46 protein-coding genes, 8 tRNA genes and 1 riboswitch (1 of these 55 running past the window's edge) are annotated in these 57,671 nt (G+C 31.2%); of the genes, 3 read left to right on the top strand and 51 right to left on the bottom strand.

What is annotated here, in order from left to right:
* Positions 1 to 49: 49 nt before the first annotated feature.
* The 11 genes from J418_RS0108570 to J418_RS0108620 form a co-directional block, all read right to left on the bottom strand.
* A tRNA-Leu gene (locus J418_RS0108570) sits at positions 50 to 133 on the bottom strand.
* Positions 134 to 170: 37 nt separating this feature from the next.
* A tRNA-Lys gene (locus J418_RS0108575) sits at positions 171 to 246 on the bottom strand.
* A 6-nt stretch (positions 247 to 252) separates the two neighbouring features.
* A tRNA-Gln gene (locus tag J418_RS0108580) sits at positions 253 to 327 on the bottom strand.
* Positions 328 to 336: 9 nt separating this feature from the next.
* A tRNA-His gene (locus tag J418_RS0108585) sits at positions 337 to 412 on the bottom strand.
* A 21-nt stretch (positions 413 to 433) separates the two neighbouring features.
* Positions 434 to 509, bottom strand: a tRNA-Lys gene (locus J418_RS0108590).
* A 5-nt stretch (positions 510 to 514) separates the two neighbouring features.
* Positions 515 to 591: transfer RNA gene (locus J418_RS0108595), tRNA-Arg, on the bottom strand.
* A 6-nt stretch (positions 592 to 597) separates the two neighbouring features.
* Positions 598 to 671: transfer RNA gene (locus J418_RS0108600), tRNA-Gly, on the bottom strand.
* A gap of 15 nt (positions 672 to 686) precedes the next feature.
* Positions 687 to 762, bottom strand: a tRNA-Pro gene (locus J418_RS0108605).
* 130 nt (positions 763 to 892) lie between these two features.
* The gene (locus J418_RS0108610; RefSeq protein WP_017751954.1) at positions 893 to 1,363 is read right to left on the bottom strand and encodes a metallophosphoesterase; all 471 of its coding nucleotides are present in this window, start codon (positions 1,361 to 1,363) and stop codon (positions 893 to 895) included.
* A gap of 2 nt (positions 1,364 to 1,365) precedes the next feature.
* A complete protein-coding gene (locus J418_RS0108615; protein ID WP_017895371.1) occupies positions 1,366 to 1,968 on the bottom strand; it encodes an XTP/dITP diphosphatase in 603 nt (200 codons plus the stop codon).
* 78 nt (positions 1,969 to 2,046) lie between these two features.
* Positions 2,047 to 3,036, bottom strand: coding sequence for an AIR synthase family protein (locus J418_RS0108620; protein WP_017751952.1), 990 nt, complete (start codon positions 3,034 to 3,036; stop codon positions 2,047 to 2,049).
* 94 nt (positions 3,037 to 3,130) lie between these two features.
* Between J418_RS0108620 and J418_RS0108625 the strand changes: the two genes are divergently transcribed.
* Positions 3,131 to 4,525: a hypothetical protein gene (locus J418_RS0108625; protein WP_017895372.1), complete on the top strand. Its 1,395-nt coding sequence runs from the start codon at positions 3,131 to 3,133 to the stop codon at positions 4,523 to 4,525.
* Positions 4,526 to 4,555: 30 nt separating this feature from the next.
* Here the strand turns inward: J418_RS0108625 and J418_RS0108630 are convergent, their stop codons facing one another.
* The 34 genes from J418_RS0108630 to J418_RS0108795 form a co-directional block, all read right to left on the bottom strand.
* Positions 4,556 to 6,154, bottom strand: a complete 1,599-nt coding sequence (locus J418_RS0108630; protein ID WP_017895373.1) for a peptide ABC transporter substrate-binding protein — start codon at positions 6,152 to 6,154, stop codon at positions 4,556 to 4,558.
* A gap of 101 nt (positions 6,155 to 6,255) precedes the next feature.
* Positions 6,256 to 7,686: an Asp-tRNA(Asn)/Glu-tRNA(Gln) amidotransferase subunit GatB gene (gatB, locus tag J418_RS0108635; protein WP_017895374.1), complete on the bottom strand. Its 1,431-nt coding sequence runs from the start codon at positions 7,684 to 7,686 to the stop codon at positions 6,256 to 6,258.
* A 34-nt stretch (positions 7,687 to 7,720) separates the two neighbouring features.
* Positions 7,721 to 9,169, bottom strand: a complete 1,449-nt coding sequence (gene gatA, locus J418_RS0108640; protein WP_017751948.1) for an Asp-tRNA(Asn)/Glu-tRNA(Gln) amidotransferase subunit GatA — start codon at positions 9,167 to 9,169, stop codon at positions 7,721 to 7,723.
* A gap of 38 nt (positions 9,170 to 9,207) precedes the next feature.
* Complete coding sequence (gene gatC, locus J418_RS0108645) at positions 9,208 to 9,492, bottom strand: Asp-tRNA(Asn)/Glu-tRNA(Gln) amidotransferase subunit GatC (RefSeq protein WP_017751947.1); 285 nt, start codon at positions 9,490 to 9,492, stop codon at positions 9,208 to 9,210.
* A gap of 176 nt (positions 9,493 to 9,668) precedes the next feature.
* Positions 9,669 to 9,938: a hypothetical protein gene (locus J418_RS0108650; protein ID WP_017751946.1), complete on the bottom strand. Its 270-nt coding sequence runs from the start codon at positions 9,936 to 9,938 to the stop codon at positions 9,669 to 9,671.
* A 73-nt stretch (positions 9,939 to 10,011) separates the two neighbouring features.
* Entirely contained in the window at positions 10,012 to 12,021 is a 2,010-nt protein-coding gene (gene ligA, locus J418_RS0108655) for an NAD-dependent DNA ligase LigA (RefSeq protein WP_017895375.1), read from the bottom strand.
* A gap of 26 nt (positions 12,022 to 12,047) precedes the next feature.
* Entirely contained in the window at positions 12,048 to 14,288 is a 2,241-nt protein-coding gene (gene pcrA / locus J418_RS0108660) for a DNA helicase PcrA (RefSeq protein ID WP_017895376.1), read from the bottom strand.
* Between the two features lie 131 nt (positions 14,289 to 14,419).
* A complete protein-coding gene (locus J418_RS0108665; RefSeq protein ID WP_017751943.1) occupies positions 14,420 to 14,719 on the bottom strand; it encodes a YerC/YecD family TrpR-related protein in 300 nt (99 codons plus the stop codon).
* A gap of 69 nt (positions 14,720 to 14,788) precedes the next feature.
* The gene (locus tag J418_RS0108670) at positions 14,789 to 15,526 is read right to left on the bottom strand and encodes a pseudouridine synthase (protein WP_017751942.1); all 738 of its coding nucleotides are present in this window, start codon (positions 15,524 to 15,526) and stop codon (positions 14,789 to 14,791) included.
* Between the two features lie 77 nt (positions 15,527 to 15,603).
* On the bottom strand, positions 15,604 to 16,284 hold the full coding sequence (locus J418_RS0108675; RefSeq protein ID WP_017895377.1) for a lytic transglycosylase domain-containing protein: 681 nt from the start codon (positions 16,282 to 16,284) through the stop codon (positions 15,604 to 15,606).
* Positions 16,285 to 16,357: 73 nt separating this feature from the next.
* Positions 16,358 to 18,361, bottom strand: coding sequence for a triple tyrosine motif-containing protein (locus tag J418_RS0108680; protein ID WP_017895378.1), 2,004 nt, complete (start codon positions 18,359 to 18,361; stop codon positions 16,358 to 16,360).
* A 110-nt stretch (positions 18,362 to 18,471) separates the two neighbouring features.
* Positions 18,472 to 18,903, bottom strand: coding sequence for a YaiI/YqxD family protein (locus tag J418_RS0108685; protein ID WP_017895379.1), 432 nt, complete (start codon positions 18,901 to 18,903; stop codon positions 18,472 to 18,474).
* Between the two features lie 77 nt (positions 18,904 to 18,980).
* Positions 18,981 to 20,336, bottom strand: a complete 1,356-nt coding sequence (locus tag J418_RS0108690) for a glucose-6-phosphate isomerase (protein ID WP_017751938.1) — start codon at positions 20,334 to 20,336, stop codon at positions 18,981 to 18,983.
* A gap of 199 nt (positions 20,337 to 20,535) precedes the next feature.
* On the bottom strand, positions 20,536 to 20,934 hold the full coding sequence (locus J418_RS0108695; protein WP_017751937.1) for a hypothetical protein: 399 nt from the start codon (positions 20,932 to 20,934) through the stop codon (positions 20,536 to 20,538).
* Between the two features lie 351 nt (positions 20,935 to 21,285).
* Positions 21,286 to 22,425, bottom strand: coding sequence for an acyl-CoA dehydrogenase (locus J418_RS0108700; RefSeq protein ID WP_017751936.1), 1,140 nt, complete (start codon positions 22,423 to 22,425; stop codon positions 21,286 to 21,288).
* Between the two features lie 59 nt (positions 22,426 to 22,484).
* Positions 22,485 to 23,918 carry an FAD-binding oxidoreductase gene (locus tag J418_RS0108705; protein ID WP_017751935.1) on the bottom strand — a complete coding sequence of 478 codons (1,434 nt, stop codon included), beginning with the start codon at positions 23,916 to 23,918 and terminating at the stop codon, positions 22,485 to 22,487.
* 102 nt (positions 23,919 to 24,020) lie between these two features.
* Complete coding sequence (locus tag J418_RS0108710; RefSeq protein ID WP_017895380.1) at positions 24,021 to 24,959, bottom strand: electron transfer flavoprotein subunit alpha/FixB family protein; 939 nt, start codon at positions 24,957 to 24,959, stop codon at positions 24,021 to 24,023.
* A 20-nt stretch (positions 24,960 to 24,979) separates the two neighbouring features.
* The gene (locus J418_RS0108715) at positions 24,980 to 25,765 is read right to left on the bottom strand and encodes an electron transfer flavoprotein subunit beta/FixA family protein (RefSeq protein WP_017751933.1); all 786 of its coding nucleotides are present in this window, start codon (positions 25,763 to 25,765) and stop codon (positions 24,980 to 24,982) included.
* Positions 25,766 to 26,559: 794 nt separating this feature from the next.
* Entirely contained in the window at positions 26,560 to 28,092 is a 1,533-nt protein-coding gene (gene guaA, locus J418_RS0108720; protein ID WP_017751932.1) for a glutamine-hydrolyzing GMP synthase, read from the bottom strand.
* Between the two features lie 124 nt (positions 28,093 to 28,216).
* On the bottom strand, positions 28,217 to 29,671 hold the full coding sequence (gene guaB, locus J418_RS0108725; protein ID WP_017751931.1) for an IMP dehydrogenase: 1,455 nt from the start codon (positions 29,669 to 29,671) through the stop codon (positions 28,217 to 28,219).
* A gap of 94 nt (positions 29,672 to 29,765) precedes the next feature.
* A riboswitch (purine riboswitch) is annotated at positions 29,766 to 29,864 on the bottom strand.
* A 161-nt stretch (positions 29,865 to 30,025) separates the two neighbouring features.
* Positions 30,026 to 31,663: a chaperonin GroEL gene (gene groL, locus J418_RS0108730; RefSeq protein ID WP_017751928.1), complete on the bottom strand. Its 1,638-nt coding sequence runs from the start codon at positions 31,661 to 31,663 to the stop codon at positions 30,026 to 30,028.
* A gap of 44 nt (positions 31,664 to 31,707) precedes the next feature.
* Entirely contained in the window at positions 31,708 to 31,995 is a 288-nt protein-coding gene (gene groES / locus J418_RS0108735) for a co-chaperone GroES (RefSeq protein WP_017751927.1), read from the bottom strand.
* Between the two features lie 237 nt (positions 31,996 to 32,232).
* Positions 32,233 to 32,958 carry a TVP38/TMEM64 family protein gene (locus J418_RS0108740; RefSeq protein WP_017751926.1) on the bottom strand — a complete coding sequence of 242 codons (726 nt, stop codon included), beginning with the start codon at positions 32,956 to 32,958 and terminating at the stop codon, positions 32,233 to 32,235.
* A 145-nt stretch (positions 32,959 to 33,103) separates the two neighbouring features.
* The gene (locus J418_RS0108745) at positions 33,104 to 34,591 is read right to left on the bottom strand and encodes a 4Fe-4S dicluster domain-containing protein (protein ID WP_017751925.1); all 1,488 of its coding nucleotides are present in this window, start codon (positions 34,589 to 34,591) and stop codon (positions 33,104 to 33,106) included.
* 252 nt (positions 34,592 to 34,843) lie between these two features.
* A complete protein-coding gene (locus J418_RS0108750) occupies positions 34,844 to 35,233 on the bottom strand; it encodes a GtrA family protein (protein WP_017751924.1) in 390 nt (129 codons plus the stop codon).
* Positions 35,234 to 35,263: 30 nt separating this feature from the next.
* Positions 35,264 to 36,172, bottom strand: coding sequence for a DNA-3-methyladenine glycosylase family protein (locus J418_RS0108755; protein ID WP_017751923.1), 909 nt, complete (start codon positions 36,170 to 36,172; stop codon positions 35,264 to 35,266).
* Positions 36,173 to 36,321: 149 nt separating this feature from the next.
* Positions 36,322 to 37,713, bottom strand: a complete 1,392-nt coding sequence (gene gltA, locus J418_RS0108760) for an NADPH-dependent glutamate synthase (RefSeq protein WP_017751922.1) — start codon at positions 37,711 to 37,713, stop codon at positions 36,322 to 36,324.
* A complete protein-coding gene (locus tag J418_RS0108765; protein WP_017751921.1) occupies positions 37,713 to 38,603 on the bottom strand; it encodes a sulfide/dihydroorotate dehydrogenase-like FAD/NAD-binding protein in 891 nt (296 codons plus the stop codon). Before J418_RS0108765 ends, gltA begins: the two co-directional genes overlap by 1 nt.
* A gap of 192 nt (positions 38,604 to 38,795) precedes the next feature.
* The gene (locus J418_RS0108770; RefSeq protein ID WP_017751920.1) at positions 38,796 to 39,644 is read right to left on the bottom strand and encodes a 3-hydroxybutyryl-CoA dehydrogenase; all 849 of its coding nucleotides are present in this window, start codon (positions 39,642 to 39,644) and stop codon (positions 38,796 to 38,798) included.
* A 62-nt stretch (positions 39,645 to 39,706) separates the two neighbouring features.
* On the bottom strand, positions 39,707 to 40,708 hold the full coding sequence (locus tag J418_RS0108775; protein WP_017895381.1) for an electron transfer flavoprotein subunit alpha/FixB family protein: 1,002 nt from the start codon (positions 40,706 to 40,708) through the stop codon (positions 39,707 to 39,709).
* A gap of 20 nt (positions 40,709 to 40,728) precedes the next feature.
* Complete coding sequence (locus J418_RS0108780) at positions 40,729 to 41,508, bottom strand: electron transfer flavoprotein subunit beta/FixA family protein (protein WP_017751918.1); 780 nt, start codon at positions 41,506 to 41,508, stop codon at positions 40,729 to 40,731.
* Positions 41,509 to 41,523: 15 nt separating this feature from the next.
* Positions 41,524 to 42,663, bottom strand: a complete 1,140-nt coding sequence (locus J418_RS0108785; protein WP_017751917.1) for an acyl-CoA dehydrogenase — start codon at positions 42,661 to 42,663, stop codon at positions 41,524 to 41,526.
* Between the two features lie 23 nt (positions 42,664 to 42,686).
* Positions 42,687 to 43,466, bottom strand: a complete 780-nt coding sequence (locus J418_RS0108790) for a short-chain-enoyl-CoA hydratase (RefSeq protein WP_017895382.1) — start codon at positions 43,464 to 43,466, stop codon at positions 42,687 to 42,689.
* 210 nt (positions 43,467 to 43,676) lie between these two features.
* A complete protein-coding gene (locus J418_RS0108795; protein WP_017751915.1) occupies positions 43,677 to 44,309 on the bottom strand; it encodes a redox-sensing transcriptional repressor Rex in 633 nt (210 codons plus the stop codon).
* Positions 44,310 to 44,577: 268 nt separating this feature from the next.
* Here J418_RS0108795 and abc-f point away from each other — a divergent pair, with 268 nt between their 5' ends.
* A complete protein-coding gene (abc-f, locus tag J418_RS0108800; RefSeq protein ID WP_017895383.1) occupies positions 44,578 to 46,491 on the top strand; it encodes a ribosomal protection-like ABC-F family protein in 1,914 nt (637 codons plus the stop codon).
* A 14-nt stretch (positions 46,492 to 46,505) separates the two neighbouring features.
* Here the strand turns inward: abc-f and J418_RS0108805 are convergent, their stop codons facing one another.
* Genes J418_RS0108805 through J418_RS0108815 form a run of 3 tightly spaced genes read right to left on the bottom strand, consistent with a single transcriptional unit; the run spans position 46,506 to position 48,835 of the window.
* Positions 46,506 to 46,796 (bottom strand): thiamine-binding protein, encoded by a 291-nt coding sequence (locus J418_RS0108805; RefSeq protein WP_017751913.1) that lies wholly within the window; start codon positions 46,794 to 46,796, stop codon positions 46,506 to 46,508.
* A gap of 13 nt (positions 46,797 to 46,809) precedes the next feature.
* Positions 46,810 to 47,583: a LytR/AlgR family response regulator transcription factor gene (locus tag J418_RS0108810; protein WP_017751912.1), complete on the bottom strand. Its 774-nt coding sequence runs from the start codon at positions 47,581 to 47,583 to the stop codon at positions 46,810 to 46,812.
* Positions 47,573 to 48,835, bottom strand: coding sequence for a LytS/YhcK type 5TM receptor domain-containing protein (locus tag J418_RS0108815; RefSeq protein ID WP_017895384.1), 1,263 nt, complete (start codon positions 48,833 to 48,835; stop codon positions 47,573 to 47,575). Before J418_RS0108815 ends, J418_RS0108810 begins: the two co-directional genes overlap by 11 nt.
* A gap of 223 nt (positions 48,836 to 49,058) precedes the next feature.
* Here J418_RS0108815 and J418_RS0108820 point away from each other — a divergent pair, with 223 nt between their 5' ends.
* The gene (locus tag J418_RS0108820; protein ID WP_017751910.1) at positions 49,059 to 50,852 is read left to right on the top strand and encodes a carbon starvation CstA family protein; all 1,794 of its coding nucleotides are present in this window, start codon (positions 49,059 to 49,061) and stop codon (positions 50,850 to 50,852) included.
* Positions 50,853 to 50,905: 53 nt separating this feature from the next.
* Here J418_RS0108820 and J418_RS0108825 read toward each other — a convergent pair whose 3' ends face one another.
* From J418_RS0108825 to J418_RS0108835, 3 genes are all read right to left on the bottom strand, one after another.
* Positions 50,906 to 53,827 (bottom strand): insulinase family protein, encoded by a 2,922-nt coding sequence (locus J418_RS0108825; protein WP_017895385.1) that lies wholly within the window; start codon positions 53,825 to 53,827, stop codon positions 50,906 to 50,908.
* 50 nt (positions 53,828 to 53,877) lie between these two features.
* On the bottom strand, positions 53,878 to 54,729 hold the full coding sequence (locus J418_RS0108830) for a patatin-like phospholipase family protein (RefSeq protein ID WP_017751908.1): 852 nt from the start codon (positions 54,727 to 54,729) through the stop codon (positions 53,878 to 53,880).
* Positions 54,730 to 54,861: 132 nt separating this feature from the next.
* On the bottom strand, positions 54,862 to 57,671 hold the 3' portion of the coding sequence (locus tag J418_RS0108835; protein WP_026093919.1) for a pyruvate carboxylase. It continues 625 nt past the right edge of the window; the window shows 2,810 of its 3,435 coding nt (coding positions 626-3,435); its start codon lies beyond the right edge, outside the window; the stop codon is at positions 54,862 to 54,864.

Genomic DNA, 57,671 nt, shown 5'->3' on the forward strand with positions numbered 1-57,671 from the left:
AGGTGACGCTCTACCACTGAGCCACTCCCGCTCATTTTAATTATATGAATGGTGCAGATGAAGGGAGTCGAACCCCCACGCCAAAGGCGCTAGATCCTAAGTCTAGTGCGTCTGCCAATTCCGCCACACCTGCATATTGAAAAATATAATTAAAATAATTTTAAAACTAATGGTGGCTCACCGGGGAATTGAACCCCGGACAACATGATTAAAAGTCATGTGCTCTACCAACTGAGCTAGTGAACCAAAGTTTGGCTGGGATGGCAGGATTTGAACCTACGAATGATGGAGTCAAAGTCCATTGCCTTACCACTTGGCTACACCCCAACTTATTTATGGGGTGGACGATGGGGCTCGAACCCACGACAACCAGAACCACAATCTGGCGCTCTACCAACTGAACTACGTCCACCACATTATACTTAATACTTAATGGTGCGCCATCGGGGATCCGAACCCCGGACAACCTGATTAAGAGTCAGATGCTCTACCAACTGAGCTAATGGCGCATTAATGGTGCGTCTTAAGGGATTCGAACCCCCGGCCCACGGCTTAGAAGGCCGTTGCTCTATCCAACTGAGCTAAAGACGCGCACTCTGGAGCGGGTGAAGGGAATCGAACCCTCATAACTAGCTTGGAAGGCTAGCACTCTACCACTGAGTTACACCCGCATAAAATGATTCATGTGGTCGGGGTGACAGGGATTGAACCTGCGACCTCATGGTCCCAAACCACGCGCGCTCCCATCTGCGCCACACCCCGAAATCAATAAATCTATTGTCTGTACCCAAGTTTTCTTTGAAAACTCTCAAGCACTCAACGACATAGATTATTCTACACGAAATAATGTAATTCGTCAATAGTTATTTCAAAATTTTTTAAAGTTTTTAATTTAAACTTCTTCAATACTTGCATTTATACTGCCATTTTCTATGTTTATTATCGCCACACTATTACGCCCATCCCTGGATAGATGCGGGCTTCCAGGGTTAATCAACCATATTCCATCTTCACAAGTAATCTCAGATATATGTGTATGTCCAAATAATGCTGCATCTGCTTTTAATTCCATTGCCCTATACTTAAGTCTCAACAAATCATATTTTACATTATAGTTATGACCATGAGTTATAAAAAATCTTTTTCCGCCTATTACTTCTAATCTTTCACTTGGAGCATCTGTGGAAAAATCGCAGTTTCCTCTTACATTTATAATTTTCCCACTATATACTTTCCTTATGTAATCTACATCTCCTACATTATCTCCTAAATGTATAATTAAATCTGGATTGTCAAATATTTTAACAATTTTTTTTATACTTGTATTGTATCCATGTGTATCACTTATTACTCCTATTTTCAATTTCAATCCTCCTTCATAAACGAATCTATTTTTTCCTTTAAAGCTTCAAGTGCTTTAGCTCTATGGCTTATTGAATTTTTTAAATTGGCAGGCATTTGAGCAAATGTTTTATTATATTCAGGAACATAAAATAATGGATCATATCCAAAATTATTATCTCCCATTTCACTATGAGCTATTGTTCCATAAACTTCTCCAATTACTTTTATTACTTTATTATCATCTAAAATCAACACAATTGCACACACAAACTTTGCCTTTCTATCTTCTTCATCTTTATCTTCCAACAATTTTAACAGCTTTTCATTATTTTTTTTATCATTGCCGTGTTCTCCACAAAATCTTGCAGAGTATATTCCTGGAGCACCATTTAATGCATCTACCATAAGCCCAGAATCATCTGCAATTACAATTCCACCTGTTATATCATGTATTTGCTTGGCCTTTTTATAGGCGTTCTCCATAAAGGTATTTCCATCTTCAACTATATCTATATCTATTCCAACTTCCTTCACAGAAAAAAATTTTACTGGATATTTTGAAAATATTTGTTGAATTTCTCTTATTTTATTTTTATTATTGCTTGCTATTATTATTTTTTTCACACTTATCACCTGTCCATATAAACACTAATTTTACTTATTTTATTAATTTTCATATTATAACTTCAAAACTATAAATAATTAGCTTAACTTTTCCTTAAACACAAATAATTCATCTCTTTTAGGTGGATCAACTTCATTTTCACAATTCTTATCTATAAGTATACCTTTCTCATCTGTAATTTTACCTACAATACAAGCTTTAATATTGTGTTTTTCCAAAACTTCCACTAATGATTTACCATTTTCAGCAGTTATGAGCATACTCCCCGAAGAAATCAATCTAAGTGGATCTATATCATATTTACTGCATAATTTACTTGTTATTTCAGTTATAGGCATCTTATCTTTATATATTTTAAATCCTTTTTTACTGGCTTTAGCTACTTCCCAAATTGCTCCAAGAATTCCTCCTTCAGTTATATCATGCATAGAGTTTACCCCAAATTTTCCTGATATCAAACCTTCTTTTACTACACTTATATTCTCTATGTATGACTTAGCCTCTTTTATCTCTGCTTCTGATAATATATTTGCAACTTCCTTTTCATAGTCATTTACTATAATGCTTGTACCTTCTAAACATAAATTTTTAGTAATTATTATATCGTCGCCTTCTCTTGCTCCAGAAGTTGCAACTGCACTTTTATCCTCTCCTTTACCTATTACTGTACAGGAAATTACCATTTTATTTACAGCTCTAGTTACTTCAGTATGTCCTCCTAATATCTCCACATTCAGCTTTTTAGTTTCATAGTCGATCTCCTGCATAACACTATTAATTTCTTCCAATGTACTGTGCTCTGGCGCTAAAATAGTAACCAGTATACCTACAGGTTCAATACCACATGAAGCTATATCATTGCAATTTATATTTACTGCTAATTTTCCACTATTTTTATCTGCACCTGTTATTGGATCTGTAGAAAGTACACATTCTTTATCTCCAAAATTTACCACACTGCAATCTTCACCTATGCCGCTTCGTATTCTAACATCTTCTCGCAATACCGTCTTATTGTTATTTATTAAATATTTTAAATCATCCCAGTCCAATTTACCAACTTTCATAAAATTTCTTCCTTTCTTTTTAAATAAATAGTAACTATTTTAAGTCCTGTTTCATATTATTTATATAAGGATTAATTTATGGTAGGTGTATATTTTGAAATATATAGGACCCTTTTTAAAAATCAATAAAATAAAGCCCGATAATATCAAATCACAATTATTTTATTTAACAAAAGAATCTATAAAACAAATAGTTCTCTATTCAAAATGTGGTATCCCTATATCGCTAAAAGATATGAAATCCAAAAGTTTACCTAATTTTGATATTACCACATTTAAAAATGTTTCTCCACTTTTATGTGTATATAGAAAAGCAAATCCTAATCTTATAAACATAAATGACAAGCTTTGCTGGAATGATGATAAATTTAAAAAAGATATAAACATCGAAAGCAATGCTTTTATGACACTGTGTCTTCTGGAACTGTGCAATTATTATAATTCTTTTAAAGATAAAGACAATAATAAATACAATTTAGGCAAATTATATGCCTATATGTGCAGAAAGCAGCTTGAATTCTATGCCCTATATTTTAGAAACAACCAAGGGGTTTTTGTAGATAAGAAACATGAAAATAGCTCATATGCCCAGGAACCAAAATTTACAGATAAAAATAAAAAATTCAGTTTTGCAACCCAGGCTCTATTAATGGCTGCTTACTATAAGTGCAGTCTTACAATTGAAGATGATGATCGTGAACAATTTAAAAATTTTGCCTATGACATACTTAACATGCTCATTGAATTAAAAGAAGAATTATACGAACAATCTTTTTCAGAACTCTCAAAATTGTGTTTTGCATTAAATATATTCTATAGTTATTCAAAAGATAAAAGATGCAAAAATCTGATTTTGGATCTTTCTGAACTAATATTTGAAAATTTTTATAATGATGAATATATATTAAATACAAGTAAAAAAAACCGTGTAGAAAATGATTCAATAAATTATATAAATTATATACTTATATACAAACATATAAACATAATAAAAGCCAAAGAAAACGCCCAGTTTATCTATAAAAAATTATTAAAGCTCTATGATCCTGAAAAAGGAATATTTCTAAAAAATACTTCCGAGAAAAATATAGAATTTTCATGTCTGGAAGTATTATTATATTTAATAAACTGCCTCTTGGACACAGATATAAATAAAGGAAAAAATAAAAGTAATTTAATAGCTTTAGATATATTCAACAATCAATTGATAAACTCTGGATTAGTGTTAAGCTGGCCTGAAGCTCCAAATCTAAACAATGCAGAAAGATATAGAAATCTTTCTATGAAATCTGAAGATTTGATAGAAGAACAAAATTTCAGAATATCTTCAGTTCCGTCTCCAGAAACTTGTGAACTTGCTCCAGTATTTGCAAAATACGTGAATTACAGTAGAAAAAAGCAGGCATTTAAATCACCTAAACTTTCCTTTGATACTTATAAAAATATGTTTTCATTTTTTTTAATACTTCATGTATTCAAATCAGAATAAAAAATTTATATTTGATAATTTAGATAGGGTTTATTTACTCAAATATGCTCTATCTAATTTTACATTTCCAAGTTTATTTACATAAACTCCCTTAACATAATTTTTACTGCAAAGTATAGTGTTGTCAAGATGAAGTGGAATTAATGCAGTATCCTTCAATAAAATTTCTTCAGCTTGCTTTAGTTGTGTTAATCTTTTACTATCATCCTTTTCAAAAATTGCCTGTAAAATCTTAGTATCAAATTGACTGTTTCTATATTTAACAAAATTTAATTTAGAAGATGACTCCCAATTTTCTAATAAGGCTAATGGATAGTAATATTCTCCTCTATAACTCAGCTTTGCTATGTCATAATCTGTACCTTTAATTTTCTGTTTAAAATCATCTTCATTATATCCTACACAATTTACTTCTATTCCAAGTGTATCTTCAATATTTTTACCTATTGAATCACATACCTTTTTATTTTCCACTGTATTCACATATATAAGTTTTAATGGAATACCATTATATTTATATTCTGATTTATCCATGAACTCTTTTGCCTCTTTAACTTTTGGTAAAAGTTCATCTGCTTTTATATAATTTTGATTTAATATGTTTCCGTTGCTATAAGGTACATAAATTGATGAAGCATTTACCTGATTGAACAATATATTTTGGACTATATTCCTTTTATCAATAGAAAGCTCTATGGCCTTTCTAAAATTACCATTATCCAACTCACTAGATTTTCTTCTGTTAAATACAAGTTCTTCCCCTCCATATGAAGGAACAATAGATGTGTTTTCTATATTTTTCATTTCACTTATAGGTGGATTGGTAAATAAATTTACATCTCCATTGTGAAAAGCCGCCAGTGCACTTTCACTGCTATTAAAAAAAGTAATTACAACTTTACTATCTTTTACATTTCCCTTATTCCAGTAATCATTGTTTTTCTTCAGTACTACGCTTCCATTATCTAATATTTTATCTATTTTAAAGCTTCCTGAATACAGTATATTGCTGTAGTTCTTTTTCCAATTTAGTGAATCGTCATTTATTTTTCTAAGTGAGTAAATAGGTTCAGCCATTATGTTCAAAAAATAATCAGAAGAGTAGTTCAATCTAAATTGCAAAGTTCTCTCATTTAAAGCTTTAATGGCAATATTATTAGAATCACTATTGTTGTTAATGTAATCTTGAACTCCAAATATTAGATTTAATTGATGTACATATAAATTATCCGATTTAGTTTTTAATATATTTGAAAAAAGATCTACAAAGTCATCTGCGGTTATAGTATGACCATCGCTCCACTTTGCCCCTTTTCTTATAGTAAATGTATATTCAGTTTTGTCTTTATTTGTAGACCACTTTTCTGCCAATCCAGGTATTATCTTACCATCTTCATCCATATTAACAAGACCTTCAAATAAATTTGAAAGAATATCTTTTTCACGTATATTATAAGAATTCAGCATAACTAGATCTTTTGGGGATTTAGTTATATTATAAACTATGGCATTTTCATAATTACTGCTGTTTACCTGTTTAACTTTCTTTTTTACAGAAACTTCGCCTACTAGTAAAAAAATTAAAACAATACTTATAACAGTAGATATTGTAAAAATAATTTTTTTCATAATACTCTCCTCAATTTATTTAACTGTTTTTAATTATTGCCATATATAAAAATTTTAAACAGAAAATAAAGAAGATAGAGGGTGCAGTTTATTTGCCCCTTCTATCTTTTATTAAATTCTTCATTTACCAGTTCATTTACAATTTTAGGATTTGCTTTTCCTTTTGTATCTTTCATTATCAATCCTACTATAAATTTAGTTGCTCTTTTCTTTCCATTTTTATAATCTTCCAGTGATTTCGGATTTTCATCTATAATACGCCTTACAATCCCATATATCTCATCTCTACTGTTATTTTGATCTAATTTATTTTTTTTAATTATTTCATCAGGATTTTTTCCAGCTCTAAACATCTCTTCCATAACAATTTTACCTATATTATTTGATATAACACCTGAATCCACCAACTTTATAAGTTCTGATAATTGTTTTGGAGTAAATTTTAGTTCCTTTATACTCCTGGAAGTTTCATTTACAAGCCTTTCTATATCTCCCATAATCCAGTTTGCAGCTGATTTAGGTCTTTCAACAAGCTTGGAGGTATTTTCAAAAAAATCAGCTGTGTCCATATCCATAGTAAGTACATATGCATCTTGTCTGGATATATGCATTTGATTTACAAACCTTGCAGCCCTATTATATGGGAGTTCTGGTATTGTATGTCGTATTTTTTCTATTTCTTCATCAGAAATATTTATAGCTACTAGATCTCCCTCTGGAAAATATCTATAATCATTTGCATGTTCTTTATTTCTCATAACAAAAGTTTTGGACTTTATATCATCCCATCTTCTAGTTTCCTGTTTCAATATTTCTCCACTTTGAATTGTTTTTAACTGGCGTTTATATTCATATTCCAAAGCTTTCTCCAAACCCTTGAATGAATTCACATTTTTTATTTCAGTTTTTACCCCAAGTTTACTTTCTTCCATTTTCTTTATGGAAATATTTCCATCACATCTTAGGGAACCTTGTTCCATCTTGCAATCTGATACACCTATACATTGAAGTATGCTTTTTAACTTTTGAAGATATAAGGTAGCTTCCTTTGGAGTTTTAATATCTGGTTTTGATACTATTTCAATAAGTGGAACTCCTGCCCTATTATAGTCTATTAGAGTTCCCGAATCTGTATGAAATAACTTAGCTGCATCTTCTTCTATATGAATTCTTTCTATTCTTATCTTTCTGGTTTTAGTGCCATTAGTTTCTAAATCAATATATCCATCCCTACATAAAGGAAATTTATCTTGGGTTATCTGATAATTTTTAGGACAGTCAGGATAAAAATAATTTTTTCTATCCATTCTACTATGATTATTTATGGTACAATTTAAGGCAATCCCTGCTTTTACAGCATATTCTACAGCTTTTCTGTTCAATTTTGGAAGGGCACCTGGAAGTCCCAGGCATACCGGACATACGTGACTATTGGGTTTTGCTCCAAATTCAGTACTACACCCACAGTACATTTTAGTATTGGTTAAAAGTTCCACATGAACTTCTAATCCGATGGTTGATTCAAATTTCACACAAATTCACTTCCTCTGATTTTATTTATAATTTTTATATGTTCGGTTTTAGGTTATGCCAATTTGTGGATTGCTCAAAACTATATGCCAGATTAAATAACAGATCCTCTCTAAAATAATTACTTGTAATCTGCATTCCAACAGGGAGTCCATTTACCATTCCACATGGTATTGATATCGAGGGAACTCCTGTTACATTTGAAGGGACAATATATAAATCTGATAAATACATGGATATATTGTCCTTTTGTTTTTCTCCAATTTTAAAAGCTGTATCAGTTGTAGTAGGACATATTATAGCATCAAATTTTTTCATTATATCTACAAATTCTCTTTTTATTAGATTTCTAGCTTTCAATGCTTTTTTATAGTACTCATCATAATATCCTTTAGACAATACATAGGTTCCAAGCATAATTCTCTTTTTTACTTCATCGCCAAAACCCTCACTTCGTGATTTTGTATATATGTCTATTGCATCAGCATAATCCTTAGATCTGTATCCATACCTTATACCATCAAATCTAGCTAAATTTGATGATGCCTCAGCGCAGCCTATTATATAATAAGCAGCAAGTGAATAAGTAGAAAGAGGAAGAGCACAATACTCAATTTTCACACCATTCTGTCTAAATACATCTATAGCCTTTTCAACACATTTTTTTACATCGGAATTAAGTCCTTCTCCAAAATACTCTTTAGGTATTCCTATTTTTTTACCTCTAATATCATCTGTAAGAATATTAGTATACTCAGAAACTTTTACATCTGCTGTAGTAAAATCTTTATTATCAAGTCCTGCAATGTTTTCAGTAAGTAGTGCACAATCTTCTACATTTTTGGCCATAGGTCCTATTTGATCCAGCGTAGATCCAAATGCAACTGAACCATATCTTGATATTCTGCCATATGTAGGCTTTAACCCAACGACTCCACAGAGAGCTGCTGGCTGTCTTACAGATCCACCTGTATCTGTACCCAAAGATAATAGTGCCTCATCAGCTGCCAAAGAGGCTGCTGACCCTCCAGAAGAACCACCTGGTACCATCTCTAGATTCCATGGATTTTTAGTGGTTTTAAAATAACTTGTTTCGGTAGATGATCCCATGGCAAATTCATCCATATTTAGTTTCCCAAGTATTATTCCATCTTCTTGTTTTATCCTCTCTATTACGGAAGCATCATAAGGCGATATATATCCTTTCAGCATTTTAGAGGCACAAGTATTTTGCATTCCTGCCACACTTATATTGTCCTTGATTGAAATTGGGATTCCAAATAGTCCTCCCTTTTTTTCATTAGAAACTAATTTTTTATCCAATTCTTTAGCTCTTTTTAATGCTTCTTCTGAAGATACATATAAATATGCATCTACTTTACAATCCAGACTATCTATTCTATCTAAATAAAGTTTTACTACTTCTTCCACTTTGATTTCTCTATTCAATATCATGTTCTTTAATCCATGTGCAGTAAAATTCATTAATTTGCCTCCATAAGTATATTATTAAAATATACTTTTCACATAATCTTAGGTACTATAATATAATCTTTAATATGTTCAGGAAAATTTTTTATAACTGCATCAGTTTCAAGAGACTTTTCTACATTGTCTTCTCTAAATTTATTTTCCATATAATATGGGTTTATAACTACCTCTTCATCTTCTACATTTAATTCATTTAAGCTGTTTACATATTCAAGCATTTTATTTAGATCATTTATTAATACATCTTCTTCACTTTCCTTAAATTCCAATCTTGCAAGTTTAGCAACATAATTAATATCTTCTTTTGTAATTGCCATGCTTACTCTCCACCTCTAAACAATTTTAATATTATGATAAAAATATAATTAATTATATTTTTATCATAATATTAAAATTTACACAACTATATAAAAATAAATTTATCACATATTTATATAAATTATAGTAAATTCCTAAATAAAAAATGAGACAATCAAAAGATTGTCTCTAAATATCAATAAACCCTCATATACACAAAAAATATAGCAGCACATGCTATTAATACACAAGTCACAGGATACACTATAGTCTTAAAATTATTTCTATAAAACAACATGTTTATTGACCACAAAATCATAGTTACAATTATACATAACTGAAATACATAATAGCCATTAAAATACTTTATATATACAAATTGATATGTGGTAAGAAGTGTCAATATCAATGAAATAATAGTAAAAATAACGCCTATCCATCCTAGGAAACTTATTGTATTTTTCATTTTTATCCTCCAATATCCAAGCATAAAAAATTTAACTATATTAAATTAAATCATAATACATGATAAACCTTTTTTATTTGTTTGTAAACATATTTTCAAATTGGTCTTCATCTATTATATCAACTCCAAGTTTAACGGCTTTATCATATTTGGAACCTGCAGATTCGCCAGCTATTACATAATCTGTTTTCTTGCTTACACTTTCAGATACCTTGGCTCCCAAACTCTCCAATTTCTGCTTTATAGTTATCCTTGTATAATTTTTTAGTAATCCCGTTACTACTACAGTTTTGCTATTAAAAATGCTTTTCTCAATTTGCTTTGCTTCAAAATAAGGTTTAACACCTAATTCCAATAGTTCCTCTATACTTTTTATTATATTATCCTGTTTGAAAAATTCTACAATTGTATTTGCAACTGTATCTCCTATATCCTTAATATTTACAAGTTCTTCATAAGTTGCTATTTTCAAATTATCCAAACTCATAAAAACATTTACGAGATCAGATGCGGTCTTCTTCCCTACATTTGGTATTCCTAAAGCATATATAAATGAAGCCAGATCACAATCTTTGCTCTTTTCTATGGAATCTATAAGATTTTGAGATTTCTTTTCTCCGAATTTGTCAAGTTCCATAAGTTGTTCCTTATTTAATCTATATAGATCAGGTATTGATTTTATGTTTAATTTTTCAAATAACTGAACAGCTGTTTTTTCGCTGAATCCCTCTATATTCATGGCTTCCCTACTTCCAAAATGTACAATACTCTTAACTAACTGGGGTTTGCAGGAAAGAGTATTCTCACAAAAATAATGAACTCCATCCTGTATAATCTCACTTCCACAATACGGGCACCTTGTTGGAGTTTCAATTTCTTTTCCATCTTTTAGGGTTTCTTCTACTGCTCCCATAATCTCTGGTATGACATCATTTGAACGTCTTACAAAAACTCTGCATCCTATTTTAATTCCTTTTCTGATTATATCATCCATGTTATTTAATGTAGCTCTTTTAATTGTAGCTCCTGCAAGTTCAACAGGCTCAAGTATAGCCGTTGGAGTAACTCTTCCGCTTCTACCAACATTCCATTCCACATCTAAAAGTTTTGTAGTAGCCTCCTGGGCCTCAAATTTATATGCTATTGACCATCTTGGAAACTTGATAGTACATCCTAATAATTCTCTTGTTTTTATATCATCAACTACAATAACAACTCCATCTATATCATATTGAAGTTCATCTCTTATACTTTCTATGTACTCAAGTTGTTCTTTAATTTCATCTATAGTTTCACATTCTTTTATATAATCATCTTGAGGTAATCCCATATCTTTTATAAATTTCATCATTTCAGTGTAATTTTCAAAAGGCGTACCTTCGTTATATCCTACATCATAAAAAAATGCAGACAATTTTCTTCGTGCAGTCTCTGCTACATTTAAATTTCTTAAAGCACCTGCAGCTCCATTTCTTAAATTTTTAAGTGGTATATCTGCCTTTTTATTGTACTCTTCAAAAGCTTTTTTGGTCATTATAGCTTCTCCATGGACTTCTATCAGGCTTTTATTATTTACCTTAAGAGGAATTGAATTTATAGTTTTGATTTGTTCCGTAACATCTTCTCCTATTTCACCCGTTCCTCTTGTGGCACCCTTTATAAAGTTTCCTTTCTGATCATAAGTACAATTTACAGTAAGTCCATCAAATTTCTTAGTTAAAATATATTTTAATTTAGGAAGTTTATCCTCATGGGTAGAGTTATATAAATCTACAATTTTTAAATTTCTCTTATGCCATTCATATATTTGATCCAAACTTTGTGCTTTATCCATACTCCACAATTTACTTTTATGAACATACTTTTGAAATTGAGTTAATACAGTATCACCTACTCTTTGAGTAGGTGAATATGGAAATACCATTCCTGTTTCTTTTTCCAACTTTACAAGTTGATCATATTTTTTATCATATTCTTTATCAGATACAGCAGGATTATCCAATACATAGTAATCATATGCGTACTTATTTAATTCTTTTATAATTTCATTAATTTTATTGGATACATTACTATCTTTGTTCAAAACTACCACTCCATATTAATTGTCATTTATACTGCTTCAAGTCTTGCAACTCCATACATGAGATTTTTTATTCCATTTTTATCAAAAGCTATTGTCAATTTTATATCACTGCCATTTTTACTTACACTTACAATAGTACCTATGCCAAATTTATTGTGTTTCACTTTCATACCTGCCTTTACATTTTCAGCCTTTAATGTATTGACAATTTCTTCACTTTTATTTTTAATTGTAACATCACGTTTGACTTCAAAAGATGTTTTTTTAGTCATTCTAGGCATCCATGACTTATTGTCATTAAAATTGCTTCTATTCCCAAAGGTTGTTATATTATTATTAATATTATCATATTCCTTCAAACTGCTTGATATTTCACTTAGAAACTCAGATTGACTATATGATACCATTCTTCCAAAAACTCTTCTACTTTCAGCTGAAGTCATATATAATCTTTCTTTTGCTCTGGTTATTCCAACATAGCAAAGTCTCCTTGACTCTTCCATTTCAGCTGAATTTTCGAGAGACTGGCTTCCTGGGAATATTCCATTTTCCATGCCAACCATAAATACAACAGGAAATTCAAGTCCCTTTGCACTATGTACGGTCATGATTACTACACTATCTGCATCTTCATCAAAATTGTCTATATCAGATACAAGTGTGACTTTCTCCAAAAATGCTGACAATGATTTATCTTCAGATGTAGATTCAAATTCTACAGCAGCTGATACAAGCTCCTTTAAATTTTCTATTCTGCTTACAGATTCTGCATCCTTTAAATCCTTGAGTTTATCAATATAGCCTGTAGTCTCTATAACTTCCTTTATCAAACTGGAAACTGAGATTTTATCCCTACTTCTTATAAAGCTATTTATAAGGCTTACAAATTTTTTTATGGAAGAAACACTTCTCTTGGGCAGGCTCAGTACTTCATCTATATCAAGTAATACGCTATACATACACTCGTCCATAGATGCAGCAAAATTCTGTACCTTATCTACTGTAGTATTTCCAATACTTCTTTTTGGTTCATTTATTATTCTTCTCAAGCTTACGTCATCAAGAGGATTATTTATAAATTTCAGATAGGACATTATATCCTTTATTTCCTTTCTGTCATAAAATTTTAATCCTCCAACTATTCTATATGGTATATTGCTCTTCATAAATACATCTTCAAAAACTCGGGACTGAGCATTTGTTCTATATAATATGGCAAAATCCCTATAATGTTTATTTTGTTCTCTGCAAATTTTCTTTATTTGACTTGAAACATACATTCCCTCATCTATATCAGAATAAGCCCTATACAACTTGATCTTGTCACCATTGTCATTCTCAGTTCTTAAAACTTTGGTCTTTCTTTCAGAATTATTACTTATAATATCATTTGCAGCTTTTAATATATTTGCCTTTGATCTATAGTTCTGTTCAAGTTTTATTACCTTTGTATTGGGATAGTCTTTTTCAAAGTCCAGAATATTTCTAATATCCGCACCTCTCCACTCATAAATACATTGGTCGTCATCACCGACTACACATATATTCTTATGAGACTTTGCAAGCAATTCAACTAATTCATACTGTGACTTGTTGGTATCCTGGTATTCATCTATCATTATATATTGAAATTTTCTCTGATAAAACTCAAGTACATCACTATTTTCCTTAAAAAGCTGAACCGTTTTATATATTAAGTCATCAAAATCCAGTGCGTTGTTGTTTTTTAATTTTTTTTGATATAGCATATATACATCTGCAACCTTGTTTAATCTAAGGTTGGATTCATTTTCCATTTTATACCTTTCAGCAGATATTAGATTGTCCTTCTGTGAACTTATTTTATTTATTAATTCCCTGCCTGTTATATATTTTTCGTCTATATCCAATTCTTCCATGCATTGCTTTATTAGAACTTTTTGATCATAGCTATCATATATGGCAAAATTTTTATTATAACCGAGTTTATCTATTTCTCTTCTAAGTATTCTTACACAACTTGAATGAAAAGTAGAAATCCACATATTATCTGCTTCATTTCCAACAAGTGCTTTCACCCTGTCTTTCATTTCTCCAGCAGCTTTATTTGTAAAAGTTATAGCAAGAATTTTAGAAGGATAAATATTTAGATCCTGAATCATATGAGCTATTCTGTAAGTAAGAACCCTGGTTTTACCAGATCCCGCTCCCGCCAGTATTAAAAGTGGTCCTTCTATAGTAGTAACAGCTTCATATTGTTCTTTATTTAAAAGGTTTCTTAAATTCATTAAATCCTCTCCTGTTTTTATCAATTAATGTTCTTTCTCTGTTTAATATTATAACATTTTAGTTGAAATTTAATCATAGGAATAGAAAAATGTGCTCTTCTAAGCACATTTCAATTTAGACTGTCATATATTTATTTATTTTTCAACCTATCCAATACAATTTTATATCCATCACTGCCATAATTCAGGCATCTATTTACCCTGCTTATTGTAGCAGTACTGGCACCGGTTTCTGAGGCTATGTCCATATATGTTTTTTTATTTTTCAGCATCTTTGCTACCTGAAGTCTTTGTTCAAGCGCCTTTATTTCATTTATAGTACATATATCATCAAAGAATCTATAGCATTCTTCTTTTGTTTTAAGAGAAAGTACAGCATCACATAAATAATCCATTTGTTTACTTTTAAATTTGGATTTGTACTCTTCCATCAGCTCAACCCCTTGTCTATAACTTCTAACTTATAATACTTTAATTCTATCATGTATTAAAGTATTAATCTATAATAAATCAATCATATTCAATTCCTTTTTAAGTGTTTCCATCTCATTATCAGTTAATTCTCTATAATTACCTTCGCTTAAACTATCATCCAATTCTATAGGCCCCATTTTTATTCTCTTTAAATATACTACATTTTTTCCTAGTGCTTTAAACATCCTCTTTACCTGATGAAACTTTCCTTCTTGTATCGTTACATTTACCATAGATCCATCTTTATCAGCTTGTATAATATCCAATTCAGCTGGCATGCACTTATATCCATCATCAATTACTATACCACTTTTAAAAGCTTCTACGTCACTTTTATCCAATGCTTTGTCTATTTCTGCATAATATGTTTTATCTACATGCCATTTTGGAGCTATCAATCTATGATTTAACTCTCCATCATTAGTTAAAATGATAAGTCCAACTGTATCTTTGTCAAGTCTGCCTACAGGAAAAGGTTTAAATGTCCTATACTCTTCATCTAAAATATCTATTACTGTCTCATCATAATTGTCATAGGTTGCAGACACCACTCCAGCGGGCTTATTCATGAGGATATATATATTATTCTTATAACTTATAACCTGATCATCAACCTCTATTTTATTCTTGTCTGTATCTATTTTTTCAGAACTATTTTTTATGATTACTCCGTCTAATTTTACACGGCCTTTTTTTACAATATCCTTTACCTGCTTTCTAGTTCCATATCCTAAATTCGATAAAATTTTATCAAGTCTCTCCATAAATTGCAAAACCTCCTTGTTTGGATTTACAAAAAGCAATTATATCTATTCTATCATATAAAAATAAAACAGCCTAATCAGACTGTTTTATTTTTATAATATCCGATTACCTTTTGAACATAATTTTGTGTTTCATAAGGAAGTCTTGATATCTTGGATATACTGTCAACTCCTCTTGAGGCCAATGTGCCAGAACCTGCATTATACGCAGCAAGGGCCATTTCCCTTGAGTTTCCATACATATTTAATAATTTTTTCAAATATTCAGTACCACCATCTACATTTTGTTCTACATCGTAAGCATCTGTTACTCCAAGTTCTCTGGCTGTTCCAGGCATAAGCTGCATAAGTCCCATGGCTCCCGCACCAGAAGTGGACTCAGGATTAAAATCAGATTCTTGCTTAATAACAGCCATTATAAAATCCCTATCCACTCCATATTTTCTAGATGCCTTATCTACAGCCTCATCTATAGTCATATTGCCACTTTTTATATCTTCCTTTACTCCAGTATAGATATTGTTTAATCTTTCACCTGCACCATAACCAAGATTACTTAAATCCTCTTGCCCAATATTTAATTTTGACAAATCTATATTTCCATTACTATCTGACATGGAATTAATTAAGCTTTGCATTATAATATCAAATGAATCTGAATTTTGAAATGCAGTTTTAAGAACTTGAGTCATCATTTGAAATTCTACCATTTTTTGTACATTCATATTGTTATCTTCTAATATACCATCTAAACTCATTTTCTCACCTACCTATGAATATTTAACAATATTATTTATTATCGCCTATAAAAATATTATATTTAGTATTTATTTAATTCGCCTTAAATGAAAAAATATCATAATCTTCATAAGCACTATTACTATACTGACTTTTACAGAGAACCATTATCTTATACTCGTCATTATCAAAAGGAACAAATGTGTAATTGTTTTTTTTGCTGTAATTTTGAACTAGTGTCCAATCACCTTTTTCCATAGTATAAAACTCATAAAGTACATCCAGTCCGCCTTCATTATAAGCATAAAAAGTAACTGGTTTATTTATAAAGAATTTATTTTTTTCACAAAATACTTTTGTATCTGTAATTGGAACTGCATCTCTTACATCTATATTAAAATGTTTTTTACAATCAAAATCAGAATCACTTTGAATATTTTTAGCTAATACATCCAAAGTATACTTTCCACTACATTTAGGTAAAAAGGCATAATTTTTTTCCTTTATAAAGTCTGTTTCCTCAACTTTGTGTCCATTTATATTAATAATATATTTTACTATAATATTTTTAGTATCCTGTGCGATTATACTTATACATATCTTATCTCCTACCATGTGATATTCTCTAACAGGACAAAGTATATAGTCAATATTGGCAGGTATGTAATCAAATACTTCTATGCTCTTTATTAAATGACAATCATATTCTCTTTTAGAATATATGTCTCTAACTCTCCCTTCGAATTCATAAAAACCTTTTTTATCAGGTGTAAACTCAATCCAGTTATTTTTATTACAATCTGTTTTTTGAATTATTTTTCCATCTTTTATTATTATAAAACTATATCTTAAGTCCAATCCTCCTGAAGCAGAGACTACAGCTCTTATAGTTTCTCCCTTTAATATTTTGCTATCTTTGTTTAAAGTAATATCCTGAATTACTACAGGCTCACTACTTCTATGATCTATAATAAAATTCATATAATCACAAGTTTCATAATCTCCAGTATAGGATTTATCCTTTACAAACAGCATTAATTTGTATTTTCCAGGTTTTTTACTTCTCCATACATAACTAGAAGAGCTTATATATCCAGAGTCTTCAATTTCTTCTCCTTCAATAACATATTTGTATAACAGCTGTTTACCTCCTATAACTTCTGAACTAATAGTAATATTTGTATCCTGAAGTTGAGGAGAATTTAAATCTGTTGTAAAATTCTTTATAATTATATCCTTGTATTTTTTTATACTGAAATTAAAGATTGCCCTATCATCAAATTTATCTGCAGAATACATATCTTTTGCGAAACACAACAGTTTGTAATCTCCTGCTTTTTTTTCTACATAACTTACAGTTTTTTTAGTAGAATAGTTTTGTATACATTCCACTTCCCTATTTGAATTTATTTTGAAGAACTTATATAGTATGGTTCTATTTTCTTCACTTTCAGATATAACTTTAAAACTTATTTCAGAATCCTCAATTAAATTATTACTTAAACATTTGAAATCTACTATCTCTACTTTTTTTAGCTTTTCTACTGAAAATTTTGCCTTTTTAAAATCATCAAAGTCGCTTTTGGAGTATATGTCCTTGCATTCTACTAGTATCTCTCCACCTTTTTCTGACTTTAACGTGTAAAAAAGTGTGTTATCTATAGAATAATCTCTTATAAGCTGCCATTTTTTATCTATTCTTATCCAGTATCTGTACATAAGAGGTGTTTTATTAGAATCTACAAATATTCTTATTTTGTCTCCCAATGCGAACTTATCTTTATTTAAAATAATACTGTTTATAAGCTTTTCCTGTACATCCCCTATAATATAATTCATTCTAGATACATAGTCAAAACTCTTATTACTATCTTTGCTCTTAGCTTGTACCATAATTATATATTTTCCGTCTTCTTCTGGAATCCATTCTACAGCCCGTTCACAAGTAAAATTTTTTAATACTCTCCATGTTCCATTACAACCTATCATGTACTTGTATAATAATTCCCCATCGAATTGATTTTCTATGTTTATAACAACTTTAGAATTTTTCTTTTCAGGATTCTCTAAACTACAATTTATAGATAATTCATTCATAAATATATCCCCCACCTAATCAATTCACATTTCAAAATTCATAACATATACTTATTTTACTTTAAATTATACTATAGTACCATATTATGTAATAGGGTTTTTTTATATTTTTACATATTTATTAGTTTAATCAATCCATTTTTTAATCTTTCATCATCTTTTTTCGTTCTTTTCTTTGGATTATAAGTCTTGCCACCACTTCTTCTAACTTTTGAAGATATATGCCTTTCAAAAAGAAGTCTATCTATATTTTCATCATCATATATATATCCTTTGGGACTTATTGAATAACATCCCTTCCCAAGTGACATGGCAGCTACTCCATAATCTTGAGTAATTACTATATCACCTTTTTTTACTTCATTTATAAGAAACATATCAACACTTTGAAAACCACTATCTACATACTTTATAGTACTGTAATTACTATTTAAAACATGATTTATATCGCAATACATTATAACTGAAATATTATTGCTTCTTGCTGTTTCTTCTATTATATCTTTTCCTGGGCAGGCATCTGCATCAACTAATATCCTCATTTATTCTCCTCATATATAAATCCCCGCTTCACCACAGTTTAAAGGATGAAGCGGGAAAATTAAATTTTATCTATATATTACTTAAGTCTTGCTTCCAATTCAGCTTTTTTATCCTCATAACCTGGTTTACCAAGAAGTGCAAACATATTCTTTTTATAAGCTTCAACTCCTGGTTGATCAAATGGATTTATTCCCATTAGATATCCACTTATTGCACAAGCTTTTTCAAAGAAATATACTGTATATCCAAAATAATATGCAGTTAATTCAGGTATGCTCAAAACTATAGCTGGAACATTTCCATCACTATGGGCAAGAACTGTTCCCCTAAGAGCCTGATGATTTACAAAATCCATTGACTTTCCAGCTATAAAATTCAATCCGTCAAGATTTTCTTTATCTTTATCTATAAATACTTCTTTTCTAGGTTTCTCAACATTTATGAATGTTTCAAACAAAGTTCTCTGACCCTGTTGTATATATTGTCCCATTGAATGAAGATCTGTTGAGAAATCTCCTGCTGCAGGAAATAATCCCTTATTGTCTTTGCCTTCACTTTCACCATATAGTTGCTTCCACCATTCTCCAAAATAATGAAGGCATGGTTCAAAGTTTGTTATCATTTCTATGTCTTTGCCTTTTCTATACAGAGCATTTCTTGCAGCTGCATATTTATAGGCATCATTTTTATTTAAGTCATCACTACTATATGCTTCCCTAGCATCAGCTGCACCATTTATCATCTCATCTATATCAATTCCTGCAGCCGCTATAGGTAAGAGTCCTACAGGTGTCAAAACAGAATATCTTCCACCTACATCATCAGGAATTATGAATGTCTCATATCCCTCAGTATTAGCCAGAGACTTTAATGCACCCTTTGCCTTATCTGTAGTAGCATATATTCTCTTCTTTGCACCTTCTTTTCCATATTTCTTTTCAAGCAATTCTCTAAAAATCCTAAAGGCAATAGCTGGTTCAGTAGTAGTTCCTGATTTTGATATAACATTAATAGATATATCTTTGCCATCTACAGCTTCCAGTAAGTCTGCCATATATGTAGAACTTATATTATTTCCAACATAGAATATGTCAGGATTTTTCTTTTTGTCTTTTGAAAGATTTGCATAAAATGTATGGTTTAGCATCTCTATAGCAGCCCTGGCACCTAAATACGAGCCACCAATACCTATAACTATAAGTGCATCAGAGTCAGATCTTATTTTTTCTGCCGCCTTTTTTATTCTATTAAATTCATCTTTGTCATAATCAACAGGCAGATTAACCCATCCTAAAAAGTCATTTCCTGCTCCTGTTTTTTCATTTACCATCTTATCGGCAGTTGAAACAAAATTCTGTAATTTTTCAATTTCACTTTCCTGTAAATAAGGTTTAGTCTTGCTTAAATCCAATGTTAAACTTTTTTTTGTCATGCTCTTACCTCCATATTATATATAATTAGCTCCACTTGAAATTTTAGACTATTTTATTATATAAATCAACTATTATATTTACCTTATTTTAACATTTAGTCTTGTTAAATTATATTTAAGTATATTCTATATTTCTATTAAAATACATCATAATAAATTCTAGAAAAGCTTGTAGCCAATCTAGAATTTATTTATTTTATTAATTATCAGAAATTTGTTTGTTTTCTTCAACAAGTTCTTTCTTTCTATATTGATTCACTTCAAGTACAGCACCCTTTATAATATTAAAAATTTCATCATCTGTAAGACTTGTTTTATCTTTAATTATTTCCAGTACTTTTGAATGTTTCATAGTGCCCTGCCAATGAGATTCCCTGCCAAGTTGTTCTACTGCTTTAACTGCATCACAAACTATTTGTTTATCCTTGTTGTACTCTTCTATTTTCATAGATTGCTGCAATGCCTCCTGCTTCTTTTTTATGAAATTTTCCTCAGAATCTAGATAAGCTTTAAACTGCCTTCTTGCGATTTCTAGAACAGCTCCTATAAATGCAGCTATTATAGGTATAATAATCTGACTTATAACTAGTTCCCTCATACTACATACCTCCAAAAATTTATTAAAATTATGCTTTAATATATAATAGTGAGTTCTGTTTAAAAATGTTTATTCTAAAAATGTTTAAATTTATGGAAATATGTCTATACTAATAATGTATCCCCCCCATGGAGATATTTCATTGAAGAAGGTTACTATTTTATAACCTATTATCTTCTTCCAAGTTTATAAGTTAAAATTGGTAAAGAGGTCATTAAGATATAGTATCTTAATGACCTCTTTACCAATAATATAAAGTGTATTGTAAAAAATATATAAAAAAATTCAAAAACAGATGTTCAAGAAGTAATCTTCCCAAGCATCTGTTTTTGAATTAATTTTGCTTATCTATTATTTAAGCATCCATCCGGAAAGTACCATCATTTGAACTTCTGATGTTCCTTCATAAATTTCTGTTATCTTTGCATCACGCATCATTCTTTCAATTGGATAATCACTTGTATATCCATATCCACCAAATAATTGTAAACAACGGCTTGTTACGTCACTTGCATTTCTAGCAGCAAATAATTTTGCCATAGCAGCATACTGTGTAAATCTCTTATAATTATCTTCTGCATATGCAGCTTGATATACCAAAAGCTTTGCAGCTTCTGTATTAGCACGCATTTTAGCAAGTTCAAATTGTGTATTTTGGAATTTTGCAATAGGACGTCCAAATTGAATACGTTCCTTAACATATTTTACAGTTTCGTCTATTGCTCCCTCTGCAATACCAAGAGCTTGTGCAGCTATACCAACACGTCCTCCGTCAAGAGTTGCCATTGCAATATTAAAGCCTCTACCTTCTTCTCCCAAAAGATTTTCCTTTGGAACTATGCAATTATCAAAGAATAATTCACATGTAGAAGATGCACGGATTCCCATCTTTAATTCATGACTTCCAACAGAAAATCCTGGAAAATCTTTTTCAACGATGAATGCTGAAATTCCCTTTGTTCCCTTACTCTTATCTGTCATAGCAAAAATAATATATACATCTGCATATCCTGCATTAGTAATAAATATTTTGCTTCCGTTTAATACATAATGGTCTCCTTCTAATACAGCTGTTGTCTTTTGCATAGAAGCATCGGTTCCAGCAACTGGTTCTGTCAATCCAAAGGCACCTAATTTTTCACCTGAAGCAAGTGATTTTACATATTTTTCTTTTTGTGCATCTGTACCAAATTTGTAAATTGGTGTTGTACCAAGACTTGTATGTGCTGAAACAATAACACCTGTTGTTGCACAACATTTAGATAATTCTTCTACGCATTGTACATAGCTTAATGTGTCCATGCCAGCTCCACCATATTCTTCAGGGAATGGAATTCCAAGCAAGCCCATTTCAGCCATTTTCGCTACATTTTCCTTTGGAAAACGCATAGTTTCATCAATTTCTTTTGCAATTGGTTTTACCTCATTTTGTGCAAAATCACGGTACATTTCCTGTAATTGTTGATGATTTTCATCTTGTTTAAAATCCATATCAATCTCCTACCCTTCTAATTTATATAGTTACATTTTATTTATATAATAGCGTTTTACTAGTTGGTGCCATCTAATGTGTAGCACACTTTACCCGGATTCATAATAGAATTCGGATCAAACGCTTTTTTAATACCCTTCATCAAGTCCATATTTAGTTCTCCAACACTTTCAGCTAAATATCTCATCTTTCCACTACCAATTCCATGTTCTCCTGAAACAAGGCCACCACACTTTGTTGCCTCCTCGTAAATAATGTCGAAGAATTTAGCAACTCTTGCTTTAAATTCTGCTTCTTCAAGATCATTACTACATTGATATATGTGAAGATTTCCATCTCCTGCATGTCCAAAACTCTTAATAGTTAATCCACACTCTTCACCAGATTTATTTACAAAAGCAAGATAAGAAGCAATTTTATTTACTGGAACTACAACATCACATTCATCTAATAATTTTGTTTCTGCCATAATTGCTTCTAAGAAACTAGAACGTGCAGCCCATGCATCTTTTATCTTTGCAGGTGTATCAGCCACAAGAACATCAATTGCTCCTGCATCCAATACTACTTCACTTGCTTGTTCAATAAGATTGTTTAATTCCTCTTCATCACTTGCATCTAAGGTAACAAGTAAATAAGCATTTGCAGTTACTCCATCAATTTCTTGTGGAAATGCACTCTTGCCAATATATCTTTCACTAGCTAAAACAATTTCTCTTTCCATAAATTCCAATGCTTGTGGATTCAAGTGTGCCATTTTAAATTTAGGGACAGCAGAAATACAATCATCTAAATTTTCAAAAGGAATAATTAAGCTTGCAACTACCTTTGGTGCTGGCATAACCTTCAAAGTAAGTTCTGTAATAATTCCAAGGGTACCTTCTGAACCGATCATTAAATTCAAAAGGCTGTAACCTGAACTTGTTTTTGATACTGTAGCTCCAAAGTGAGTAATTTCTCCTGTTGGAAGAACAACTGTCATTGCACGTACATAATCACGTGTTGCACCGTACTTAACAGCCCTCATTCCACCAGCATTTGTTGAAACATTTCCTCCTAAACAAGCAAACTTTTCACCAGGATCTGGAGCATATAACAATCCTTGTTTTGTACAATCCTCCGCAAGATCATTTAATAAAACACCTGCTTGAACATGAACAACAAAATTTTCTAAATCATAGGAAAGAATTTTATTCATCTTTGTAATATCAATTAAAACACCACCTAAAAGTGGAACTGCTCCACCTGCAAGACCTGTTCCTGCTCCTCTTGGAGTTACTGGTATTTTATTTTCATTGCATATTTTTACTACTGCAGCAACTTCCTCTGTAGAGTGTGCCACAAGTACAACCTGCGGAGCTTTTTTCCCATAAATAGGCATTTCGTCATGAGAATAATCTTCATTGATATCGTCACCTGTTAAAATATGTCCTGGAGCTGCCTTCTGCAATTTTGATATTAATTCTTCTGTCAATTGATTATATTCTGCCATAATAATCATTCCTTTCTACTTTTTTTATTAATATAATGTTCTAATTAATAAAACATTATAAGTAATCCTGTTTTAATTCTAAACTAAGGAATTGAAAAATCTTTACTTGGCTTTTGCTTTCTTCATTTCTTCAATCATAACTGGAAGAATGTCAACTGCATTTCCAACAATACTTATATCGGAAATTTCAAAAATAGGAGCTTCTTCATCTTTGTTAATTGCCACAATATAATTAGATCCTGACATTCCAGATGTATGTTGTGTTGCTCCAGAAAGGCCACATGCAATGTAAAGTTTTGGTGCTACAACCTTTCCTGATTGTCCAACTTGGTGTGCACGAGAAATCCATCCATCCTCAATTACTGGTCTTGTTGCACCTACTACGCCACCAAGTACATTTGCTAATTCTTCAACAAGTTTGAAATTTTCTGCACTTCCCATTCCACGTCCACCAGAAACAATAACTTGTGCTTCTTCCAAATTAACAGATTCAGAAAGTTCTTTTACTGTATCAACAATTTTTGCCTTAACAGCATCGTCTGGAATCTCTATTTTTTTCTCTGTTACACCTACATTAGAATCAGCCTCTGGCTTTGGAAAACTTCCATTTCTAAGTGTAACTACGGATGCACCTTCTACTTCAATATGTTCTAAAATTGTGCCACCATAAGCAGGTCTAGTATATATAACTTTATCATTAGCTTTGCTTATCCCTGTTACATCACTTACACATCCTAAATCTATACGTGCTGCAATACGTGGTGCAATATCTTTAGCCAATGCTGTATTAGCTAATAGAACAATATCTGGATTTTGTTCCTTAACAGTTTCTGATAATACTTCTGTCAAAGTATCGCAATCTGTAGCATTATCTGTAAAAATAACTGGGACTCCCAAAGCAGATACTGTATCTGCAGCAGCTCTGTTACCTACTACAAGAGCTGTTCCTTCTGCATCCAATGCCTTTACTGCACTAATTAATTCAAGGCTTCCGCCTAATACTTTTTTTTCATCTGTTTCAATAAACAATAATGCTTTCATAATTTTATTTTCCTCCTTAATTAGATTGCCTTATCTTTTTTCATTTGTTCCATAGCAGCACTTACTGCCAATGCAGCATCTTTCTCTTGAATTTTGATACCAGCCTCTTTCTTAGGAGGTGCAACATATTCAATGCAACGTACTTTTGCTTGTTTTACCTCTCCAATTTCTGATGCTGAATAAGTTGGAATAACTGCCCTACGGCTTTTCATCTTATTTTTAATAGTAGGATAACGAGGATCATAATCTGGTTTACTTACTGTTACTACAGCAGGAGTGTCTAAAGAAACTACATTATATCCTTCTTCAATTTCTTGATTAACCGCAATGCCATTATCTTTCAAATCGATTTCAATCGCACTGCTAACAAAGCCTGTTCCCAATTTTTCAGCAAGCATTGGTCCTACCTGACCAGTAATTTCATCTGTAGATTCCTTTCCACAAAGAATTAAATCAAATTTTTCACCTTTGTCTTTTTCAATCTTATGAATGGCATCTGCCAATACACCGGCTGCACTAATAGCATCTAAGTTTGCATATGAATCATCTTTTACAAAAAATGCTTCTTTAGCTCCTACAGCAAGACAATTTTTTAATGTATTTAGAGAATCATCTGCTCCAACAGTTAATACACTGACATTTCCTCCATGAGCTTCCATAAAACGAACTGCTAATTCTAATGCATATGTATCAAATGCATTTGCTACCAAACTGACTCCATTCAAATTAGGTTTTTTCGTTTTATTATCCAAATGAATTTCAACAGAATCATCTGGAACCTGTTTTACACATAACAGAATCTTCATATTTACCTCTCCTTTACACTTTTATATTATTAAACTGTTTTTTTGGATAGAACCATTGTGTGTCTAAATTTTTGTAACTGTTCAGTCATTGCAAAAATCAATTTTTTGTTCTAATAAGCAATATAGCCATCCTTTTGATTGTTAAAAAACGATCAAAAAATTTTTAGACTTTTCGTTATATTGAATATATATATAACATTTTTATTTTTATACAGACATGGCTCTATAAGTCCATATAACAGCCATTTTCAAGAAATCAATGTCTAAATAGCTACAAATTTTTACAGAATATCATTTTATAACTATTGTTTTGATTAATTTCTACAAAAATATTATTTGATGGTATTACCACCTTAGTTAAAATCTTATCACAATATATAAAATGCTTCAAGTATTTCTTTAAGTATTTAAATACTTTTTTTAGTGACATATCTTAAAAATTTTTTATATATAATATAACTAAAGTTAATAATGCTTAATCTTAGGTAATACCATTGAAAATTTTGACTTAAAATAAGTTTTATAAAATGTCATTAGCCATGAGCATAATTTAAAAATTAAATAGAAAAAAAGTAACTATTAAATGAAAAGATTTTATAAAAAAATAGAGTAAAGCAAATTCACATGCATTTCTAATCATTGAATTCAGCTTTACTCCATTACTAATTTTAGAAAGACTTAGCGCATGAAAAGACATAAATAACTCTTAATGCCTTCTCACATTTATATTATTAAGTTTTCGATTTTGATGTTTACAAATCATATTATATCAACATTTATATGAATTTTTACTTTTATTCCCATTCAATAGTTGAAGGTGGTTTGCTTGTTATGTCATATACTATTCTATTTACACCTTTGACTTCATTTACTATTCTTCTTGAAACTTTATCCAGCACATCATATGGTATCCTAGCCCAATCAGAAGTCATAGCATCTGAAGATATAACTGCTCTAAGTGCAACCGTATAGCAATAAGTTCTTTCATCTCCCATTACTCCTACAGATCTTATATTTGGAAGACATGCAAAGTACTGCCATATAGTTTCATCTAATCCGGCATTTGCGATTTCTTCTCTAAATATAGCATCTGCTTCTCTCGTTATTTCAAGTTTTTCCTCAGTAACAGCTCCCAAGACCCTTATTGCAAGCCCTGGGCCTGGAAAAGGCTGTCTCCATACTAACTTATGAGGTATTCCAAGTTCTTCGCCTACTGCTCTAACTTCATCTTTAAACAATTCCCTAAGAGGTTCTATAAGTTTGAAATCCATATCTTCTGGAAGCCCACCAACATTGTGATGGCTTTTTATAGTAGCAGAAGTACCTAAACCACTTTCCACTACATCTGGATATATGGTCCCCTGTACAAGGAAAGATATATCTCCAAGTTTTTTAGCTTCACTTTCGAATAATCTTATAAACTCTTCTCCTATTACTTTTCTCTTTTTTTCAGGATCATCTATATCAGCTAATTTGCCCAAAAACCTTTCTTTAGCATCTACTCTTATAAAATTCATGTCAAACTGTTTTTTAAAAACAGTTTCTACCTGATCTCCCTCATCCTTCCTTAAGAGGCCATGATCTACAAATATGCAGGTAAGCTGTTTTCCAATAGCTTTATGAACGAGAACTGCGGCTACTGAAGAATCAACTCCTCCAGACATAGCACATATAACTTTTTTATCTCTAACTTTTTCTTTAATTGCCTTAACCTTTTCTTCTACAAAGGAAGACATAGACCAATCACCTTTTAAATTACATATATTAAATAAAAAATTTGATATCATCTTTTTGCCAAAAGGAGTGTGTTCAACTTCCGGATGAAATTGTACTCCATATATTTTTCGCTCTGAATCTTCTACAGCTGCAACTGGACACTCATCTGTAGTACCAATTACCTTAAATCCTTCCGGAGCATCAGATACTACATCTGTATGACTCATCCATGATATTCCCTCCCTGTCTATTCCACTAAATAGAGGACTGCTGCTATCCAAACTTACCTTTGTCTTTCCATATTCTCTTACTACTGCACTTTCAACTTTACCGCCTAAATTACTGCATATAAATTGATGTCCATAACATATTCCCAAAATAGGAACGCCAAGTTTAAATATATCACTACTTATTTTTGGAGCATTTTTTCCATATACACTTTTAGGTCCACCAGTAAATATTATACCATCTGGACTTTTTTGTTTTATCTTGTCTATGGAATATGTATATGGAACTATTTCACAATAAACATTATTTTCCCTGACTCTCCTTGCTATAAGTTGATTATATTGTCCACCAAAATCAACTACTATAACTAATTGTCTTTTCATAAATTTCCTCCCAACTAAATTAAGGAAATAATCCTAATACTAATTTATTATTTTAACCATAGCTAACATTATAGCATCATACTATATACATTGTACACAGTATGATGCTATACATTCAAATATATTACTGCCTAATGCTATAATTTGGAGCTTCTTTTGTCATGGATATATCATGAGGATGACTTTCCCTTAAACCAGCTGAAGATTGAACTACAAATTTAGCATTTTCATATAGGGCATTTAAATCAGCAGCTCCTAAATATCCCATTCCCGAACGTATGCCTCCAATTAGCTGGAATATTGTATCTGCTACATATCCCTTATAAGGTACTCTTCCTTCAACACCTTCTGGTACCAATTTTTTGTTTCCTTCCTGAAAATATCTATCCTTGCTTCCACTTGCCATAGCAGACAGTGATCCCATTCCTCTATAAACTTTATATGTTCTTCCTTTATATATTTCAGTTTCACCAGGTGCTTCTTCACATCCTGCAAGCATAGATCCCATCATGGCAACTTTTGCTCCGGCAGCAAGTGCCTTCACTATATCTCCAGAATATTTTATTCCACCATCAGCTATAACAGGTATTCCATATTTGTTGGCTTCTTCTACACAATCCATAACTGCTGTAAGTTGAGGGACTCCAACTCCTGCCACAACTCTGGTAGTACATATTGAACCAGGTCCTATACCAACTTTTACTGCATCTGCTCCAGCTAAAATCAAATCTTTAGTAGCTTCTGCTGTTGCAATATTTCCTGCTATTATTTGTATATTATGAAACTTTTCTTTTATTTCTTTTACTGCTTCCAATACTCCTCTTGAGTGACCATGTGCCGTATCAACAGTTAAAACATCTGCTCCAGCCTCAATAAGTGCAGATACCCTTGACATCATATCTTTAGTAACTCCAACTGCTGCTCCACATAGTAATCTTCCCTTTTCATCCTTTGCACTGTTAGGAAATCTTTTTATTTTTTCTATATCCTTTATAGTTATAAGTCCTCTTAAATTATTATCTTTGTCAACTAGTGGAAGTTTCTCTATTTTATTATTCTTTAGTATCTCCTTGGCTTGTTCTATATTAGTATCTTCTGGAGCTGTTATAAGTTTTTCCTTTGTCATAACTTCTGAGATTTTTCTACTATAATCCGTTTCAAAAACTATATCCCTATTAGTTATTATACCTACCAATTTTCCTTCTACTGTTATAGGAACCCCTGATATCCTATATTTGCTCATAAGAGCCAATGCATCATCTATAGTATTATCTGGTGAAAGATAAAATGGATTTGTGATTACTCCATTTTCCTGTCTCTTTACTTTATCTACTTCAGCTGCCTGTTGCTCTATAGTCATGTTCTTATGTATTATACCAATACCACCTTCTCGTGCTACTGCTATGGCCATTCTAGAATCAGTAACAGTATCCATACTTGCACTCATAACTGGTAAATTTAGCTTTATCTTCTTAGTTAAATTGGTTTTTAATGATACCTCCCTAGGTAAAACTTCTGATTTATTTGGTACTAGTAGAACGTCATCAAAAGTATAAGCTTGTTTTAAAATTTTTGCCACTTAAAATCACTCCTAAAATTATAATTAAAATAAATTTTACTTAAAATAATAAAAAAACCATATTAAATTACTTGAAGTGAGATTTAATATGATTACACCATAAAAATTCACCCATAGTCGGGGATTTACGGTCTCCGGTAGATACTTTCCTGCCACATTCAGGATGTATACGAGCTATACAAAATAACAGTATTTATTTTTATAAATTCTGATATATTTCTATCTATTCAACTAACTATTTACACTATTTTATTCAATTTTTCTGCTTTTGTCAATACATTATAAAATTTTAATAATAAAAAATATCCCCTATAAACTAAAGGGATATTTTTATATTCAGTATTTATTTTTTAATTAATACATTCCTTCCATTCCGCCCATTCCTGGAGCACCTGCACCTGGAACTGGAGCATTATTCTTTTCTGGAATGTCTGCAACTGCTGATTCTGTAGTTAAGAATGTTGAAGCTACAGATGATGCATTTTGAAGAGCTGATCTTGTAACCTTAGCTGGATCTACAATACCACGTTCTATCATATTTACATATTCATTTTTTAAAGCATCAAAACCAATTCCTGGTTCACTATTTTTAACTTTTTCTATAATTACTGAACCTTCTAATCCTGCATTGGCTGCTATTTGTCTTATTGGCTCTTCTAATGCCTTTCTTATTATTTTAATGCCTACTTTTATATCCTGTACATCTGAATTCAATTTTTCAATTTCAGGAATTACATTTAAGTAGGCTGTTCCGCCACCTGGAACTAATCCTTCTTCAACAGCTGCTTTTGTAGCTGCCAGAGCATCTTCTATTCTCATTTTCTTTTCCTTTAATTCAGTTTCAGTTGCTGCTCCAACCTTTACAACTGCTACTCCACCTGCAAGTTTTGCAAGTCTTTCCTGTAATTTTTCTCTATCAAAATCTGAAGTAGTTTCATCTACTTGTTTTCTAATCTGATTTACTCTATCCTTAATTTCTTCTTTTGATCCTTTTCCATTTACAATGGTAGTATTTTCTTTTGATACTTTAACATTGTCAGCTTTTCCAAGATCCTCTAAAGTAACATCCTTCAACTCTCTTCCAAGTTCATCTGATATTACCTTGGCACCTGTAAGTATAGCTATATCTCTAAGCATATCTTTTCTTCTGTCACCAAACCCTGGAGCTTTTACTGCTACACAATTAAATACTCCTCTTAATTTATTAAGAACTAATGTAGTAAGAGCTTCACCTTCTACATCTTCAGCTATTATAAGTAATTTTTTACCTTGCTTTACTATCTGCTCCAAAAGTGGAAGTATGTCTTGTATGTTGGATATTTTTTTGTCAGTTATCAATATATAAGCATCATCTAAGTTTGCTTCCATCTTGTCTGAATCAGTTACCATATAAGCACTTAAATAACCTCTGTCAAACTGCATACCTTCAACTACATCTAATTCTGTACCCATTGACTTTGATTCTTCAACAGTTATAACTCCTTCATGACCAACTTTTTCCATAGCATCAGCTATAAGTTTGCCAATTTGTTCATCAGAAGCTGATATAGCAGCTATTCTAGCTATATCTTCTTTACCATTTACTTCTTTAGAGAATTTTTTTATTTCTTCTACAGCTTTATCTACAGCCATCTTGATTCCCTGTCTTATAAGCATTGGATTAGCTCCTGCTGTAACATTCTTCAAACCTTCTCTTATTATTGCCTGTGCAAGTAATGTAGCTGTAGTAGTACCATCTCCTGCTACATCATTTGTTTTTGTAGAAACTTCTTTTACAAGCTGAGCTCCCATATTTTCATAAGGATCCTCCAACTCAATTTCCTTTGCTATAGTAACACCATCATTTGTTATAAGCGGTGAACCAAATTTTTTATCTAAAACTACATTTCTTCCCTTTGGTCCAAGTGTAACCTTAACAGTATTTGCTAATTTATCTACACCTTGCTGCATAGATCTTCTTGCTTCTTCACCGAATAAAATGCTCTTTGCCATAAAAAAACCTCCTTACAATTTTCAAACCATTATTAAATCTAATTTTATTTTTCAATTACAGCCAAAATATCATCTTGTCTTAAAATAGTATACTCTACACCATCAATCTTTACTTCATTTCCACCATATTTGGAGAATAGAACCCTATCTCCTACCTTAACTTCAATTCTTACTTCTTTTCCATCAACAATTCCGCCTAGTCCAACTGCTACAACTTCCGCTTCCTGTGGTTTTTCTTTAGCAGCTTCTGGTAAAACTATTCCACTTTTTGTTGTTTCTTCTGCTTCTATTTTTTTTATTACAACTCTGTCTCCAAGTGGTCTAATATTCATAAAAACTCCTCCTTAAAACATTTTTATTTATAATGAAATACTTAATTAACCTTTATTGTTAGCACTCAATAATATTGAGTGCTAATACAATTATTATAATAATAAATACTGTTTATATTTTCAAACTCCAATTTTATACCTAAACAGCATTTATATTGATATTTACCACATTTACTCCCATTAGATAAATATTTCTCTTAATTTCTATTAATTTCACTGTTTCCAATTAAATATCAATTATTTTTTTGTTGAGGAGCGACATTTGCTAATCCTTAACAGGGCCTTTTCTCCTTTTAAAAAGCCCATTAAAAATAATAACACCATTGATACCGATATAATTACTATCACAAATTTATTACCAGAATATAGTTTAGACCCAAAATAAGATGAAATTATAATTCCTGGAAGTCTTCCCAACGTGGAATAAATAAAAAACTCCCTTAAATTCATTCTAGATACTCCACATATATAGGATAGTATATCTTTAGGTATACCCGGTATTAAATACAATAAAAACACTAAAAAATTAATATTCTTTGAATTTAATATTTTTGTGAAAAATTTCAATTTATTTTTTGAAGTTATTTTTTCTATAAATGGTCTTCCATAAATTTTGGATACTGTATATGCAATTACACTGCCTAGTGTTATTCCTACAACAGACAATATAGTTCCAAAAAAAGATCCATATATGTATCCAGACGCTATTTGAACAAATTCACCTGGTATAAAGAATACAACCACTTGAAGAATTTCTAAAGTAAAAAATGCTAATACTCCATATCTTCCATATGATAAAATTATACCTTTTAGCATCTTAGGATTATTTATGATTTTCATATATTTAAAATAATATTCATAGCCTACTAAAATAAAAAATGCTATCAATATAGCAAGTATAATATAATTTTTAAATCTTTTTATATTTTTAAATAAAATCTTTTTAACTTTAAATATACTCATTATTTAACTTCCTCTTAAATAATAAACTAAATCTATCTACTATAATATCCAAGTAAATTTTATTTATACTGATAGTTTTTATATTTTATCGAATCGTAAAAGAACAGCTAAATATAATTAAATATTAAGCTGTTCTCACAATATACTATCTTTCCATATTTATGTCTTTGAATTTTTCAAGATTTTCATTTGAAAGTACGGTTTTTTTAGTAGATTGCTTACTAAACTTCATAAGCTGTGATCTTGACTTCATAGGTGACACCATAGCAGCAGCTCCCCCTATACAGCCTCCTTCACACATCATACCTTCTATAAAGTTTCCTGGGACTCTCCCAACTTTGGCTCCCATCATAGTCTTCTTTATTTCATCTTTTCCGCTTACTTTAACAGGTTTAAATTCTATATCTAGCTTTTTATCAGAAATATAATTTTGTATAGCCGCAGTAACTCCACCGCCCTGAGCAAATCCTCTTCCAAATGCAGAAGCATCATCTATGGGTACATCCTCACAATTTTCAGGATCAATTGAGAAGCCACCCATTAAAGCTGCAATTTCTTCAAAAGTGAGTACATAATCTACATCATGCTTTATAGACTCCCTATTTATCTCAGTTTTTTTAGCAGTACAAGGCCCTACAAATACAACTACACAATCTTTGTCTATTTTTTTTATAAGTCTCGCAGTAGCAATCATAGGAGATACTGTTCCTGATATCTTATCTACAATATTAGGGTATTTCAATTCTATATAATTCATGAATCCAGAGCAGCATGAATTTGTCATGAACTTGTCTTCTTTTTCCATTCTCTCGGCAAATTCATTAGCTTCATTCACTGTAACTGCATCAGCACCACAGGCCGCTTCTATCATATCTTTGAATCCCATATCAATAAAAGCTTTTTTAACTTGTCCGACTGTTACCTTATTTCCAAACTGGCCTGTTATAGCTGGTGCTACTACCGCATAAACATTCCTGCCTTCAACTAGATTCTTAGTAACATCAGCTATATGGCTCAAATCCGATATAGCTCCAAAAGGACAAGCGGCCATACAGGCACCACAACTTATACACTGTTCTTTTTCTATCATAGCTTTTTTATTATTTGGATTTATCTCAAGAGCCCCTGTAGGACATGACTTCTTACATGGTCTCATAACTTCTGATATTGCATTATAAGGACATGATCTTTTACACATTCCACATTCCCTACACATTTCCTGATTTATATATGATCGTCCATTAACCCGACTTATAGCTTTTGCTGGACATACTTCCATACATTTATGTTGAATGCATCCTCTGCATGCATCTGTAACATTATATTTGTCTATAGGACATTGATCACATGCTGCTGAAAGTACAAACATAACATGAGCTTTATCAGAATTTTTTTCCAAATCCTGTACCATATTATTAGTCGGCAAAAAACCTGCTGCCAAGGTAGCTCTTTCATATACAACTGCTCTTTCTTTATATATGCAGCATCTATAATCTGGTTTATCCTCCGAAATAATATCATAGGGAATTCTTTGAAGTGCATCTTTTGTTAATTTATTATCCTTTGCTAGCTCTACAATCTCTTTAAGCACCAAATATTTCAATTTTTTTAATGGTGATTCAAAAGCTATCAAATTTATCTCTCCTTCCTGTTACATAAATATAAAATCTTGTAATCATATACATATATTAAATTAAAGTAAAAATACATCATATTTAGCTATTTTTAATTATAACAGATTATTAACGATAATGTAACAGTTTTTAATAACATAGCGATAAATTTTTAACATTATTGAGGAAACAATTCTTAAAATTCTAACAATAATTTAAGTATGATTCCTATTTTAAAATAGGAGTCATACATTTAGATAATTTTAATAAATCTAGGAAAAGGTCCATAGTCTATTTAATGTGTAATTAATCAAGCCAGTAACAATAGTAGTAATCAATTGAGCTATTATTTTATTGAAAGCTAATTCGTTAACTAAAAAGAACAAAAATCCTGTACTAAAAACAAGTGACATTATATTTACAATAATAAACTTAATAAATAAAATATATATGGTTTTATGGGATTTGAATACCCATATTTTATTTAATACAAATCCATTTACAATTCCTAAAAAGTACCCTATAGCATTTGATATCATATAGTTGACACCAAGTTTTATAAGAATATTATATACAAATAAAGTTATGCATGTATTTATAGTTCCTGAAATAGCATATTTGATAAATTGTTTATTTTTATTTAATAATAAACTTAAATTCATTTTTTATCTCCATTTTAAATAGACTATACGTTAAACTGTTATATTATTTTCCCTAACATAATAGAAAAGATATTGTTGTGCGAATCCTGCAAATTGATGAAACTTATTTATTCCAAATTCTCTTATTTTCTTTAAAGATACATCTGGTGCTAAATAAAAATATGTCATTGCTCTTTTTACCCATACATCTACAGGAAATGCAGAATATTTTTGCATTGAAAACAACATTATACAATCAGCTACCTTAGGACCTATACCCATAAATTTTTGAAGTTCCTTATGACATACATCATCTTCCTGTTGCTTAATCCATTGTATATCGAATTTTTCATCATACTTTTCAGTTCCAGGAATGCCCATGGAATATATTTTTGAAACAGTGTCCTTTATGTACTTATTTCTAAATCCAGTTCCACAATTTTGCAGTTCCTCTAAAGTTGCACTATTTAATCTTTCTATACTTGGAAAACTGTAAAATGCCTGACCTTTATATTCTAATTTTTCTCCCCAAGTTGAACTTATATTCTTTATAGCTCTTTTTATCATTGGTATTCTGTTGTTGGCAGATATTATAAATGATACTATAAGTTCAAAAGGATCTTGCTTGAGAAGCCTCATTCCATATCCGAATTCTATTGATTTTTTTACAATACTGTCTTCACTTAAAATATTTTTTATTTCTCCGTAATCCCTATATAGATCGAAGTATTCAGCCCATATATTTTTAAAGTCCTCTTCATTGGTATTGTATATTACTAAATCATTTTCTCTTCTCTCAACCTCGATTACTCTTCCATAAACAACACCTATATAATTTCCATTGTCTTGCCTATCCCATCTAAAACACTGACCGCAATCAAATATATGTGACAATTCAAAATTACGCACATCTTTTACTACTATTCCATTATCCATCTTCTCTAAATAGTTAAAATCCATATTAATCCTCCTTTTCGTTCGTTTATGAATATATATTTTATTATACTATTATAAGTCAATACACATATCTTTATATAAATTAAATGAATATATAAAAAATCAGATGTATTAGAGAAAATCCAATACATCTGACAATTTAGTCAATACAATTATTTTGTCTTTAAATATTCATCTATTGCTTTAGCAGCTTTTTTACCTGCACCCATTGCAAGTATTACAGTAGCCGCTCCAGTTACTGCATCTCCACCGGCATATATTCCCTCTCTTGAAGTTTTTCCAGTTTCATCTTCAGCTACTATACACCTGCGTTTATTAATTTCAAGACCTTTTGTAGTAGAAGATATAAGTGGATTTGGTGAAGTACCAAGTGCCATTATAACTGTATCTACTTCAAGATCAAATTCTGAGCCTTCTATTGCAACTGGTTTTCTTCTACCAGAAGCATCTGCTTCTCCAAGCTCCATTTTTATACATTTCATTGCTTTAACCCAACCATCTTCATTACCTAGAATTTCTACGGGATTAGTAAGCAGATTAAATTGAATTCCTTCTTCTCTAGCATGATGCACTTCTTCAGCTCTTGCAGGAACTTCCTCTGCTGATCTTCTATACACAATATGTACTTCTGATCCTAATCTCAATGCAGTTCTAGCAGCATCCATGGCAACATTTCCTCCACCTACTACTGCAACTTTCTTTCCAACTCTTATTGGAGTATCATAATCAGGCTTAAATGCTTTCATAAGATTATTTCTTGTTAAAAATTCATTAGCCGAAAATACACCATTCAGATTTTCTCCTGGTATACCCATAAATCTTGGAAGTCCTGCTCCTGAACCTATGAATATAGCTTGGAAACCTTCGTCTTCTATAAGTTGATCTACTGTAACTGTTCTTCCTACTATTACATCAGTATCTATTTCAACACCAAGTTTTTTCACATTTTCAACTTCATGTTTTACAACTGTATCTTTAGGAAGTCTGAATTCTGGAATTCCATAAACCAAAACTCCACCAGCTTCATGAAGTGCTTCAAATATAGTAACATCATATCCAAGTTTTGCTAAATCACCTGCACAAGTAAGACCTGAAGGGCCACTTCCCACAACTGCTACTTTTTTGCCGTTACTTGGCTTTCTTTGTGAAAGATCCACATTATTTTCTCTGGACCAATCAGCCACGAATCTCTCAAGCTTACCTATTGCAACAGCTTCTCCCTTTATACCAAGTACACATTTGCCTTCGCATTGGCTTTCTTGAGGGCATACTCTTCCACAGACTGCTGGAAGTGCACTGGATTTTGCTATTATTTTAGCAGCTTCTTCAAAATTTTCTTCTTTAACCTGCTGAATAAATGCTGGTATATTTATTGAAACCGGACATTGAGTAACACACATTGGTTTCTTACAGTTCAAGCATCTAGAAGCTTCTTTTACAGCTTCTTCTTTTGTATATCCAAGACATACTTCTTTAAAATTAGTAGCTCTAACTTTTGGCTCTTGTTCCTTTATTGGCGTTCTCTTCATTCTATCTACAGCCATTATTTGTCACCTCCACAATCGCAGCCTTTTCTATGAAAAGTATCTCCTTCTTCTTGCTTAAGTATTTTTCTTCCTTCTTCAGTCTTGTACATAGTCTGCCTTCTCATTGCCTCGTCAAAGTTTACTAAATGTCCGTCAAATTCTGGTCCATCAACACAGGCAAACTTAACTTCTCCACCTACAGTAACTCTGCAGGCTCCACACATACCAGTTCCATCTACCATTATAGGATTCAAACTTACTATAGTTTTTATTCCATATTGTTTTGTAAGTTTTGCCATAAACTTCATCATGATCATTGGTCCTATAACAACCGCATGATTATATTTCTTTCCTTCTTTTTCGATAAGATTCTTAAGCTTATCTGTAACAAATCCTTTTTCGCCATAACTTCCATCATCAGTAGCTATATATAAATTATTTGCAACAGCTTTCAATTCATCTTCAAAAAGCAAGTAATCTTTTGATTTACATCCAACTATTACATCTGCTTTTATTCCATGTTGACTAAGCCATTTTACCTGTGGATATACAGGTGCTGTTCCAACTCCACCTGCTACAAATATGATATTTTTCTTTTTTAGTTCTTCTTCACTTTCAGCGGTAAGATCCGAAGGCTGTCCTAAAGGCCCTACAAAGTCGTGAAAATAATCACCAACTTCATAATTAGCCATTCTCTTTGTTGATCCACCTAATGTCTGAAATACTATTTTAACAGTTCCTTTTTCTGCATCATAGTCACAAATAGTAAGAGGTATTCTTTCCCCTTTTTCATCCATTATGACTATAACAAATTGCCCTGGAAGGCATGATTTAGCTACCCTTGGTGCATCTATATCCATTGAGAATATATTTGGCGCAAGAGTTTTTTTGTCTACAATTTTATACATTATATTCACCCCATCTGTAAAACTTATAAAAACCTATAATATAAGACTTATAAAGTAAACACAATATAAGCCTTTTATATTATAACATATTGTTAAATTAATTGCACTCTTGGGAAAACATTTACAAATAAAAAAAAGAATTTTAGACTAATTATTTAAAATTAGTCTAAAATTTTATATGTTGTTTTTTAATTATTTTGAATAATCAAAGAATCCTTTTTTGCTCTTTCTTCCAAGCCATCCTGCTCTTACATATTTTCTAAGTAGCGAGTGAGCTCTGTATTTGGAATCCCCTGTTTCTTTATAAAGTACATCCATAATTGCAAGACATACATCCAGTCCAATAAGATCTCCTAATGCTAGTGGTCCCATTGGATGATTAGCACCAAGTTTCATAGCTTTATCAATATCCTCTGCTGAAGCTATTCCTTCCGCAAAAATTCCTACGGCTTCATTTATCATTGGTATTAATATTCTATTTACAACAAATCCTGGAGCTTCTGCCACCTCTACTGGATCCTTGCCTATGGCAATTGAAACTTCTTTTACTGCATCAAAAGTTTCTTGTGAAGTAGCCATTCCTCTTATTATCTCAACTAATTTCATTACAGGTGCTGGATTAAAGAAATGCATTCCTATAACTTTATCCTGTCTTTTTGTAGCAGATGCTATTTCAGTTATTGACAATGAAGAAGTATTAGAAGCTAAAATTGTTTCAGGCTTACATATTTTATCCAAGTCACCAAATATTTGCTTCTTTATCTCCATATTTTCAACTGCTGCTTCTATTACTAGATCGCAATCAGCTGCCTTTTCTAGGTCAACTGTTCCACTTATTCTAGCAAGTATTGCATCAGCATCTGCCTGTGCCATTTTACCCTTTGCTATTCTCTTGTCAAATCCTTTTTTAATTCCTGCAAGTCCTCTATCAACGAATTCATCTTTAATATCTCTTATTAATACTTCACAACCTTTAGCTGCAAAAGCCTGAGCTATTCCAGAACCCATTGTACCTGCACCAAGAACACATATTTTTTTCATAACAATTTTCCTCCTATAACTAATATTTTAACTTGAATCTTATAATTAAATTAAAGCCACTATTAATTTAAAGCTTTAATTTGAATTATAAGTTCAGGAATAACCTTAGTATAATCACCAACAATAGCAAGATCTGCTATTTTCATTATTGGAGCATCTGCATCTTTGTTTATAGCTAATATATATCCACTATCCTGCATACCTGCTAAATGCTGTATAGCTCCTGATATTCCAACTGCTATATAAAACCCAGGTCGTACTGTCTTACCAGTCTGACCTACTTGATAATTTTTATCTATCCATCCATTATCGACAGCTGCACGTGATCCACCTACAGTTCCATCTAATAAATCTGCCAATTCCTGAAGTACCTTGAAACCTTCTTTGTCTCCAATACCTCTTCCTCCAGATATAATAACTTTTGCTTCGCCAATATCTACTGTATCTTTAGCAAGTTTTATAACTTCTTGTACATCTACTTTTATATCTTCTTTAGATATGTTTGCACTTAATTTTTCTATCTTTTCAGATTTTACATCTGCTTTTTTAAGTTTCTCAAAAACTCCAGGTCTAACTGTAGACATCTGTGGTCTGTGATCTCCACATACTATAGTTGCCATTAAATTTCCGCCAAAAGCTGGTCTTGTCATCATCAAATTATTTGTATCTGCATCTATATCAAGCCCTGTACAATCTGCAGTAAGTCCTGTAACAAGTTTAGCTGCAAGTCTTGGTCCTAAATCTCTTCCAATAAAACTTGCACCAATTAGAAGTACCTCTGGCTTCTTTTCTTCTACAAGTTCGGAAATTACTTTAGTATATGCATCTGTAGTATAGTGTTTCAAAAGCGGGCTATCTGCATATAGTACTTTATCCGCTCCATATGCTGATAACTCTTTTGCTATATCATCTATATCACTGCCAAGTAATATAGCAGTTAAATCTACTTTTAATTTATCTGCTAATTCTCTTCCTTTTCCAAGTAGTTCCAATGCTACTTTTTGTAGTTCTCCGTCTCTCTGTTCAGCAAATACCCATACGCCTTTGTAATCTGCTATATTCATTCAAAGTCCCTCCTATAATATTAAATTACATGTTTTTCTTTTAATTTTGAAATTGCATATGTTACTGCTTCTTTTACAGGTTTATTTATAACTTCTCCTGCTCCTCTTGCTTCTTTTGTAGCTGATCTCTTAACTTTTGTTGGTGAACCCTTAAGGCCAAGACGTTCTTTATCAACTTCCAAGTCATCAGCATTCCATACCTTTACTTCCTTTTTAAATGTTTCAAATATATTCTTCATTCCCATATATCTTGGTTCATTTAATTCTTTTATAGCAGTTAACAATACAGGCGTATTAACTTTTACCGTTTCATATCCATCTTCCCAAGCTTTTTTAACTGTTAGTATATTCCCATTTACGTCAATCTTTTCTACATAAGTTATCTGTGGTATACTCAAAAATTCTGCTATTTCAGGTCCAACTTGAGCAGTATCTCCATCTATTGCCTGTCTTCCAGCAAAGATTACATCATAATCTAATTTTTTAAGTGCTCCTGAAAGTGCATAAGCTGTAGCACAGGTATCTGCTCCTGCAAATGCCCTATCGGAAATTAAGATTGCTTCATCAGCACCCATGGCTAGAGATTCTCTAAGTGCACTCTCTGCCTGTGGAGGTCCCATGCTTATTACTGTGACTTTTCCGCCAACTTTATCTCTCATTACAAGTGATTCTTCAAGTGCATTCTTGTCATCTGGATTTATTATCGATGGAACACCTTCTCTTATCAATGTCCCTGTCTTTGGGTCTATTTTTACTTCATTTGTGTCTGGTACTTGTTTTAAACAAACAACTATATTCATTATGATGTGATCCTCCTATCTAAATATGCTTCCGGAAATAACCATTCTTTGTACCTCAGAAGTTCCCTCATATATCTCAGTTATCTTTGCATCTCTCATCATTCTCTCTACTGGATAATCCTTGGTATATCCATATCCACCAAACAATTGAACAACCTTAGTTGTAGTTTCCATAGCAACATCTGCTGCCATTAATTTAGCCTTTGCCGCATCTACTGTATAAGGGACATGTGCATCTTTATTTAATGCCGCTTTGTAAACAAGATATCTTGCCGCATCTATTTTGGTTGCAAGATCAGCAACGACCCAGCCTAATCCCTGGAATTTGGAAAGTGATCTTCCAAATTGTTTTCTTTCTTTCATATATTCAACGGCTTCCTCCAAAGCTCCTTCTGCTATACCTAGAGCCTGGGCTGCTATACCAATTCTTCCTCCATCAAGAGTTTTCATTGCTATACCAAAGCCTTTTCCTTCTCTTCCTACCAAATTCTCTTTTGGAACTATACAATCTTCAAATATAAGTTCAGTAGTTGATGACGCTCTTATACCCATTTTATTTTCAAGCTTTCCAATCGAAAAACCTTTCATACCCTTTTCAAGTATAAATGCTGATATTCCTCTTGTACCCTTGCTTCTATCAGTCATTGCAAATACTACAAATATATCTGCTGCTCCACCATTTGTTATAAATATTTTTTGACCATTTAATATATAATGATCTCCTTCTAGTACAGCCAAGCTTTGTTGTCCTGAAGCATCAGTACCAGCATTAGGTTCAGTTAATCCAAATGCTCCAAGTTTTTCTCCCTTTGCAAGTGGTACCAGATATTTTTGTTTTTGCTCTTCCGTTCCAAACTGTTCAAGAAGTGATGCACAAAGTGATGTATGAGCTGAAAGTATAACACCCGTTGTTCCACAAGCCTTGGAAAGTTCTTCTACTGCTAATATATAGGATAGAGTGTCTCCACCTGCTCCACCATATTTTACTGGGAAAGGTATACCCATCATTCCATATTTAGCCATTTTTTCTACAGTTTCTTTAGGGAATCTCTCAGTCTCATCTATCTCTGCCGCTAGAGGTTTAACTTCATTTTCTGTAAATTCCCTTACCATTTGTTTTACAAATTCTTGCTCTCTCGTCAACGTAAAATCCATTTATTTACCTCCCAATAAAAGTTTTATTTATTTTTAAAAGTTTTATCTCTTTTTTCGAGAAACGCACCCATACCTTCTTTTTGATCCTCTGTAGCAAAGCATTCCCCAAATACTTCAGATTCGTATGCTGCTCCAGTATCTATATCTGTCTGTATTCCTCTATTTATTGCCTCTTTACATAACTTTACAGCTATTGGTGCATTGTTAATTATTGTATTAGCTAATGCTTTAGCTTCATCCATAAGTGCTTCAGGTTCTACTACTTTATTTACAAGTCCTATTCTAAATGCTTCATCCGCTTTTATAATTTTGGCAGTGTATATAAGTTCTTTTGCCATTCCAAGTCCTACTAATCTTGGAAGTCTTTGAGTTCCCCCAAAACCTGGGGTAATACCAAGTCCTGACTCTGGTTGTCCGAATTTAGCTTTTGATGAAGCTATTCTTATATCACATGCCATGGAAATTTCACAACCACCGCCTAATGCAAAACCATTAACTGCTGCAATAACAGGCTTTTCCAATTTTTCCAACTTTCTAAAAACCTTGTTGCCCAATATTCCAAATTTTCTTCCTTCAATAGCATTGAGACCTTTCATTTCTGATATATCTGCACCAGCTACAAAAGACTTTCCAGCACCTGTAAGTATTACAGCTAAAACATCTTCATCTTCAGCTACCATATCGATTGCCGAATCAATTTCAACTAATGTTTCCGAGTTAAGTGCATTAAGTGCCTTAGGTCTATTAATTGTAATTACAACCATCTTTCCATCTTTCTCAAAATTAACATTTTTAAAACTCATACTAAATCCTCCCCAACTAAATCTTATAATTATTTGATATTTTTTATTTATGATATTTTTAACAAAGTATTGTTAATAATATCACAAGTTTAGTAATAATAATCTCCGCTTCAAACTTCAATTATTATTATATACCCTTATACTATCGATTTCAATAATAAATTTAAACAAATATCAATTATATATATATATACGCATGTTAATTTTTATTTATTCTATATCATTTAATAGACAACTAAGTGTCAATAAACTATCACTAAGATGTACATTCTCTACCTTTATATCCTTTGGGACCACTAAATCTACAGGAGCAAAATTCCATATTCCTCTTACTCCATTTTTTATCAAAATATCACAAACTTTCTGTGCACTATTATTTGGTACACATAAAATACCTATATCTATAGGATTTTGTTTAAGGTAATCAGTTAAATAATCGATATCCTTTATTTCAATATCTTGAATTCTAATACCAACAAGTTTAGGATTTATGTCAAATATTATTTTTAACTTAAAACCAAGTTTCTCAAATCTAGTATAATTAGCCAAAGCTTGCCCTATATTACCTGCACCAATTATAGCCGTATTGTAAACTTTTGTAAGCCCAAGTATACTTCTTATCTGACTATATAATTCACTTACATTATAACCATATCCCTGTTGTCCAAAATCTCCAAAACAATTTAAATCCTGTCTTATTTGAGAAGCCGTAAAGCCAATAGTTTCACTTAATTCCTTAGAAGATATTCTATCTACATCATTTTTCATAAGATCCCCTAAATATCTATGATACTTTGGCAATCTCTTTATAACTGCCATTGATATATTTTTCTTTTTATCCATTATTGCACCTCATATCTATAATAATTTGTCATTGTACATTTTAACTTTGTTTAATTTATACCATATCATTTCACTATACATTCTCTATTTAATAGTATTATTTATAACTATTAAATGTCAATAGCTTATCTCTTTATTTTATATGATTACATGTTTTTTATTCTTATAAATTAATTAATTTTATCAAATAAAATTAATTAATTTAAAATAATACTACAAAAAATTCAGTATAAATAGTAAAATATAATGATTGAGGATGGTGTTTACAATGGTAGTTTTAAGTTGCAAAAATATCCACAAAAGTTATGGAGTGGAAACTGTGTTAGAGAATATAACCTTCAACATAAATGATGGTGAAAAAGTAGGATTAATAGGTCCAAATGGAGCCGGTAAATCTACATTATTTAAAATACTTACAGGAAAGATGCAGCAAGATGATGGAGAACTTTTTATAGATAAATCAAAAACATTGGGTTATTTAGCCCAACATCTATCATTAAATTCTTCAAATACAATATATGAAGAAATGCTTGTAGTCTTTCAGGATTTAATAAATATAGAAAAAAAATTATCTAAACTTGAAAAATTAATGGATGAACCATATGATAAAAATAACCAAGAATATCACAATAAGCTTATAAATGATTATACAACATATTCAGAACTTTACACTAATAGAGGTGGGTATATATATAAATCAGAAATAAATAGGGTATTAAAAGGTCTTGGATTTATTGAAAATGCTTTCAATAAAAAAATAGAATTGCTAAGTGGTGGTCAAAAAACAAGAGTTGCTCTATGTAAATTGCTTTTAACGAAGCCTGACATACTTTTATTGGATGAACCTACAAATCATCTGGATTTAGATGCTATAGAATGGCTGGAAGATTATATAAAAAATTATAAAGGCACTACGATATTAATATCTCATGACAGATATTTTTTAGACTCGGTAACTTCTATAACTATGGAATTAATAAATGGACATATAAATTTTTATAACGGAAACTATACAAATTTCATAGATCTTAAAGAAAAAAATTACAATGTCCAATTAAAAGCTTACAATCTGCAGCAGGCTGAAATAAAGAGGCAAGAAGAAGTAATAGAAAGATATAAATCATTTAACAGGGAAAAAAGCATAAAAGCTGCTGAAAGCCGTCAAAAAATGTTGGATAAAATTGTACGACTAGATGCTCCCGACAAGCCACCTGAATTGAGAAACGTAGTTTTTGAAACTCAGATAAATAGTGGTAATGACGTTCTACATATAGAGAATTTAAACAAATCCTTCAATGAAAAAAAGCTTTTTGAAAATATAGCTTTTAATATAAATAGAGGTGAAAAAACTGCTTTAATTGGAGAAAATGGGAGGGGAAAAACTACTCTTTTTAAAATAATAATGAATGAAACTCCTAAAGATGATGGCATCTGTGAATTAGGCAAGAATGTAATAATAGGTTATTATGATCAAGAACAGTCAAATTTGAATAATGATAAAACTGTAATAGACGAAGTATGGGATGACTTTCCAAAATTAACTACAACTCAAATTAGAAATGCTTTAGCAGCTTTTTTATTTACAGGTGATGATGTTTTTAAAACTATTTCATCATTAAGTGGTGGTGAAAAATGTAGAATAAACTTATTAAAATTAATTTTATCAAAATCAAATTTTTTACTTTTAGATGAACCTACAAATCATCTTGATATTATGTCGCGAGAGGCTTTGGAAAAAGCGTTGTTGGAATATAACGGCACTATACTTGTAATATCTCATGACAGATATTTCTTAAACAAAGTAGTAAATAAAATCTATGAGTTAAATGAATCTGAAATAAAAGAATATCTTGGAAACTACAACTATTACGTAGAAAAAAAGAAAAATCCTCTAAGATTTGAGGAAATTCAGGAAACTACCGGCAAAACCAAAACTCAAATCAAACAGGAAAGGAAGAAGAAAAACGAACTAGAAAAATCCAAAAAGAAAGAAAGATTAAAAGTAAAAAATATCGAAGATCAAATATCCGATCTTGAAAATGCTATAATCGAACTTGAAAATAAATTATGCGTTGAAGAAATTTATTCAAATCCTAAAGAAAGTGAGAAAATAAACAAGCAGCTTTTGGAGTCTAAAGATAAACTAGATGAATTATACAATAAATGGGAAACCTACTTATAAGGTCTCCCATTTATTCATTTTCTATATTTTCCTATTTTTTCTTTCATGGTAATGCCATTAGATCTATAATCTATCTTAACTACCGACTCAACTCTCTTTGCACCATTATCCGTACATATTTTCTGTGCATGGGAAACTATCTTTAGAAGTTCATCTAATTCTCCCTCCATAGTAGTCTCCATAGGTCCTACTTCATATTTAACACCACATGAATCTATATACTCTATAACTTTGTCTACAACCTCATATAATCTTTCTTCCTCAATTACAGGTAAAATTTGAAGACTTACATTTACAACTGACATAAAATTCCCCTCTCTATATTTTAAAATATTCTTTTAAACTCTTTACATTATTTCTACTTATAGGCACTTCAGAACTTTCTACATCATCCATTACCAACTTATAAGTTCCATTGAACCATGAATACATTTCTTTTACATTGTCCATATTTACAATATAACTCCTATGTGCCCTAAAAAAGTTCGTTTTTGATTGTATTTGACATAAAGTATATCCTACTTGATATCTTTTAGTTTTAGTTTTTATATAGGTTTTTTCATCTTTAGTATAACAAAAAAATACATCCTGTATATTTATTAATACTATCTTGCCATTTTCCTCACATGGAATTTTCTTAATTAAATTTTTTTGTATATTTATTTTATCTATTAAACTATTCAATACTTTGTATGTGTTTTGATTTTCCTGAAAACTTTCTCCACATTTACCCAATAACCTATTTATTGTAATATCTATTCTCTTTTCGTCAAAAGGCTTAAGAATATAATCCAATGCATATAACTTAAATGCCTCTATTGCATATTCTTCATATGCCGTTATAAAAATTATATTAATTTCCTTATTAAACTTTTTTATATCCTTGGCCAGTTCCATTCCATTTTTGAGAGGTATATTTATATCTATAAATACAGCATCAGGTTTATTATCTTTTACAAGTTTTAATCCCAGTTCACCATTATGGGCTATATTTTGAACTAATATATTTTTATATTGTGATAATATATATTTTAATTCCTCTGCTGATGGCATCTCATCTTCAACTATAATACATGTCAGTTTATAATTCATTTAAGATCCCTCCTTTTACTGGTATATTGAAACTTATTTTTGTTCCTTTACCTAACAGACTCTTAATATCTATTCCATAATTTTCACCATAAAGTAATTTCAAGCGTTGATTTACATTTTTAAGCCCTATTCCCTTGGATGAATCCTTCAATATGTTTTCAAGCTTTATAGCATCCATTCCAACGCCAGTGTCTTCAATATAAAACAGCATTTCATCCTTATTGTTTTTACTAATACATGCATTTAGTATTATAATTCCACCATCTACTTTGGGAAGTATTCCATGTTTTATTGCATTTTCTATAATTGGTTGCAGGACAAACACCGGTATTTTTACTTCCATAAAATTCTCAGGTATATCTATTATAAGTGTCAATCTACTACCAAATCGTGCTTTTTCTATGGAAAAATATGATTTTATAAATTCGATTTCATTTTTTAAAGATGTAAAATCTTGTTTTCTAATCAAAGTTTGTCTAAAATAATTAGAAAGATCAATTATTAATTCTCTCGATTTTAAAGGATTTGTTCTGCAAAGCGATGCAATAGTATTAAGAGCATTAAATAAAAAATGCGGCTCTATTTGTGCACTTAAAGCTACAAATTTAGCTGTAGCTGCCTCTTTTTCCAGCTCATTTATTCTATATTGCTTTTTTGCATTTTTTATTATATTTATGAAAATCATTGTACCAAAAGAATTTATAAGTATCATTGGCAGAGCTATAAGTTTTACTAGATTTACAGCTTCATAAAATGGTCTTGAAAATATAAGTATTACAATCATCTGAACCATTTCAGCAATAATTGCTCCAGTAAAAACCTTTTTAAGATTATAATCATCATCTATCGAAATTTTTCTAGTTATGGAACCTATTAATCCTTCAGCTACAGTAGCTATTGCACAAGCAAGTGCAGTAAAACCTCCCAGGAAATATCTATTTACCCCAGCAACCAAACCTACCACAACTCCAACAACAGGCCCCCCAATATATCCTGCAATTATAGCTGCTATGGGCCTTGTATTTGCTATAGCATCATGAAACTCTATATTGTGGTTAATATTTTTAGTGCCTACATTGACTGCAGTATAATTTCCTATAATACCTAATACTCCAAAAAATACTATTAAAATAAGTTTGTCTGTAAATTTCAGATCTTCTTTTATTAAACTTTTAGATAAGTGAATCTGATTATAAACATATGCCGATAAAGCAATTAATGACATACTCTCTAAAAGTTGTACGTAAATCATGCAGCTACCTCCAGTATAATTATATTTTTATTGTTTACTAATTATTAACTATTGTCAAGACAGATTATCTTAAAACCTTTACCAATTAACCTTGTATTTTTACACTTCATGGATAAATTTTATCACTTCGGCGATTTTTTGTATTAAATTTAAGCAAAAAGTAATAGTATTAATTATGAAAACGATATTATAACTTAAATTTATACAGAGAGGAGTCTTTTATATGAACTCTATAGTACTTGTAATAATAGGTGCACTTGTATTAATAATAGGGTACAGGCTTTATGGATATTTCATTGCTGCAAAAGTTTTAGTACTAAATGAAACAAAGCAGGTACCTTCTAAAAAGTTTGACGATGGACACGATTATGTGCCTACCAACAAGTGGATATTGTTAGGTCACCACTTTGCTGCAATAGCTGGTGCCGGACCACTTATAGGGCCTGTATTGGCTGCACAATTTGGCTATCTTCCTGGAACACTCTGGATCTTGATAGGTGGTGTACTTGCAGGTGGTGTACATGATATGGTTATCTTGTTTGCCTCAGTTAGGCAAGATGGACAATCTATAGCCGAGATTGCTAGAAAAAATCTTGGCGAGAGGATGGGACTCATAACTTCAATTTCCGTTATATTTATACTTATAATAACCATGGCAGGCCTCGGGCTTCCAATTGTAAATTCACTCTACAACAGTCCCTGGGGAACATTTACTGTTGGATTTACAATCCCCGTAGCTATATTCGTAGGTATATACCTTAAATTTATAAGACCGGGAAAGGTAGGAGAAGCTACTATAATCGGAATGGCACTTATTCTAATAGGTGTTATAGCAGGGCCTTATATTCAGCATACTGCATTAGCTCCATATCTTACTTTTAATGTAAAGCAGATGTCTCTTATACTAGCCATTTATGGTTTTTGTGCATCGGTTTTACCTGTATGGCTTTTGTTATTACCTAGAGATTATCTGAGCACATATATGAAATTAGGCGTTATAGGACTTCTTGTACTGGGCATAATATTTGTAAGACCCGTACTGCAAATGCCTGCAGTTACTCAATTTGTACATGGAGGAGGTCCTATAGTACAGGGTAAGGTATTTCCCTTTGTATTCATAACTATAGCCTGTGGTGCACTTTCTGGATTTCATTCACTAATTAGTACAGGTACCACACCTAAACTTATTTCAAATGAAAAGGATATACTTCCCATTGGATTTGGTTCTATGGTAATAGAATCATTTATAGCATTAATGGCTTTAATAGCTGCAACTTGTCTTCCAACTGCCGATTATTTTGCCATAAATTCATTACCTGCTGTATTTGACAAATTGGGTATGATACCAAAAGAACTCCCTATGTTGTCACATCTTGTGGGGGAAAATCTGGCAGGGAGGCCTGGTGGATCTGTATCACTTGCAGTTGGTATGTCATATGTATTTTACAAGATACCTATATTGAAAAGTATAATGTCTTATTGGTATCATTTCTGTATAATGTTTGAAGCACTATTCATACTTACAACTATAGATTCCGGTACCAGAATTGGAAGGTATTTATTTCAGGATTTACTGAGTAAATTCTACAAACCATTTGCAAATAGGGATTCATGGTTTAATATAATATTTTTTAGTCTTCTAATGTCATTTTCCTGGGGATACTTGTTGTATACTGGTAATATATCGACTATATGGCCTCTGTTTGGTGTAGCAAATCAAAGTCTAGCAGCTATCGCCTTTGCAATAGGTACATCAGTACTTATAAAAATGGGAAAGAAAAAATATATTCCTATTACAATAATACCTATGATATTTATAAGTGTAGCTACACTCAGTGCATCAGTTATCAATATATACTCAAACTATGTACCAAATCACAAAACTTTACTTACAATACTTTCTTCAATATTAATAGTAATACTGGTTATTATTTTATTTGAAAGTATCAAACACTGGATCAGTGATTTAAAATCGGGTGACTATAATAAATTAGAAGAAAGCACTACTCTTAAATAGTAATATATCCACAATGTGAATAATTAATCATTCACATTGTGAATTTTTTATAGTTATTCAAACAAATTGAAAACATTCTTAAACATATCTTTATTTTCTTTTATCTTTTGTTCATTTCCAAGAACACATAAATAATTTTCTTTCATCACATCTGAAACAAGATTAGAGAATTCTTCTATATCCTTTACTGTAGTACCTAAAACTTGTTCTCTTTCCTTTTGTAAATCCCTATAAGTTATATTTCTTATATAATTTTCGAAAGCTCTCTGACCAGCAGCAGAAGGCGATAATGGATAATCTAGATCTGATATGGTTCCTATTATATATTTATTCATTTGCCTGTCATCGGCTTTAAAGTTTTTAAAAAATTCACCTGCATTATTATATATATTTACTGTTTCCTTTAGATTAGGATCTCTATAAGATGTAAAAAACATATTTCCATTTCTTAAAAATGCGGCGAAACTTCCATAAGCTCCTCCCTGAACACGAACTTCATTCCACAGATAATCATAGTTTGCTATGGACTTTAACACTTGTAAACTTCCACTATATGAATATCCTAATTTTATAAAATTAGATGCTTTAGCTACATACTGAACTTTTCCTGAAGTCATAAGTCCCTCATTTTCAGCTTCCAATTTAAAATCATAAGCTCTTCTTTTTAAATTGTCCTTACTAAGGCTACTACATATTTCATTTATACTATTCCTAAATTTGTCGTAATCTTTATTTTCACAAGTAACTCCTATAATTAAATTATCTTTATTAAAGACCTGAGAAGCTACTCTAGCAAGGTTATTCAGTATTTTATTGTTATTAACATCAAATTCTTTTTCTATTGCACATATAAATTTATAAAATCCAAGTCCACTCAATAAATCATCATATTTACTTATAGGTGAAAAATAAGATAACGTATGATTTGCAACTACCATATGTCCCCTATCAAACATACTCATTTCCATTCTTGACTTAGTTTCCTGTATTATTTCCTTTAGTCTCTTGTATTCATCAAATCTAGTTTCATTTATTATCTCATTTACAAGTTCCGCAAGCTTTTCAAGATTACTTGTAAGTACTTTTGACTTAACTAAAAATTTAGGATAGAACTCATCTATACTGCCATTTTTAGAAAAAGATTGAGCAGTAAAATTTATTCCTCCCGTATATATATTTATATCCTTAGAAAGATCTTCATAATCATAATTTTTTGTGCTCATTTTCCCTAGTACAGTACTTAAAAGTGACATATATGGTATTAATTCCTGTTCAACAGAAGTTGTATCAAAATATAAGTTTACATAGGTAATTCCATTTGCAAAGGCTGGATGAAATAATGTCTTTATGCCAAATTCCTCATTTTCAACCAACTCTAATTTTCGTGCATTTTTATCTATATCGGATATGGATAAAAGAGGTATTCTTTCTAAATCTTCTTTTTTATCTTCACTCTTTTGCCTGTTTTTTAAATTCTGTGTATCTGAAATTATTTTGTTCAACTCTTCTTCATTAAGGCCTGCTTTAAAATTATTTAATTTTTCCCTTGCCCTTTTTTCTCTCTTTTCTTCCAATCCTCTTTCAGGCTTAACTAATATTAAAGAACTATGAGTATTGTTTAGTATATATTTAGATATTATACTTTCAAAATAATTATCCTTTAAAGCAGTTTTGATCTTATTTAAATTCCCTTCATAATTTAAATGTATCCATGGTCTTTCATCGTATAACCAACTATCCATAGCCCTCATTCCATAAATAAGCCCCTTTGGATATCCCTGGTAGTCTGCTTCTCTCAGCTGAAATTCCTTTATGTTTATAGATGCCTCTATCAACTTTTTATCTATACCTTCATCTACAAGTTTTTTAAGAGTGTCTAAAACTACAGTCTTAAATCTATCTTTCTCATTCTCATTGGAATTTTTAACTACTACGCTGAACATAGGCTGAAGCATACTTGCCTCAAAAGAACCAAAAACATCTTTTCCAATGTTTGCATCTATAAGTGCTTTCTTTAATGGTGAAGAAGGCGTTTCAAGAAGTAAATATTCAAGAACATCAAATGCCAGATACAATTCTGAATCTACTGCCTTTCCCACTGCATAATTCAGACTTAAGAATGTCTTATCTTCATCTTTTTCAGAACTTGATATAGGATAATTTATTTTTAGTTCTCTCTGATTTTTAAAAGGTTCTTCTTCTCTAAGTCTTGAATCTATATTTATTTTATTAAATTCATTTAAATATTTTTCATCAAGAAATTTAAGCTTTTCTTCTATATCAATATTTCCATATAAATATATATAGCTATTAGATGGATGGTAATATCTATTATGGAAATCAAGGAATTCTTTTCTTGTAAGTTCTGGAATAACTTCAGGGTCTCCTCCTGATTCTACACCATACTGAGTACTAGGATAAAGTGATTCAGATATTTTTCTAAACAGTATAGACTCAGGTGATGAAAACGCACCTTTCATCTCGTTGTATACAACACCCTTATAATTTATTTCACTATCCTTGTTGTCTAATTCATAGTGCCATCCTTCCTGCATCATTATTTCTGGATACTTATATATATTTGGATAAAAAACTGCATCCAGATATACATCAATGAGATTAGTAAAATCTTTGTCATTCATACTTGCAACAGGATACATGGTTTTATCAGGAAATGTAAATGCATTTAAGAAGGTATTCAAAGAGCCTTTTATAAGCTCTACAAAAGGCTCTTTTACTGGAAATTTTCTAGAACCACATAATACTGAATGTTCAAGTATATGAGGAATTCCCTCACTGTTCTCCGGTGGAGTTCTAAAACTTATGGCAAATACCTTATTGTCATCATCATTTTTAAGAAAAAATAACCTAGCCCCACTCTTTTTATGCTGAAAAATCATTCCTATTGAATTTAATTCATTTATATTCTTTTTTTCAACAAATTTAAATCCACTATAACTCTTTCCTATTTCCATTTATCTTCTCCTCTCAATTCGATATTTTCTTAATTAAATATTCTACAAACTTATTGTTCCATCCATTCAATCAATTTATCATAACAATCTTTTGCTTCCACATATCCTTGTTTATAAAGTTCTTCAAGTTTTTCTTTATTCCTCTCTATTCTTCTAACCTTTATAGTTTGCTTTGGTCTTATTACAAAAACTTTGCCTTGTTTTTCAAGACGTTCAATATATTCTACTGTACTATTATATTTTATATAACGATTTTCCATACATCTTATTAATCCTTTATATCTAGAATATATTCTGTTAGCCATGAATTTCATTTTGAACGGTTTTTTTACATATCCTTTATTTCTTGTTAAAATAATTACATTTTTATTATTACCATCTTTTATTGATTTTTTAACAGGTATAGGATCAGATATTCCTCCATCCAATAGACTAGTACCTTTATATTTGACAATTGGTGCTACAAAAGGCAAACTACTGGAGGCCTTAACTATATCCAATATATCATTTTTATATTTATCTTTCTCAAAATACACAGGTTTGCCAGTGTCACAATTTGTAGCTACAACTATAAATTCTTCCTTAGCTTTGTTAAAAGCCTCAGTATCAAACAAGTCCAACTTATTTGGTATTTCATCAAATATAAATTCTCCATTGAATATACCCTTTCTGGCAATCCAATTTTTACAACTTAAATATCTAGGATCATCAATATAATTTATATTTATTTTTTTATTTCTTCCTCTTTGTCTAGAGACATATGATATACCATTACATGCACCCATGGAGACTCCTACAATATATGGAAAGTATAGATTTTTTTCCATAAAAAAGTCCAAGACACCAGTTGTATAAATTCCTCTCATACCACCACCTTCTAAGACCAAGCCCATATTTTCCATTTTCTGTCACGCTCCTCTAAAATATGAAATTATAAATATTCTAACATAATTCCAATACTTAACACAAATAAAAATAGAATTTAGTACAGTAGTTACTCTTTACTGTACTAAATTCTATTATGTAGAAAATACTTATTTAAAACTCATTAACAATTGTCCTGACTTAACCTGATGTTTCTCTTTTACAAATATTCCATCTATAATGCCATCTTCTCCTGCTGTTATATTTGTTTCCATTTTCATAGCTTCTATTACTACAAGACTTTGACCCTCTTTTACGGAATCTCCTGACTTTACAAGTATCTTAACTATATTTCCAGGTATACTTGCTCCTATTTGCTTTTCATCATCAGGATCTGCCATGGTTATACCTTCTTCATAAGAATGTGCAGCTTCCACACTGGCTTTATCTTTTATTCTAACATCTCTTCTATTGCCATCTACTTCAAATACTACATATCTATATCCCTCAGAGTCAACTTTTCCTATCTCTAAAAGTTGAATAATAAGAGTTTTTCCTTCAGCTATATCTATTTCACAAGTTTCTCCTTCACGTAATCCATGAAAGAATATATCACTGCCCATACAGCTAAAGTCTCCATGTTCCTTTAAGTATTTTAGATAATTCTCATATACATCTGGATAAAGTGCATAACTTAATACTTCCTTATTGGAGAACTCCCTCTTATACTTTTTGGAAAGAGATTCATGTATTTTATTAAAATCTTCTGATGGCAATAATTCTCCTGGACGTTTATTCAAAGGTTTTTCACCTTTAAGTATCAATTTCTGTAATTTTTCAGGAAATCCACCTATAGGCTGACCCATCATACCTTTGAAATATGAAACTACGGAATCAGGGAATGTCAAATTTTTTCCCTTTTCATATATATTTTCTTCGTCCAAACCATTCTTAATCATAAATATAGCCATATCCCCAACCATTTTAGATGAAGGAGTTACCTTTACTATATCACCCATCATAATATTTACTCTTCTAAACATTTCCTTTACATCTTCAAAACGATGTCCAAGTCCAAAACTTTCAACTTGAGGTTTCAAATTAGAATATTGACCTCCAGGAATCTCGTACTTGTATATTTCTGCAGTACCAGTTTTAAGTCCAGATTCAAACTGACTGTAAACAGGTCTTACTGCACTCCAATAATCGGATATCTTTTGAAGATTGTCCTGATTGAATTTAGTATCTCTTCCTGTATTTTTAAGAGCTGCAACTACAGAGTTCAATGAAGGCTGACTTGTAAGTCCTGACATACTGCTAAAAGCAACATCTGCTATATCAACTCCCGCATGTGCTGCCATGAGAACTGTAGCTACACCATTTCCTGTAGTATCATGTGTATGCAGATGTATAGGAATTGATATTTCATCTTTAAGTGCCTTTATTAGCTTAACCGCAGCATAAGGTTTTAGAAGAGCAGACATATCTTTTATTCCAAGTATATGAGCTCCAGATTTCTCAAGTTCTTTTGCCATCTTCACATAATAATCCAAGGTATATTTATCTCTATTTGTATCAAGTATATCACCTGTATAACACATACATGCTTCTGCTACTTTACCTTGTTTTAGAACTTCATCTATAGCAACTTCCATACCTTTTATCCAATTCAGTGAATCAAATATTCTAAATACATCAATTCCTGATTGAGCAGATTCTTTTATGAAATTTCTTATTACATTGTCAGGATAGTTTTTATATCCAACAGCATTGGCACCCCTTATCAACATCTGAAAAAGTATGTTTGGAACTCTTTTTCTAAGTTCTTCAAGTCTCTTCCATGGAGATTCTTTTAGGAATCTGTAGGATACATCAAAAGTAGCTCCTCCCCACATTTCCATAGAAAACAAGTCCTTGGCCATGATGGATTCATCTCTTGCTATTTTTATCATATCTTTAGTTCTCATTCTTGTAGCCATAAGAGATTGATGAGCATCTCTCATAGTAGTATCTGTAAGCAATAATTTGCTCTGAGATTTAATCCATTTAACCAAACCTTCTGGTCCCTGTTCATCCAATATCTGTTTTGTACCTCTAAGTTCACCATCAAATTGTATTTTAGGAACTACCGGCACATCAAAATCTCTTTTTTCACCGTGAGTTTCATTTACAACTTTCTCTCCTATGAATTTCAGTATTTTAAGTTCTCGATCCTGCTTGGGAGATATTTCAAACAGTTCAGGGTTCTCAGCTATAAAATTAGTATCGCATATACCCTTTATAAAGCTCTCGTGATTCAGGACATTTACTAAAAAATCAATATTAGTCTTTACTCCAGCAATAACTGTTTCTTTTACAGATCTAGTCGACTTTCTAACAGCATCTTGGAATGTTCTTGACCAAGATATAGTTTTGACAAGAAGGCTATCGTAATATGGGCTTATTACTGCACCTGTATAGCCATTTCCTCCATCCAATCTTATACCAAATCCCGATCCTGTCATATACTTATCAATTCTTCCCGTATCAGGTGCAAAGTTATTTGAAGGATCTTCTGTAGTAATTCTACATTGAATAGCATATCCTCTTGGTTTTATTTCATCTTGAGAGTTAATTCCAATTTCCTTTGAATCAAGTTTGTAGCCTTCTGCTATAAGTATTTGACTTTGTACTATGTCTATTCCCGTTACCATCTCAGTTATAGTGTGTTCAACTTGAATTCTAGGATTCATTTCTATAAAATAGTGATTTCCATGTTTGTCTACCAAGAATTCCAAGGTACCTGCACTTCTATAATTTACCGAACTAGCTATTTTAATCGCATCTTTACATATATTATCTCTAAGCTTTTGTGGAAGGGCAAAAGCTGGTGTAAATTCTATAACTTTTTGGTGTCTTCTCTGTATTGAACAATCCCTTTCATGAAGATGAACTATATTTCCATACTTGTCTCCAAGAATTTGCACTTCTATATGCTTTG

Origin of the sequence: Clostridium tyrobutyricum DSM 2637 = ATCC 25755 = JCM 11008, assembly GCF_000359585.1 — a bacterium.
GTDB classification, from domain to species: domain Bacteria; phylum Bacillota; class Clostridia; order Clostridiales; family Clostridiaceae; genus Clostridium_B; species Clostridium_B tyrobutyricum.

Coding starts and splice junctions, on each gene's coding strand:
- J418_RS0108630 (WP_017895373.1), bottom strand. CDS start 6,154: ATGAAAAAAATTATTTTTACAATATCTACTGTTATAAGTATTGTTTTA.
- J418_RS0108820 (WP_017751910.1), top strand. CDS start 49,059: ATGAACTCTATAGTACTTGTAATAATAGGTGCACTTGTATTAATAATA.
- J418_RS0108690 (WP_017751938.1), bottom strand. CDS start 20,336: ATGACAAAAAAAAGTTTAACATTGGATTTAAGCAAGACTAAACCTTAT.
- J418_RS0108685 (WP_017895379.1), bottom strand. CDS start 18,903: ATGAGGATATTAGTTGATGCAGATGCCTGCCCAGGAAAAGATATAATA.
- J418_RS0108710 (WP_017895380.1), bottom strand. CDS start 24,959: ATGAAAGCATTATTGTTTATTGAAACAGATGAAAAAAAAGTATTAGGC.
- J418_RS0108705 (WP_017751935.1), bottom strand. CDS start 23,918: ATGGCAGAATATAATCAATTGACAGAAGAATTAATATCAAAATTGCAG.
- J418_RS0108815 (WP_017895384.1), bottom strand. CDS start 48,835: ATGATTTACGTACAACTTTTAGAGAGTATGTCATTAATTGCTTTATCG.
- J418_RS0108830 (WP_017751908.1), bottom strand. CDS start 54,729: ATGGAAAATATGGGCTTGGTCTTAGAAGGTGGTGGTATGAGAGGAATT.
- J418_RS0108770 (WP_017751920.1), bottom strand. CDS start 39,644: ATGAAAAAAATATGTGTTCTTGGTGCAGGTACAATGGGTTCTGGAATA.
- J418_RS0108670 (WP_017751942.1), bottom strand. CDS start 15,526: ATGGAGAGACTTGATAAAATTTTATCGAATTTAGGATATGGAACTAGA.
- J418_RS0108650 (WP_017751946.1), bottom strand. CDS start 9,938: ATGAAAAATACAATAAGTTTCCTAGGATGGATAGGCGTTATTTTTACT.
- guaA (WP_017751932.1), bottom strand. CDS start 28,092: ATGAAAAGACAATTAGTTATAGTAGTTGATTTTGGTGGACAATATAAT.
- pcrA (WP_017895376.1), bottom strand. CDS start 14,288: ATGAATTTAAGAAACCTTTTAAATAAAGAACAATATGAAGCTGTTACT.
- gltA (WP_017751922.1), bottom strand. CDS start 37,713: ATGGCTGTAGATAGAATGAAGAGAACGCCAATAAAGGAACAAGAGCCA.
- J418_RS0108805 (WP_017751913.1), bottom strand. CDS start 46,796: ATGTCAGTTGTAAATGTAAGTCTTCAAATTTTACCTGTAATTGAGGAA.
- J418_RS0108695 (WP_017751937.1), bottom strand. CDS start 20,934: ATGAGGGAACTAGTTATAAGTCAGATTATTATACCTATAATAGCTGCA.
- J418_RS0108680 (WP_017895378.1), bottom strand. CDS start 18,361: ATGAATGAATTATCTATAAATTGTAGTTTAGAGAATCCTGAAAAGAAA.
- J418_RS0108665 (WP_017751943.1), bottom strand. CDS start 14,719: ATGGAAGAGTACAAATCCAAATTTAAAAGTAAACAAATGGATTATTTA.
- J418_RS0108795 (WP_017751915.1), bottom strand. CDS start 44,309: ATGGATAAAAAGAAAAATATATCAATGGCAGTTATAAAGAGATTGCCA.
- J418_RS0108780 (WP_017751918.1), bottom strand. CDS start 41,508: ATGAATATAGTTGTTTGTTTAAAACAAGTACCAGACACAAATGAAGTA.
- groL (WP_017751928.1), bottom strand. CDS start 31,663: ATGGCAAAGAGCATTTTATTCGGTGAAGAAGCAAGAAGATCTATGCAG.
- J418_RS0108755 (WP_017751923.1), bottom strand. CDS start 36,172: ATGGATTTTAACTATTTAGAGAAGATGGATAATGGAATAGTAGTAAAA.
- J418_RS0108675 (WP_017895377.1), bottom strand. CDS start 16,284: ATGAGTTTAGATGGTATATTAGAAGATAACAATATGAATGTACAAAAA.
- abc-f (WP_017895383.1), top strand. CDS start 44,578: ATGGTAGTTTTAAGTTGCAAAAATATCCACAAAAGTTATGGAGTGGAA.
- groES (WP_017751927.1), bottom strand. CDS start 31,995: ATGAATATTAGACCACTTGGAGACAGAGTTGTAATAAAAAAAATAGAA.
- J418_RS0108785 (WP_017751917.1), bottom strand. CDS start 42,663: ATGGATTTTACGTTGACGAGAGAGCAAGAATTTGTAAAACAAATGGTA.
- J418_RS0108790 (WP_017895382.1), bottom strand. CDS start 43,466: ATGAGTTTTAAAAATGTTAATTTTGAGAAAGATGGAAAGATGGTTGTA.
- J418_RS0108700 (WP_017751936.1), bottom strand. CDS start 22,425: ATGGATTTTAAACAAGATGAAAATCATCAACAATTACAGGAAATGTAC.
- J418_RS0108620 (WP_017751952.1), bottom strand. CDS start 3,036: ATGAAAGTTGGTAAATTGGACTGGGATGATTTAAAATATTTAATAAAT.
- J418_RS0108765 (WP_017751921.1), bottom strand. CDS start 38,603: ATGTATAAAATTGTAGACAAAAAAACTCTTGCGCCAAATATATTCTCA.
- J418_RS0108775 (WP_017895381.1), bottom strand. CDS start 40,708: ATGAATATAGCAGATTACAAAGGCGTATGGGTATTTGCTGAACAGAGA.
- J418_RS0108750 (WP_017751924.1), bottom strand. CDS start 35,233: ATGAATTTAAGTTTATTATTAAATAAAAATAAACAATTTATCAAATAT.
- J418_RS0108810 (WP_017751912.1), bottom strand. CDS start 47,583: ATGAATTATAAACTGACATGTATTATAGTTGAAGATGAGATGCCATCA.
- gatC (WP_017751947.1), bottom strand. CDS start 9,492: ATGGCAATTACAAAAGAAGATATTAATTATGTTGCTAAACTTGCAAGA.
- J418_RS0108825 (WP_017895385.1), bottom strand. CDS start 53,827: ATGGAAATAGGAAAGAGTTATAGTGGATTTAAATTTGTTGAAAAAAAG.
- J418_RS0108715 (WP_017751933.1), bottom strand. CDS start 25,765: ATGAAGATTCTGTTATGTGTAAAACAGGTTCCAGATGATTCTGTTGAA.
- gatA (WP_017751948.1), bottom strand. CDS start 9,169: ATGAATTTTACTGCACATGGATTAAAGAACATGATATTGAATAGAGAA.
- J418_RS0108740 (WP_017751926.1), bottom strand. CDS start 32,958: ATGAGTATATTTAAAGTTAAAAAGATTTTATTTAAAAATATAAAAAGA.